This window comes from Nonomuraea sp. NPDC049129 (assembly GCF_040648495.1).
Taxonomy (GTDB): domain Bacteria; phylum Actinomycetota; class Actinomycetes; order Streptosporangiales; family Streptosporangiaceae; genus Nonomuraea.
Window position 1 is genome coordinate 1 of sequence record NZ_JBEZDU010000018.1, and the last position, 56091, is coordinate 56091.

At 68.8% G+C, this 56091-nt stretch carries 55 protein-coding genes and 1 pseudogene (1 of these 56 only partly in view); 34 read left to right on the forward strand and 22 right to left on the reverse strand.

All coding sequences use genetic code 11. From position 1 onward, the window contains the following. Positions 1 to 278 precede the first annotated feature (278 nt). Positions 279 to 1076, forward strand: coding sequence for an SDR family oxidoreductase (locus AB0B64_RS41160; protein ID WP_357955022.1), 798 nt, complete (start codon positions 279 to 281; stop codon positions 1074 to 1076). A 15-nt stretch (positions 1077 to 1091) separates the two neighbouring features. On the opposite strand, the gene AB0B64_RS41165 is transcribed toward AB0B64_RS41160, so the two are convergent. Then, positions 1092 to 1691: a TetR/AcrR family transcriptional regulator gene (locus tag AB0B64_RS41165; RefSeq protein WP_357955024.1), complete on the reverse strand. Its 600-nt coding sequence runs from the start codon at positions 1689 to 1691 to the stop codon at positions 1092 to 1094. Positions 1692 to 1968: 277 nt separating this feature from the next. Between AB0B64_RS41165 and AB0B64_RS41170 the strand changes: the two genes are divergently transcribed. Together AB0B64_RS41170 and AB0B64_RS41175 are read left to right on the forward strand one after the other, a co-directional pair. After that, entirely contained in the window at positions 1969 to 2319 is a 351-nt protein-coding gene (locus tag AB0B64_RS41170) for a hypothetical protein (RefSeq protein WP_358184864.1), read from the forward strand. 70 nt (positions 2320 to 2389) lie between these two features. Continuing rightward, the gene (locus AB0B64_RS41175; RefSeq protein WP_357955028.1) at positions 2390 to 3331 is read left to right on the forward strand and encodes an MBL fold metallo-hydrolase; all 942 of its coding nucleotides are present in this window, start codon (positions 2390 to 2392) and stop codon (positions 3329 to 3331) included. Here AB0B64_RS41175 and AB0B64_RS41180 read toward each other — a convergent pair. Further along, complete coding sequence (locus tag AB0B64_RS41180) at positions 3297 to 3869, reverse strand: TetR/AcrR family transcriptional regulator (protein WP_357955030.1); 573 nt, start codon at positions 3867 to 3869, stop codon at positions 3297 to 3299. The genes AB0B64_RS41175 and AB0B64_RS41180 overlap by 35 nt on opposite strands. Before the next feature lie 92 nt (positions 3870 to 3961). Here AB0B64_RS41180 and AB0B64_RS41185 point away from each other — a divergent pair, with 92 nt between their 5' ends. The 7 genes from AB0B64_RS41185 to AB0B64_RS41215 all read left to right on the forward strand — a co-directional run bounded on the left by AB0B64_RS41185 (position 3962) and on the right by AB0B64_RS41215 (position 10061). Then, positions 3962 to 4357: a hypothetical protein gene (locus tag AB0B64_RS41185; protein ID WP_357955032.1), complete on the forward strand. Its 396-nt coding sequence runs from the start codon at positions 3962 to 3964 to the stop codon at positions 4355 to 4357. Then, on the forward strand, positions 4351 to 4827 hold the full coding sequence (locus AB0B64_RS41190) for an alpha/beta fold hydrolase (protein WP_357955034.1): 477 nt from the start codon (positions 4351 to 4353) through the stop codon (positions 4825 to 4827). The genes AB0B64_RS41185 and AB0B64_RS41190 overlap by 7 nt, the downstream gene beginning before the upstream one ends. Before the next feature lie 27 nt (positions 4828 to 4854). Beyond that, positions 4855 to 5427 carry a TIGR03086 family metal-binding protein gene (locus AB0B64_RS41195; protein ID WP_357955036.1) on the forward strand — a complete coding sequence of 191 codons (573 nt, stop codon included), beginning with the start codon at positions 4855 to 4857 and terminating at the stop codon, positions 5425 to 5427. Positions 5428 to 5482: 55 nt separating this feature from the next. Next, a complete protein-coding gene (locus AB0B64_RS41200) occupies positions 5483 to 5953 on the forward strand; it encodes a hypothetical protein (protein WP_358184867.1) in 471 nt (156 codons plus the stop codon). 340 nt (positions 5954 to 6293) lie between these two features. Next, positions 6294 to 7964 carry an FAD-binding protein gene (locus AB0B64_RS41205; protein WP_358184870.1) on the forward strand — a complete coding sequence of 557 codons (1671 nt, stop codon included), beginning with the start codon at positions 6294 to 6296 and terminating at the stop codon, positions 7962 to 7964. 154 nt (positions 7965 to 8118) lie between these two features. Continuing rightward, on the forward strand, positions 8119 to 9405 hold the full coding sequence (locus tag AB0B64_RS41210) for a sensor histidine kinase (protein ID WP_358184874.1): 1287 nt from the start codon (positions 8119 to 8121) through the stop codon (positions 9403 to 9405). After that, complete coding sequence (locus AB0B64_RS41215; RefSeq protein WP_357955045.1) at positions 9402 to 10061, forward strand: response regulator transcription factor; 660 nt, start codon at positions 9402 to 9404, stop codon at positions 10059 to 10061. Before AB0B64_RS41210 ends, AB0B64_RS41215 begins: the two co-directional genes overlap by 4 nt. A 166-nt stretch (positions 10062 to 10227) precedes the next feature. Here the strand turns inward: AB0B64_RS41215 and AB0B64_RS41220 are convergent, their stop codons facing one another. The 3 genes from AB0B64_RS41220 to AB0B64_RS41230 are packed head-to-tail and all read right to left on the reverse strand — an operon-like array spanning position 10228 to position 15444. Next, entirely contained in the window at positions 10228 to 10578 is a 351-nt protein-coding gene (locus AB0B64_RS41220; RefSeq protein ID WP_357955047.1) for a hypothetical protein, read from the reverse strand. After that, positions 10578 to 14549, reverse strand: a complete 3972-nt coding sequence (locus tag AB0B64_RS41225) for a hypothetical protein (RefSeq protein ID WP_358184877.1) — start codon at positions 14547 to 14549, stop codon at positions 10578 to 10580. Before AB0B64_RS41225 ends, AB0B64_RS41220 begins: the two co-directional genes overlap by 1 nt. A gap of 37 nt (positions 14550 to 14586) precedes the next feature. Then, complete coding sequence (locus AB0B64_RS41230; RefSeq protein ID WP_358184880.1) at positions 14587 to 15444, reverse strand: FG-GAP-like repeat-containing protein; 858 nt, start codon at positions 15442 to 15444, stop codon at positions 14587 to 14589. A 152-nt stretch (positions 15445 to 15596) separates the two neighbouring features. Between AB0B64_RS41230 and AB0B64_RS41235 the strand changes: the two genes are divergently transcribed. From AB0B64_RS41235 to rph, 5 genes and pseudogenes are all read left to right on the forward strand, one after another. After that, complete coding sequence (locus tag AB0B64_RS41235) at positions 15597 to 16208, forward strand: helix-turn-helix domain-containing protein (RefSeq protein WP_357955052.1); 612 nt, start codon at positions 15597 to 15599, stop codon at positions 16206 to 16208. A gap of 79 nt (positions 16209 to 16287) precedes the next feature. Then, positions 16288 to 16620 (forward strand): DUF4158 domain-containing protein, encoded by a 333-nt coding sequence (locus AB0B64_RS41240; RefSeq protein ID WP_358184883.1) that lies wholly within the window; start codon positions 16288 to 16290, stop codon positions 16618 to 16620. Between the two features lie 66 nt (positions 16621 to 16686). Continuing rightward, positions 16687 to 17760: pseudogene (locus AB0B64_RS41245) on the forward strand (Tn3 family transposase). Between the two features lie 7 nt (positions 17761 to 17767). After that, positions 17768 to 18400 carry a helix-turn-helix domain-containing protein gene (locus tag AB0B64_RS41250; protein WP_358184886.1) on the forward strand — a complete coding sequence of 211 codons (633 nt, stop codon included), beginning with the start codon at positions 17768 to 17770 and terminating at the stop codon, positions 18398 to 18400. Further along, entirely contained in the window at positions 18397 to 21045 is a 2649-nt protein-coding gene (rph, locus tag AB0B64_RS41255) for a rifamycin-inactivating phosphotransferase (protein ID WP_358184889.1), read from the forward strand. Before AB0B64_RS41250 ends, rph begins: the two co-directional genes overlap by 4 nt. Before the next feature lie 191 nt (positions 21046 to 21236). On the opposite strand, the gene AB0B64_RS41260 is transcribed toward rph, so the two are convergent. Beyond that, positions 21237 to 22652 (reverse strand): PLP-dependent aminotransferase family protein, encoded by a 1416-nt coding sequence (locus AB0B64_RS41260; RefSeq protein WP_357955054.1) that lies wholly within the window; start codon positions 22650 to 22652, stop codon positions 21237 to 21239. 74 nt (positions 22653 to 22726) lie between these two features. Here AB0B64_RS41260 and AB0B64_RS41265 point away from each other — a divergent pair, with 74 nt between their 5' ends. Then, positions 22727 to 24016, forward strand: coding sequence for an FAD-binding oxidoreductase (locus AB0B64_RS41265; protein WP_358184892.1), 1290 nt, complete (start codon positions 22727 to 22729; stop codon positions 24014 to 24016). Between the two features lie 197 nt (positions 24017 to 24213). Then, the gene (locus AB0B64_RS41270; RefSeq protein ID WP_358184896.1) at positions 24214 to 25119 is read left to right on the forward strand and encodes a DUF4158 domain-containing protein; all 906 of its coding nucleotides are present in this window, start codon (positions 24214 to 24216) and stop codon (positions 25117 to 25119) included. 328 nt (positions 25120 to 25447) lie between these two features. On the opposite strand, the gene AB0B64_RS41275 is transcribed toward AB0B64_RS41270, so the two are convergent. Genes AB0B64_RS41275 through AB0B64_RS41290 form a run of 4 tightly spaced genes read right to left on the reverse strand, consistent with a single transcriptional unit; the run spans position 25448 to position 29010 of the window. After that, complete coding sequence (locus tag AB0B64_RS41275) at positions 25448 to 26206, reverse strand: SDR family oxidoreductase (protein WP_358184899.1); 759 nt, start codon at positions 26204 to 26206, stop codon at positions 25448 to 25450. Positions 26207 to 26242: 36 nt separating this feature from the next. Further along, positions 26243 to 27166, reverse strand: a complete 924-nt coding sequence (locus AB0B64_RS41280; RefSeq protein WP_358184902.1) for an alpha/beta hydrolase — start codon at positions 27164 to 27166, stop codon at positions 26243 to 26245. A gap of 45 nt (positions 27167 to 27211) precedes the next feature. After that, a complete protein-coding gene (locus AB0B64_RS41285) occupies positions 27212 to 28069 on the reverse strand; it encodes an SDR family NAD(P)-dependent oxidoreductase (protein WP_357955062.1) in 858 nt (285 codons plus the stop codon). Next, complete coding sequence (locus AB0B64_RS41290; protein WP_357955064.1) at positions 28066 to 29010, reverse strand: helix-turn-helix transcriptional regulator; 945 nt, start codon at positions 29008 to 29010, stop codon at positions 28066 to 28068. The genes AB0B64_RS41285 and AB0B64_RS41290 overlap by 4 nt, the downstream gene beginning before the upstream one ends. 266 nt (positions 29011 to 29276) lie before the next feature. Here AB0B64_RS41290 and AB0B64_RS41295 point away from each other — a divergent pair, with 266 nt between their 5' ends. The 4 genes from AB0B64_RS41295 to AB0B64_RS41310 all read left to right on the forward strand — a co-directional run bounded on the left by AB0B64_RS41295 (position 29277) and on the right by AB0B64_RS41310 (position 32200). Then, a complete protein-coding gene (locus AB0B64_RS41295; RefSeq protein WP_357955065.1) occupies positions 29277 to 29714 on the forward strand; it encodes an SDR family NAD(P)-dependent oxidoreductase in 438 nt (145 codons plus the stop codon). Beyond that, complete coding sequence (locus AB0B64_RS41300; protein WP_357955068.1) at positions 29707 to 30648, forward strand: site-specific integrase; 942 nt, start codon at positions 29707 to 29709, stop codon at positions 30646 to 30648. Before AB0B64_RS41295 ends, AB0B64_RS41300 begins: the two co-directional genes overlap by 8 nt. Positions 30649 to 31208: 560 nt before the next feature. Next, complete coding sequence (locus tag AB0B64_RS41305) at positions 31209 to 31700, forward strand: hypothetical protein (protein WP_357955071.1); 492 nt, start codon at positions 31209 to 31211, stop codon at positions 31698 to 31700. A gap of 59 nt (positions 31701 to 31759) precedes the next feature. Further along, the gene (locus AB0B64_RS41310) at positions 31760 to 32200 is read left to right on the forward strand and encodes a hypothetical protein (protein ID WP_358184905.1); all 441 of its coding nucleotides are present in this window, start codon (positions 31760 to 31762) and stop codon (positions 32198 to 32200) included. Between the two features lie 21 nt (positions 32201 to 32221). On the opposite strand, the gene AB0B64_RS41315 is transcribed toward AB0B64_RS41310, so the two are convergent. Then, on the reverse strand, positions 32222 to 32968 hold the full coding sequence (locus AB0B64_RS41315) for an NAD(P)-binding domain-containing protein (RefSeq protein WP_357955074.1): 747 nt from the start codon (positions 32966 to 32968) through the stop codon (positions 32222 to 32224). A 153-nt stretch (positions 32969 to 33121) separates the two neighbouring features. Between AB0B64_RS41315 and AB0B64_RS41320 the strand changes: the two genes are divergently transcribed. From AB0B64_RS41320 to AB0B64_RS41335, 4 genes are all read left to right on the forward strand, one after another. After that, positions 33122 to 33952 carry a helix-turn-helix transcriptional regulator gene (locus AB0B64_RS41320; protein WP_358184908.1) on the forward strand — a complete coding sequence of 277 codons (831 nt, stop codon included), beginning with the start codon at positions 33122 to 33124 and terminating at the stop codon, positions 33950 to 33952. An 87-nt stretch (positions 33953 to 34039) separates the two neighbouring features. Next, complete coding sequence (locus AB0B64_RS41325; protein ID WP_358184912.1) at positions 34040 to 34522, forward strand: MarR family transcriptional regulator; 483 nt, start codon at positions 34040 to 34042, stop codon at positions 34520 to 34522. A gap of 35 nt (positions 34523 to 34557) precedes the next feature. Next, positions 34558 to 35340, forward strand: coding sequence for a class I SAM-dependent methyltransferase (locus AB0B64_RS41330; RefSeq protein WP_358184915.1), 783 nt, complete (start codon positions 34558 to 34560; stop codon positions 35338 to 35340). A gap of 43 nt (positions 35341 to 35383) precedes the next feature. Beyond that, positions 35384 to 35926 carry an SMI1/KNR4 family protein gene (locus AB0B64_RS41335; RefSeq protein ID WP_358184918.1) on the forward strand — a complete coding sequence of 181 codons (543 nt, stop codon included), beginning with the start codon at positions 35384 to 35386 and terminating at the stop codon, positions 35924 to 35926. Positions 35927 to 35955: 29 nt separating this feature from the next. On the opposite strand, the gene AB0B64_RS41340 is transcribed toward AB0B64_RS41335, so the two are convergent. Then, the gene (locus AB0B64_RS41340) at positions 35956 to 37269 is read right to left on the reverse strand and encodes an ABC transporter permease (protein WP_358184921.1); all 1314 of its coding nucleotides are present in this window, start codon (positions 37267 to 37269) and stop codon (positions 35956 to 35958) included. Further along, on the reverse strand, positions 37266 to 37991 hold the full coding sequence (locus tag AB0B64_RS41345) for an ABC transporter ATP-binding protein (RefSeq protein ID WP_358184924.1): 726 nt from the start codon (positions 37989 to 37991) through the stop codon (positions 37266 to 37268). Before AB0B64_RS41345 ends, AB0B64_RS41340 begins: the two co-directional genes overlap by 4 nt. A gap of 248 nt (positions 37992 to 38239) precedes the next feature. Between AB0B64_RS41345 and AB0B64_RS41350 the strand changes: the two genes are divergently transcribed. The 3 genes from AB0B64_RS41350 (at position 38240) to AB0B64_RS41360 (ending at position 40606) form a co-directional block, all read left to right on the forward strand. Then, positions 38240 to 38677 (forward strand): DUF4253 domain-containing protein, encoded by a 438-nt coding sequence (locus AB0B64_RS41350; protein ID WP_358184927.1) that lies wholly within the window; start codon positions 38240 to 38242, stop codon positions 38675 to 38677. 112 nt (positions 38678 to 38789) lie between these two features. After that, positions 38790 to 39200, forward strand: a complete 411-nt coding sequence (locus tag AB0B64_RS41355; RefSeq protein WP_357955090.1) for a VOC family protein — start codon at positions 38790 to 38792, stop codon at positions 39198 to 39200. 134 nt (positions 39201 to 39334) lie between these two features. Further along, complete coding sequence (locus tag AB0B64_RS41360; RefSeq protein WP_358184930.1) at positions 39335 to 40606, forward strand: MFS transporter; 1272 nt, start codon at positions 39335 to 39337, stop codon at positions 40604 to 40606. A 26-nt stretch (positions 40607 to 40632) separates the two neighbouring features. Here the strand turns inward: AB0B64_RS41360 and AB0B64_RS41365 are convergent, their stop codons facing one another. After that, positions 40633 to 41604, reverse strand: coding sequence for an SDR family NAD(P)-dependent oxidoreductase (locus tag AB0B64_RS41365; protein ID WP_358184933.1), 972 nt, complete (start codon positions 41602 to 41604; stop codon positions 40633 to 40635). A 63-nt stretch (positions 41605 to 41667) separates the two neighbouring features. On the opposite strand from AB0B64_RS41365, the gene AB0B64_RS41370 reads away from it, so the two are divergent. After that, entirely contained in the window at positions 41668 to 42243 is a 576-nt protein-coding gene (locus tag AB0B64_RS41370) for a TetR/AcrR family transcriptional regulator (RefSeq protein WP_357955096.1), read from the forward strand. 135 nt (positions 42244 to 42378) lie between these two features. Here the strand turns inward: AB0B64_RS41370 and sigJ are convergent, their stop codons facing one another. The 3 genes from sigJ to AB0B64_RS41385 all read right to left on the reverse strand — a co-directional run bounded on the left by sigJ (position 42379) and on the right by AB0B64_RS41385 (position 45144). Next, complete coding sequence (sigJ, locus tag AB0B64_RS41375) at positions 42379 to 43269, reverse strand: RNA polymerase sigma factor SigJ (RefSeq protein ID WP_358184935.1); 891 nt, start codon at positions 43267 to 43269, stop codon at positions 42379 to 42381. Continuing rightward, a complete protein-coding gene (locus AB0B64_RS41380; RefSeq protein ID WP_358184938.1) occupies positions 43266 to 44456 on the reverse strand; it encodes an FAD-dependent oxidoreductase in 1191 nt (396 codons plus the stop codon). The genes sigJ and AB0B64_RS41380 overlap by 4 nt, the downstream gene beginning before the upstream one ends. Before the next feature lie 148 nt (positions 44457 to 44604). Next, positions 44605 to 45144 carry a DUF1062 domain-containing protein gene (locus tag AB0B64_RS41385; protein ID WP_358184941.1) on the reverse strand — a complete coding sequence of 180 codons (540 nt, stop codon included), beginning with the start codon at positions 45142 to 45144 and terminating at the stop codon, positions 44605 to 44607. 558 nt (positions 45145 to 45702) lie between these two features. On the opposite strand from AB0B64_RS41385, the gene AB0B64_RS41390 reads away from it, so the two are divergent. Both AB0B64_RS41390 and AB0B64_RS41395 read left to right on the forward strand, forming a co-directional pair. Next, entirely contained in the window at positions 45703 to 47298 is a 1596-nt protein-coding gene (locus tag AB0B64_RS41390; RefSeq protein ID WP_358184944.1) for a phospholipase A2, read from the forward strand. Between the two features lie 145 nt (positions 47299 to 47443). Continuing rightward, positions 47444 to 49525, forward strand: a complete 2082-nt coding sequence (locus tag AB0B64_RS41395) for a S8 family serine peptidase (protein WP_357955106.1) — start codon at positions 47444 to 47446, stop codon at positions 49523 to 49525. A gap of 69 nt (positions 49526 to 49594) precedes the next feature. Here AB0B64_RS41395 and AB0B64_RS41400 read toward each other — a convergent pair whose 3' ends face one another. The 4 genes from AB0B64_RS41400 to AB0B64_RS41415 form a co-directional block, all read right to left on the reverse strand. Further along, positions 49595 to 50860, reverse strand: coding sequence for an alpha-L-fucosidase (locus tag AB0B64_RS41400; RefSeq protein ID WP_358184947.1), 1266 nt, complete (start codon positions 50858 to 50860; stop codon positions 49595 to 49597). A gap of 69 nt (positions 50861 to 50929) precedes the next feature. Next, positions 50930 to 51769 (reverse strand): carbohydrate ABC transporter permease, encoded by an 840-nt coding sequence (locus AB0B64_RS41405; RefSeq protein ID WP_357955111.1) that lies wholly within the window; start codon positions 51767 to 51769, stop codon positions 50930 to 50932. Beyond that, positions 51762 to 52688 (reverse strand): sugar ABC transporter permease, encoded by a 927-nt coding sequence (locus tag AB0B64_RS41410; protein ID WP_357955114.1) that lies wholly within the window; start codon positions 52686 to 52688, stop codon positions 51762 to 51764. The genes AB0B64_RS41405 and AB0B64_RS41410 overlap by 8 nt, the downstream gene beginning before the upstream one ends. Before the next feature lie 8 nt (positions 52689 to 52696). Continuing rightward, positions 52697 to 53971, reverse strand: coding sequence for a sugar ABC transporter substrate-binding protein (locus AB0B64_RS41415; protein WP_358184950.1), 1275 nt, complete (start codon positions 53969 to 53971; stop codon positions 52697 to 52699). A 97-nt stretch (positions 53972 to 54068) separates the two neighbouring features. Here AB0B64_RS41415 and AB0B64_RS41420 point away from each other — a divergent pair, with 97 nt between their 5' ends. The 3 genes from AB0B64_RS41420 (at position 54069) to AB0B64_RS41430 (ending at position 56019) form a co-directional block, all read left to right on the forward strand. Then, complete coding sequence (locus tag AB0B64_RS41420) at positions 54069 to 55214, forward strand: ROK family protein (protein ID WP_358184953.1); 1146 nt, start codon at positions 54069 to 54071, stop codon at positions 55212 to 55214. Between the two features lie 74 nt (positions 55215 to 55288). Next, positions 55289 to 55624 (forward strand): PadR family transcriptional regulator, encoded by a 336-nt coding sequence (locus tag AB0B64_RS41425; protein ID WP_358184956.1) that lies wholly within the window; start codon positions 55289 to 55291, stop codon positions 55622 to 55624. Continuing rightward, positions 55621 to 56019: a DUF1048 domain-containing protein gene (locus AB0B64_RS41430; RefSeq protein ID WP_357955122.1), complete on the forward strand. Its 399-nt coding sequence runs from the start codon at positions 55621 to 55623 to the stop codon at positions 56017 to 56019. Before AB0B64_RS41425 ends, AB0B64_RS41430 begins: the two co-directional genes overlap by 4 nt. 21 nt (positions 56020 to 56040) lie before the next feature. Here the strand turns inward: AB0B64_RS41430 and AB0B64_RS41435 are convergent, their stop codons facing one another. Continuing rightward, positions 56041 to 56091, reverse strand: partial view of an FBP domain-containing protein gene (locus tag AB0B64_RS41435; RefSeq protein ID WP_357955124.1) — the end only. Its footprint extends 453 nt past the window's final position; the window shows 51 of its 504 coding nt (coding positions 454-504); the start codon falls outside the window, past its right edge — the gene reads right to left on this strand; its stop codon occupies positions 56041 to 56043.

Genomic DNA, 56091 nt, shown 5'->3' on the forward strand with positions numbered 1-56091 from the left:
CTCGGCGCTGCAGAACGCCGCTTCCATCGCGGCGCTCTTCCTCACCACCGAGGCGGTCATCGCCGAGAAGCCCGAGAAGACCCCTGCCGCCCCCGTCGGCGGAGACATAGAGTTCTAGGCCGGATCGTCGGGTGGGACCGCTCAGCATTACCTGGTCCCACCCAATCCGGAGCGCTGCTCACCCGGTGAGCCGTCGGTGAGCGTGCGGTGAGCCACTGCCGCCACTGTTGAGCCATCGCCGGATCCGCCGAGGGCCGGCCGCTGAACGAGGAGCAGAGATGAACAGTCTGACCGGCAAGACCGCGCTGGTGACCGGAGGATCCCGGGGAATCGGCCGGGCGGTCGCGCTGCGACTGGCCGCCGAGGGCGCCCTGGTCGCCGTCCACTACGGCGACAACGACGACGCGGCCAAGCAGACAGTGGCGCGGATCGAGCAGGCAGGCGGCCGGGCGTTCGCCGTGCAGGCCCGGTTCGGCGACGATGGCGCGGTGGACCGCCTGTTCGAGAGCCTGGCCGAGGGGCTGGCCAGCAGCGGTCTGGCCGAGGGACCGGCGGGCGGCGGCCTGGACATCCTGGTCAACAACGCGGGCATCGGCTCGGTCAACCCGATCGCGCAGGTCACACCGGAGGAGTTCGGCAGGCTGCTCACGATCAACGTCAGCACACCGTTCTTCGTGATCCAGCGCGCGCTGCCGCTGCTGAACGACGGCGGCCGCATCATCAACATGGGCTCGGTGGCCAGCCGCTTCGCGGTCTCCACGCAGATCGCCTACAACCTCAGCAAGGCGGCACTGGAGTCGATGGCCCCGTCCCTGGCCAATGAGCTCGGCAGGCGCGGCATCACGGTGAACACGGTCGCGCCCGGCGCGGTGCGTACCGACATGACCGCGGGCTACAACACCATCCCCGAGGCGGTCGCCGCGATCGAAGCGATCACCGCGCTCGGCCGGCTCGGCGAGCCCGAGGACGTCGCGGACGTCGTCGGCTTCCTGGCGGGCCCGCAGGGCCGATGGGTGACCGGCCAGACCATCGACGTCTCGGGCGGCACCTACCTCGGCCCGATCGCCACGGCATGACGCATTCCCCGGGGATCAGCTAACCGCCCGCGGAACGCGGCCGTCGCGAAGCAGTCCGTCCATGAGGACCGCCAGCATTTGCCCGATACCGGCCCGGTCGGCGGGCGCCTGCTCGTGGGCCCAGGCGACACCGGCGGCGAGGCGCAGGATCGTCGAGGCGTCGATGTCATCCCGGACAGCGCCGTCGCGCTGGGCCGTTGCCACGAGTTCGTATGCCGCGGCGCGCATGGCATGGCAGGCCGAGTCCGATGGCGGCGTCTCGTTGTGGAGCGCCGTGGTGACGGTTGCCGCCAGCCCTCGATACGTCATGAGGTGGTCGACGAAGAGCTTCAACCAGGCCGCGAGCGCTTCGTGCGGCGAGCGCTCGGCCTGTAGCTCGGTGGCCGCGGCGGCGAGGGCCTGGTAGCGGTTGTCGAGGACGGCCTCCACCAGCGCCTCGCGGGTGGGGAAGTGGCGGTAAAGAGTGCCCGAACCCACGTCGGCGTCGCGGGCGATGTCATCGAGCGAGGCCTCCACGCCCGCGCGAGCGAACGCCGCGCTCGCCGCGGCGAGCAACCGAGCCCGATTGCGCTGCGCGTCTGCCCGCATCGCACGCGGTGCCCTCGTGTCGCTCATAGCTCCCCTTTCGGCCGAAGCGATTGTACCGGGGACTATCTCCGGATAGCATCACGCTTACCGGAGACAGTCCCCGGATATCAGTCGTCGGGTGCGCGGAGGTTTCGGTGGTGATCACAGAAGTGAAGGCGAAGCTGGGACGCGTGGGAGTGTGGCTTGGCGGGCCCCACGTGCACGGCACTCCGGTCGAGAGCTGGCGCAACGCCGTGAGGCGCATTGAACTTCGGCCCCGGTCGAACACACCGCACTTGTCCGTGAGGCTCTGGGGAGCGATAAGTTGCTCATCCCCGAGCAGGCGTTCATCATCGAACCCGATCCCGAGCAAGCCCGTGCCATCGCTCGACGGTATCGAGGCAAGACCGGCCCCGATTCGCCGTACACGCGCAACTGGTTACGTCTCGGCTACAGCCGGCAGGACATCGCCGACGGGGGAAGCGATCGGCTGGTCGACGCGCTGGTCGCTTGGGGCACCCCGGAGGCCGTCGCCGCGCGCGTTCAAGCGCAACTCGACGCCGGCGCCGATCATGTGCTCGTCCATCCCATCGCCGATGACCTGACCACGGCCATCAGGCAACTCGAACAACTCGCGTCCGCCTTGCCACGTGGATTCGTATTCGCGAACAGTTGAACCTCGGGCCCTACCAGGGCCCGAGACCCCGCTCCGGCGCTTCCCTGACGAATATGGGGAAGTAACGAACATGCGGTCACCATCTACCGGCACGCCCGGCGCGATCTCCTGGACCGTGGGCGACATCACGATCCACCGGGTGGACGAGATCGCCTTGCCTCCCCAGACCGGCGCCTGGCTGCTGCCCGGCGCCACCGCGGACGTCGTCGCGCGGCACGCCTGGCTGCGGCCCGACTTCGCCGACCGGGACGGCGTCCTGCGCCTGGTCAGCCAGAGCTTCGCGATCTCGGCCGACGGGCTGCGCATCCTGGTGGACACCGGGATCGGCAACGGCAAGACGCGGGCGAACCCGGCGTGGCACGACCTCCGGACCGGCTACCTCGATCGCCTCGTGGCCGCGGGCTTCCCGCCCGAGTCCGTCGACATGGTGATCCTGACCCACCTGCACACCGATCATGTCGGTTGGAACACCCGGGCGGAGGGTGGCGAATGGGTGCCGACCTTCCCCCGCGCCCGTTACCTGACCTCTCGCGCGGAGAGGGACTTCTGGGCCGGATGCGACATGGACGAGGCACGGCGGCAGATGTTCCGCGACTCCGTGCATCCGATCGAAGAGGCGGGGCTGCTCGACCTGGTACCCGTCCCGGCCGAGGTCGCCCTCGGCGTGCACCTGGTTTCCACGCCGGGTCACACCCCGGGTCACGTCGCGGTCCGGCTGACCAGCGGCGGCGAGAGCGCGCTGATCACCGGCGACTGCGTGCACCACCCCGTCCAACTGCTGTACCCCGACATCGGCAGCTGTGTCGACATCGACCCCGAGCAGGCCACGGCCACCCGCCGCGCCCTGCTCGCCTCGCTCGCCGGCACCGGCGCCCTCGTGCTGGGCACCCACTTTCCCCCGCCGACCGCGGGCCGCCTGATCGCCGACGGCCCGGCCTACCGGCTGGTGCCCGTCCCGCCAGCAGGGGAGCGTTCACCTAGTCGGCCAGAAGGCGGTCGACCAGGGCGTTGACGTAGTCGGGGGTGAGTGGGCCCGTGCCGAACAGGACGCGGACGTACATCGGGGCCAAGAGGTGGTCGAGGATGTCCAGGCCCTCGGGTGGACGTTCGCCGCGGTCTCGGGCGCGGTCCAGCATGCCCTGCAGTTGGCGTCCGCGTTCGGCCACGAACGCGTCTCTTGCCTGTACGCCGGCCTCTCCCCCGGTGGACAAGGCGATGACCAGGCGCAGCACCGCCAGCCCGTCGGGCCCGGTCACGTCGCGCGCGACGCCGGCCGCGTACGCGCGCAGGTCGCCTTCCAAACTGCCGGTATCCGGTATGGGCGAGGTGGTGGTGAGCCAGGTGATCGCCACGTCCGTGAGCAGGGCCTCCAGGGTGCCCCAGCGGCGATAGACGCTGGTGTCGGCCACTCCGGCGCGGGTGGCGACGTCACCGACGGTGAAGTTGCCGTGGCCGCGTTCGGCGATCAGATCGGTGACCGCGTGGTGCACTGCGGCTCGTACGCGGGCGCTGCGCCCGCCGGGCCGGCGTGTCGGCTGCTGTTCCACCATGCCCGCAGCTTAACGCAGTCACGACTTGCGTTTGCGAGTGATGGCGCCCTAAAGTCCCCCTAACGCAGTCGCTTGCTGCTTTAGGAGTGGCCATGCCCCCGCTGTTCTTTCCCGACAACCCTCAGTTCTGGTACGAGACCCTGCGCACCTTCGGGCACATCGCCTACGGCGGCGCCGACTTCGGCGAGGACGTGATCACCTGTCAGCGGATCACCGCCGGTGACTACGACAGCTGGCACGACGAGTGGCCGGCCACCGCCGACCGGGCGGCCACCGAAGGGCGCCAGGCGGCGGCGCTGTTCGCCCCGGTCATCCAGCCGGTGGAGATCCCGTACGAGGGCACCGTCCTGCCCGGCTACCTGTACCGTGCCGACGACTCCGCCACGGCCAGGCCGACCGTGGTCATGCACAACGGGTTCGACGGCACGGTGGAGGAGATGCACTTCTTCGGCGCGGCCACGGCCGTCGACGCGGCTACACCGTGCTGACCTTCGACGGCCCCGGTCAGCCGGGCACCCGCCACCATCAGGGCCTGATGTTCCGTCCCGACTGGGAGAACGTGGTCGGCCCCGTACTGGACCACGCCCTGACCCGCCCCGAAGTCGACGGCACCCGCGTCGCGCTGCTCGGCTGCAGCATGGGCGGCCTGCTCGCGCCCCGAGCCGCTGCCTTCGACCAGCGCGTCGCCGCGCTCATCGCCTTGGACGGGGTCTATGACCTGGGCGACATCTCCACCGCGCCCCTCCCCTTTGCCCGCGCCGAGGCCGAGCGCCGTCTGCGTGCCGAGCACGATCCGGAGCTGGACGCCATCATGACGGCGTCCATGGCCGCCGCGCCCATGCTGCGCTGGGCCGTCGAGCACGGCATGTACGCCATGGGTAGCGAAACCCCGCGCGCGTTCGGCGCCGCCTACCTGGACTACCACCTGCGCGACGGCATCGCCGAGAAGATCGCCTGATCCCCCGCTCCCTTCCTGGAGAACGACATGACCATCGCCATGATCGACCGCGCTCTCGACATGACCGCCGCCATCGTCAAAGGCATCACCGACAGCCGGCTCCACGCTCCCACCCCCTGCGCCGGCTGGGACGTGCGTACAGAGCTCAACCACATGGTCGGCGGCATGCGCGTCTTCGCCGCCGAGCTCACCGCGACCGACGCGGGCGGCGAGCACGAGGATGACTGGCTCGGCACCGACCCGCGGGCCGCCTTCGCCACCGCGGCCGACCTCGACCGCGCCGCCTGGCATCGCCCGGCCGCCCTCGACACCACCGTACGTTTGGGGTTCGGGGCCGTACCGGGGCCGATGGCCGCCCTCATCCACCTCACCGAAGTCCTCGTCCACGGCGTCGACCTGGCGCTCGCCACCGATCAGGAGCATCTCGTCGACGAACGGTCGTGCGGCGAGCTGCTCACGATCATGCACGGCATGGACTTCGACGCCTTCCGCCGCCCTGGCATGTTCGGCCCCTCGGTCCCCGCCCCCGCCGACGCCCCCGCACACCGGCAACTACTGGCCTTCCTCGGCCGCGACGTCCCAGCCCGCCGCCGGCGATGAGTTCGCGGCACGCGGCCGGTCTACCCTTCCGACCACACGTCAACGGGAGGTAGCCGTGACAGCAGCGCGACACACAGCCAACCAGCGGTTGCAGAGCCTGGAAGTGCTCGTCGGGGAGTGGGACATGGAGGCATCGATCGACGGGCAGCCGATGGGCCGGTGCACGGCGATGTTCACCTGGCACGACAGCCGGGGATTCCTCATCATGCGCGTCGACCCCCCTCAGGCGATCGCCCCGGAATGGCAGGAGAGCTCGCCGTTTCCGATCGATGCCGCCATCGGTCTCGACGACCACAGTGGGGCCTTCGCCATGCTGTACGCCGATGCGCGGGGAGTCTGCAGGATCTACCAGATGAGCTTCGAGGACGGTCACTGGGAGATGCGGGGACAGGCAGGGCCGGGCTTTCATCAGCGCTTCGAGGCAACGATCCGTGGCGACGGCCGCCTTGTCACCGGACGATGGGACGCCTCCAGCGACGGCGAAACCTGGAAGCCTGACTTCGAGGTCACCTACGCGAAGAGGTGAGGCGGGTTCGCAGGCCGAATCGCCCAGCGGTATCGGCAGGCCACGACCGACCTCTGGGAGGGCGCCGAGCTCTCTCGCCCGACCTCATGACCACAGTCGGCGCCCACCCACGGCCGCGCGCCCGACCTCCTGCCCGAAGGGCGCCCCACCCCGTGGCCGCGCGCGTCCGACCTCGTGGTCACAGGGACTGAAGCAATCCGCTGCCGGTCAGCCGATGGGTGGGGCGGATCAGCCGTTCGGGGGGCGGAGAGTTGAGCCGCTGATTCATGCCACGGGTTGATGTGTGCCGTGCCGCCTGCTTGAGAGGCTGACGACCTCCAATCGGAAAGGGGCGAGTCACATGTCAGAAGTGGGCGACGGGCGTACGAGCCTGCCGGGCGCCGCAGCGGTGAGTCGTCGTGGACTGCTTGCCGGTGCGGGTGCCGCGGCGGGCACGTGGGGTGCCGAGGCGGCGTTGGCGCAATCGGGCGCGGCGGGGCCTGCTGCGGCGGAAGCGGAAGCGGCGATATTCGGGCCGGTGACAGTACGTCCGGGGGACTTTCGCTACGACAACCTGTTGCGTGGCAACAACTTCCGGTTCGTCGGCCGGCCGGAGGAGATCCGCGTGGTCGGGTCGACCGATCAGGTGGTGCGCGCGGTGTCGGAGGCGGTGCGGTCCGGCCGACGGGTCGCGGTGCGCAGCGGCGGGCACTGCTTCGAGAACTTCACCGCCGATCCGGCGGTCCGGGTGCTGCTGGACCTCTCGCCGATGGACGCGGTCGGCTATGACGCCGACCGTCGGGCGTTCGCCGTGCAACCCGGAGCCAACCTCGGTCAGGTGTACCGGACGCTGCTCAAAGGCTGGGGCGTGACGATCCCTGGGGGCAGTTGCCCGGAGGTGGGTGCCGGTGGGCACTTCGCGGGCGGCGGATACGGACCGCTGTCCAGGCGCTACGGCTCGGTGGTGGATCACCTGTACGGCGTGGAGGTCGTGGTGGTCGACCGCGACGGCACCGCCCGCGCGGTGGTCGCCACCCGCGAGCCGGACGACCCGCGCCGCGACCTGTGGTGGGCGCACACCGGTGGTGGCGGCGGCAACTTCGGCGTGGTCACCCGCTACTGGCTGCGCTCCCCCGGCGTCGCCGGCACCGACCCGTCCCAGCTGCTGCCGGCGGCGCCGCAGCGGATGCTGCAGCACGTGGTCATCTGGTCCTGGGAGCATATGACCGAAAAGGCACTTACCGGGCTGCTGCGTAACTTCGGGACCTGGCATGAGCGCAACAGCGCGCCCGGCTCTCCGCACGCCGGGCTGTACGGGATCCTCCAGCTGTCGCACCGCGCCGGCGGAACCGTCATGCTGGTCGCGCAGATCGACGCGGACCTCCCCAACGCCGACAGCATGGTGACCGGCTTCGCGTCCGCGGTGACCGCTGGCATCGACCTCACACCGGCGCTCGACATCCGGCGGACGATGCCCTGGTTACACCGGATGACCTGGCCGGGCAGCGGCGAGCCGGGTGACGTGATCATCCGGCGATACAAGATCAAGGCCGGCTACCTGCGACGATCATTCACCGAGACCCAACTCGCGGCCGTCCATCGCAACCTGACCAACTCCACCGGTGGGCCCAACGCCGGCATGCTGCTCATCGGCTATGGCGGCCAGGTCCGTGCGGTAGCGCCAGGGGCCACCGCGATCGCCCAGCGAGACGTGGTCATGAAGGCGGTCTACCAGACGATCTGGGAAGACGAAAAGGACGACAAGGCCAACCTCGCCTGGGTCCGCGGCTTCTACCACGACGTGTACGCCGAGACCGGCGGTGTGCCCGTGCCCGGCGAGGTCAACGACGGTTCCTACATCAACTACCCGGACGCCGACCTGGCCGACCCGGCGTGGAACACCTCAGGTGTGCCCGCGCACACGCTCTACTACAAGGACAACTACCCACGCCTCCAACGGGTGAAGGCCCGGTGGGACCCGCGCAACGTCTTCCGGCACGCCCTGGCCATCGAGCCTCCTCAGGCGGGCTGAGCCGCGTAGGGACGTGCCGATGTGGAGGTTAGATTCCCCGCTCGGGGGCCAGCGACGGATGTGGAGGCCGCGGATGTGCGATCCAGCGACACGGTGGCCCGTACCGGTGACCGTCGGCCCGTATGCCTTGCTGACGCTTCTGGCTGGTGTCACCGTGGCCATCAAGCGGTCGGCGGGCGCGTCCCCGCTCGTCGACCTAGTGCTGTGCGCGTTGCTGGCGGCGTGGATGCTAGGGGTCTTCACACTCCGTCCCCCCTGGCGCGAGCGTGTGCCGGTGATGGCCGTGTTCTTCACCGTGCTGATCCTGCTCACGGCGATTCTGGTGGTCAGGGACCCGTGGTTCGGGTTTTTCACCCCTGTCGGATACATCTACGCCTTCCGGGTGCTGCGCTGGCCGTGGCAACCGGCCGGCGTCGCGGCGGTGGCGATGGTGGCGGGCACGGCGCAGGCGTACGACGTGGACAAGACCACACCCGTGGGGCTGATCACGTATGTGGCTGTCATGGCTGCGAATGTGATCCCTATGTGTGGCTTCGCCTGGTTCGCTCGGCGTAGTGCCCAGCAGAACGACGAGCGCAAGCGGGCGCTGGAAGAGGCGCGCGAAGCGAACCGCAGGCTGGAGACGACGCTGACAGAGAACGCGGCCCTGCACGAGCAGTTACTGGCGCAGGCCAGGCAGGCCGGCGTGCACGACGAGCGGCGGCGGATGGCGCGGGAGATTCACGACACGCTGGCGCAGGGTCTCACCGGCATCATCACCCAACTGCACGCGGCCGAGCACGCCGGCGACGACCCGGCGGAATGGCGCCGGCACATCGAAGCCGCGACCAGGCTGGCCGGGGAGAGCCTGTCCGAGGCGCGGCGATCGGTGGACGCGCTGCGTCCTGAGCCGCTGCGGACCGCGCGGCTGGGCGAGGCGCTGGCGAGCGTGGCCAGACGCTGGTCGGCACTGCACGAGATCCCGGTCCAGGTCACGACGACCGGCACGGCGCGGCCGATGCGCCCGGAGGCCGAGGTCGCGCTGCTCAGAACCGCGCAGGAGGCGCTGACGAACGTGGCCAAGCACGCGCGGGCGACCCGGGCGGGGGTGACACTGTCGTACATGGAACACGAGGTCGCTCTGGACGTGCGCGACGACGGTGTCGGCTTCGATCCGGCCCACCTCAGGGACAGCGACGGCGGCGGCTCCGGACCAGCCCGGCCCGGAGATGGCGGTGGAGGCTTCGACGCGGGCCGCCTGAGGGACAGCGGTGGCGGGTTCGGTCCGGCGCGGCTCAGGGATGGCGGTGGCGATGGTCCGCGTACGGCTCACCTTGGGTTTGGGCTGATCGCGATGCGGCAGCGGATCGAGGGCCTGTCAGGCACGCTGCAGGTGGAGTCGGAGCCAGGTGCCGGCACGGGGATCTCGGCCCGCGTCCCCGCCGAGTGGGCCGAGTCATGAGCCGCCCGGATAGCGTGATCAGACTGCTGGTCGTCGACGATCATCCGGTGGTCCGAGATGGCTTGAGCAGCATGTTCGCCCGCGATCCGGACTTCGAGGTGGTCGGGGAGGCCGCCGATGGAGCCGAGGCGGTCCGGCTCGCCGAGACGCTACGGCCGGATGTGGTCCTCATGGATCTGCGGATGCCTGGCATGGACGGCGTGAGCGCGACAAGAGCGCTGGCCGGGGGCGGGACTGGGGTGCGCGTGCTGGTGCTCACCACATATGACACCGACAGCCACGTGCTGCCCGCGATCGAGGCGGGTGCCACCGGCTACCTGCTCAAGGACGCTCCCCGTGACGAGCTCCTGCGGGCGGTCCGGGCGACGGCTCGGGGTGAGGCGGTTCTCGCGCCGTCGGCGGCGGCTCTGCTCATGAGCCGGGTACGCTCCTCCGCCTCGGGGCCGCTCAGCCAGCGGGAGCTCGAAGTGCTCCAGCTGGTGGCGGCCGGTGGCACGAACCGGGAGGCGGCGGCGCAGCTGTTCATTACGGAGGCCACGGTCAAATCCCACCTGCTGAACATCTACGGCAAGCTTGGCGTCGGCGACCGCGCCGCCGCCGTCACCGAGGCGTTCAACCGAGGACTGCTCGTCCCCCGAGCACCGGAACAACCCTGACGCGGTAGCGGTGTGGCACAGCTGCCAGGAGGGCACACGCCGGTGCGCGCTCCAGCGCACACCGGCGCGGCCCAGACGAGGCGGACCTGTCCGGGTGGCCCGGAAGGTTCACCTGCCCATGTGGGTGGCCGCCGGTCTCAGTTCATCCGCCCGGAGGCGGCAGAGCTCAGGTCGTTCCCTTCCTGTCGGTGGATTTCGCCACATCTTCGGCCATGAGAGCCAGGACTTTGACGTGGCCGATGAGGAAACGCCGGGCGGGCTCAGGCAGCGTGAGCCCCAGGCCCGACTCGGCCGCGGGGGCCAGTCGCTCGCGCAGGGCTCGCATGATCTGCGCGCGCCCGGCCTCCGGCAGCCTTCGCAGGTCGACGGCGCCAAGGGGGGCGCTGAGGACCAGTTCGAGCTGTTCCTTGGTGGCCGCGTCCTCGATGGATTCCAGCAGGAACGCGACCACCCATTCGAACGGCCCGGACGACGCGGTCCACGCGTACTCGTCGGAGACGAAGATGTCGCTCGCCATCAGGGACCACCCACGATGAAGACGTTGCGGCCCAGCGGTTCAATGAAGGCCTTCACCGTTTCGATCTGGGCGGGCGTGAACAGAGAGACGTCGACTGGCACGAATTGCGCCTTCCCCACGTGCGACTGAATCTGGGCCTGCAGGCCCGGCCATTGCTCCGCGAAGCGCTCTGCGGTAAGTCCGCTGCCCACCGCATCATAGGACCGCCCGTACTGGTCGAACCAGTCCTCGCTCGCGCCGCTCGACCGGGAGAGCCGCACCCCGCGCGCTTGCTCGATGCGGAGTGCAGTTTGCATCTCGGGTTTCCTGAATCTCTGTTGCGCCATGTCCCACCCCAGCGACCTGCGGCGCACCAACTCCACCAGCTGGGCTCTGAGGCTGTCGAGCGTGACCTTTGCGCCCTCGAGCGCCTCGAGATCGGCCACCGCCTGCGCTTCGAGCCCGCGCACCGTCCCCTGTTCGAGGCCCGTTTCGGCCTCCAGGCCCGCCACCGCCTCCTCGACGCCGACTCCCGTGCGCACGGAGTTCCGGAAGGCGACCACGCTCTTGGCGATCTTGCCGATGACCAGCGGGCCCAGGATCTCGCCGGCGACCCAGGCGCAGCCTGAGGCCTTGAAGTTGGCGCAATCGATGACGTCGCCGAGCACGATGTGCACCAGGTTGTTGAACGACTCCTGGATCACCTTCCGCACGTCCATGTGCAGCGTGCGGTGCTCGATGAAGTCGACGTCCTTGGCGACCAGGTTGTCGCGGACGCAGTCCGCGTCGGACGCACTCGTCATCTGGCACGTGATGACGCTGTAGTACACCGTCCCGTGGATGTGCAGCGGGATGTCGATGTCGCAGGTCCCGTCACCGCCCCAGCCGGTGGTGCACGACCCGCTCCAGGAGTCGACGGTCAGGTCGGTCGCCACCTCCGTCAGCGCGAAGCCGCCCTCCCAGGTGGCGATCCGCTGCCTTTCCTTGGTCTGCTTGCGCGCCTCCGCCTCGGCCCTGATCGCCGCGGCTTGCGCCTCCTCAGCGCTCTGCCGCGCGTTCTTGGCGGCTTCCTCCGCGGCCGTCGCGTCGGCTTCCGCCTTGGAGGCGACGTCGCGGGCGGTGGCGGCGTCGCTCTCCGCCGCGCTGGCGGCAGCGCGGGCCGAAGCGGCGTCCAGTTCGGCCGCGTCGGCCGAGTCGCGGGCGTCGCTGGCGTACCCTTCGGCGGCGGTGGCCGCCGAGGCGGCGGCCGCGGCGTCGGCGGTGGCGCTGCGGTCGTACTCGACGGTGTTGGCCTCGGCCTTCACCGCTGCCTTGGCCGCGGCCGCCGCCTCCGCCGCCGAGGCCTGCGCCTGGGCGAGCGAGGCCACGGCCTTGGCCGCGGACTGCGCGGCTTCGGATGCCGCGACAGCGGCCGCCTTGGCGTCGGCGTCGGCCTGCTCGGCCAGGAGCGCGGCCTCCTTGGCGGCCTTATTCGCCTGGGTGGACTTGGCCTGGGCGACGGCGGCCTGCTGGGCGGCGAGCGTCTTGGACGCCTGGGCGGTCAGTACGGCCAGGCCGGCCGAGGCGTCGGTCTCCTTGTACGGGGAGCCGAGCTCGATGGCGTCGTTGGCCGGCTTGATGACCTGGGCGGCCGAGTCGCGGGTGGCCACGGCCGCCTGGGCGGTGGCGTAGGCGAACCCCGCGGTGCGGACCGCGCTGACGTGCGCGGCGTCGGCCTCCTTGCGGGCGGCGAGGGCGTCGGTCCTGGCTTTGACCGCGTTCGCCACGGCGGTGTCGGCGTAGGCCTTGGCCTCGCGGGCGTTGATTCCGGCGGCCCACGAGGCCGCGATGGCGTCGGCCGCCGCGGCGTGGGCCTTCTTGACGGCCTCGTTGGTGATCGCCACGTCGCGCTGGGCCGCGTCGGAGGCGGATCGGGCGCGGGCGGCGGAGGCCTCGGCGCGCGTGGCCGCCTCGCGGGCGGCGGCCGCGGCCGCGGTGGCCTGGTCGGCGGCGGCGCGGGCGTTGGTCGCGGCGGTGGTCGCCCGGTCGGCCGCGGAACGCGCCTGCGTAGCGGCGGTCCTGGCGCCGTCGGCGGCATCGGTACCCTCGGCGGCGGCGGCGTACGCCTCGCGGGCGGAGGCCTTGGCCTGCAGGGTGTCCCGGGTGCTCTCGGCCTCCAGGGCGGTGGTACGGGCCGCGGCCGCCGTGCGCTCGGCCTGCTCCGCCCTTTCCCTCTTCTCGGCGGCCGTGTTACCGGCGCCTTGGGCGGCGCTGAGCGCGTTGGCGGCGTTGGTGCGTTCGGTTTGGGCTCTGGCCTCGGCGTTGGCGGCGTTGGTCCGCTGCTGGGCGGCGATGTTCTTCTGCCGCTCGGCGTTGTCGCGCTCGGTCTCGGCGATCTCCCGCTTGGCTTTGGCGTCGGCGGCGGCGTTCTTGGCCGTCTGCTCGGCGTCCTCGGCCCTGGCCTGGGCGTTCTTGGCCTTGGTCGCGTTCTCGGCCGCGAGTGCGGCCTGCGTGGCGGCGCCTTCGGCGGCGGCCTTGGCCTGCGCGGCGGCCTCCTGGGCGGCCATCCGCCGGAACTCCGCCCGTGAGGCGTGCGCCTGCGTCTCGGCCAGCGCCATCAGCGTCTTGCTGTCGGCGGCCGAGGCACGGGTGGCGTTGGCGGCGGTCTCGGTGGCCTTGGCCACGGCCTGCGTGGCGGCGGCCGAAGCCCTGGTCACCTGGACGGCCTGCTGGCCGTAGAGCAGGCCGCGGCCTCGGGGCCGGCTGGCGGCGTCGGCGATGGCGTACGCGGCCTGCTGGGCGGCCACGGCCGCGGCGGCGTGCCGCTGCGCCGACTGCGCGGCCCGCGAGGCGACGAACACCCGGCCCAGCGCCATCGCCTGGGCCTTGACGATGTCGTTCTTGACCTTGGCGAACACCGCCGCGCTCGGATAGGACGGGGTTCCGGAGGGTTGCTTGAGCCAGTAGGCCTGCCAGTCGGCCAGCCGGACACCGATGATCGACTGGCCCAGCGCCTCGCCCAGGGCATGGGCGGCGACCTGGAGGTCGGCGGCGGCCTGGGCCTCCTCGGCAAGGATGCTGTCACGCTGGGCGCGCTGGCCGTCGACCTCCTGCTGCCACTCCGCCGAGGCCTTGGCGAACTCAGCGGTCAGCACCTCGTGCGGGTCCGGCGGGTTGTCGGTGGCGCAGGAGGCGTAGCGGGCCTTGAGGTTCTCGACGTCGACCCGGAACTCCATGCTGTCCGGATCGGGCGCGCTGGTCGGGAAGCCGCCGCGCTCCAGGAAAGCCCGCGCGTCGTCGGCGTACATGGGGTGCAGGAAGGACATGTCCTTCCACGCGTCCCGCCCCTTGTCGTCCTCGCCGTCTGCGGGGTAACGCTCTTTGGCGATCGCGTTGACCGCGTCCACGGACTCCTTGGCGGCCAGCGGGGTCTGGTCGGCGTAGAAGTCCTCCTCTTCCGTCCAGTACTGGCCGTCGACCCAAGAGGTCAGGCCTACCTTGCTGAACGGGTTGTCCTTCTGCTCGATCCACTGGAACGCGGCGTCCGTGTAGCCCTTCGGGGGCGGGACGTTGAGCGACTCCTCCCAGACGGTGTGCCGGTCCTGAAGCTCGTTCAGCTTGACCGAGGCCCGCTCTTCGTCCTGCTCGTAGGCGGTGTGCAGCGGGGTCGACGGGGTGGTCTCGTAGTCGGGGGCGGCGTTGCGCAGCAGGACGTCGTCCGTGCCGCCCAGCCCGGCGCGGGCGACGGCCTTCAGGTCCTGGCCGCCCTTGCGCTGTACGGCGGTGAGCAGGCACTGGGCCGCGCGGACCGACGCGGCGTGCGCGAGGTCGTACTCGGCGGCGTCAGCGAAGGCGGCGTCGGCGAAGGCGAGCGCCGGGCCGGCGCCGGGCAGCGGTGCGAACTGCACGCCGGCGATGACGACGCCGACGGAGGTGAGGGCCGCGGCGGTGGCGCGCAGCCGTCCTAAAAGAGGGCGCCGAGTACGGCGCGATGAAGCAGTGGTGGTGTGCATGGTCAGCTTTCAGCCGCTGGTACGGGGATGGAGGTGCTCAGAAGAAGGCGTTGAAGGCGTTCCAGCCCGCGTTGCCGATCTTCTCTTTGGCGGCGAAGGGAGCCGAGGAGACGCCGGTGCCCTTGAAGAGCCACAGCGCGCCGGCGGAGTCGCGGGCGATCAGGTCGGCTTTGCCGTCCCCGTTGTTGTCGCCGGTGGAGACCAGGGCGGTGTAGGCGTCCCAGCCGGCGCCCGCGCTGATGCGGGCGCCCAGGATCTGGTCGGCGGTGATGCCGCCGGTCCCCGGATAGATGTAGAGGGTGCCGGCGGTGGTCCTGGCCAGCAGGTCGTTCTTGCCGTCGCCGGTGTAGTCGCCGTAGCCCGCCAGGGCGTCCATGCCGTTCCAGCCGGCGGTTCCGGCCTGGACGCGGGCCGCGAGACCGCCGTCGGTACGGCCCGGGTAGAGCCACAGGGCGCCGGCCGTGTCCCGTGCGATGATCTCGGGCGCGGCGCTGCTGCCCATGTTGCCCGGGGTCATGATCAGGTTGTAGCCGTCCATGTTCGAGGCGACGGGCATGGTGGAGGTGCCGCGCTCGGCGGTGTAGTAGAGCTCGCCGCCCAGACGGAAGAACAGGTCGTTCCTGGTGCCGTTCTCAGATGTGTTGGCGCGCAGGATCGCGGTCGCCGCGGAGAAGCCGCCGCCGAGATCGACGGCGGCCTCGAGGCCGCCGGTGCTCTTGGGCTCATAGGCGAGCAGGTGGCCGTCGCTCGCCCTGCGTACGAACAGGGGCAGCATGGGCGCACCCGCCGCGGCGGACGCGGCGGGCGCGGTGAGCAACGAGCCCAGCACGGTGAACAGGACCAGCGCTGCCAGGGTTCTGGCACGGGCTAACGCCCGGTTTACGGGTTTGGACATTCGATGTGACCTCGTATGGCTAGGAGGGGTCGACCTCGCGGGTGGCGTACTCGCTCTGCCCGCGAGAATGTCTCCAAGATACACAGTTGCAGAGCACGTGCTCTGTTATTCTGGTTGGCGTGCCTCGCCCTCGGGTTCATGACCTGGATCACTTGCTGGATGTCGCCGAGCGACTGGTGGTCGACGGCGGTCCGGAGGCCTTGACGGTGCGCGGGCTGGCGGCGGCCTCCGGGGTGTCGAACGGGGCGATCTACCACGCGTTCGGGTCGCTGCCGGTGCTGCTCGGGCGGCTGTGGCTGAGGGCGGCGGAAGAACTTCTGAATCTGCAGATCGAGCTCGTCGACGCGGCGCGGGGCGACGGCCAGGAGGCGGCGGTCGAGGCGGTGGTGGCGGCGGCGAGCGCGCCCGCGGTGTTCGCCGACCGGCGGCCCATATCGGCGCGGCTGCTGATGACGACGCGACGTGACCAGCTGCTCGGTCCCCAGGTTCCGCAGGAACTGGCCGAGGCGATGTTCGCCCTGGACAAGCGGCTGATGATGTTGCTGTCCGGGCTGGCGCGGGCGCTGTGGGACCGGGCCGACAGGGCGGGCGTCGAGGTGATGACGCTGTGTGTGGTCGATATGCCGACGGCGATGTTCCGCCGGACGTTGACCGCGCCGTCCGCGGACGGCCTGCCCGAGATCGGCGCCGACAGCCGGGAACGACTGAAGGCCGCGGTCCGCGCCGCCCTAACCCTTCCGCCACCGCCCCCGCACGTCGGCTAGCACGACACGGGGTGCTGGGACTATTTCCTCAGAGAACAACGCTAAGAACTTTCCCCAGGTCAGCACGGGTGCGCTTAGCATGGCTCGGGGCACCGTGCGGATGCTCGGCACGTTCCTGCTTGATCCGCGGGATGTTCCGCATGTGGCGGTGGACTATGTGGCCGAGCAGATCGGTGTGGCGGACCCGTCATGCATCAAGCTGTATCCGGAGCGGACCCAGACCAAGTGGGACCATCAGGGCGAGATCCGGGAACTGCTGGAGTACCAGGAGTTCGTCGAGGTCCAGGCCGGGTTGCTGAGGTTCCTGGGATCGCGGGTGCGCCACTTCCGGGTCTCGCGGCGGGAGTTGTTCGATCGGGCTGTGGTGTGGCTGATCGACAACAAGGTGGTGCTGCCGGGGATGGCCGGTTGAACCTGGAGAAGCTGGCGGCGTTGCCGCTGCCGGACGGCTACCAGGGTGCACGACGCCGTGCAGGCGATGCTGCCGCGCATCGACTACCCCGAGCTGCTGCTGGAGGTCAATGGCCACACCGGGTACTTCGAGGTGATGCCGCACCTGTCGGGATCGGAGGCGCGGCGCCCCGATCTGGACATCTGTCAGGCCGGCGTGCTGGTCGCCCGGTCCTGCAACGTCGGGTTCATCCCCGTGGCCAAGGCGCTCACGCTGAGCCGCCTGCTCGGGGTGGAGAAGGGATACTTCCACCACGAGAGCATCGCCGCGGCGTCCGCCGGCTTGGTGGTGCCGGGGACGATGCGGGACTCGCTGTTCATCCTGGACAGTCTGCACCGCCTGGACGCCATCGAGCAGCCCGACATCGTCACCACCGACACCGCCTCCTACAGCGACATCGTGTTCGGCCTGTTCGCGATCTGCGGCTACCAGTTCGTCCCCAGGATCGCCGACATCGGCGACGCCTAGATGTGGCGGCTCGACATGGTCAACGTCGGCTTGGCCGGCCAGCCGGTCGCCAAGGCCGACAACGGCTACCTGCACCTCAACGATCTGGGCCTGCGCAAGATCAACGTACGGGTCATCCGGCACCACTGGGCCGACATGCTGCATGTGGCCGGGTCACTGGTGACGAACCAGGTGCGCGCCTACGATCTGCTGCGGATGCTGTCGGCCGATGGCCGTCTCACCGGTCTGGGAGCGGCGTTCGCGCACTACGGCCGCGTCTTCAAGTCGATCCACCTGCTGCACGTCGCCCACCTGGAGAACTACCGGCGGATGATGGGCGCCCAGCTCAACATCGGCGAGGGCCGTAACGGCCTGGCCCGCCGGGTCTTCTTCGGCAACCTCGGCCAGCTCCGCCAGGGCTATGCGAAGGGCATGGGAGACCAGCTCGGCGCGCTCGGTCTGGGTCTCAACGCGATCATCTACTGGAACAGCCTCTACATCGACGCCGCCGTGAAAGCCCTGCAGGCAGACGGGAACTTGGTGATCGGACCGGAGATCCGGGCGGCAGCGTTTCTCTCGCAGATCCGGGCGCGTTGCCCGACCGCTATACGTTCATATAGTCTGCTATATGAACGTATAGCGTTATGGGTGTGAGGTGCCTATGTTGGGTGAGCAGGTGGCAGAGGCAGTTGACCTGACGGCGCGTGCGCGGATGCGTGAGGCGGCGATGCGGTTGTTCGCCGAGAAGGGCTACGCGGCGACGTCGGTGGCCGACATCGCGAAGGCGGCCGGTGTCTCCGGAGGCCTGATCAGGCATCACTTCGGCTCAAAGGAAGGATTGCGCCGGGCCTGCGACCAGGCAGTGGTCGCGGAGTTGGCACAGATCAAGGAGCAGAACCTCGCCCGGATGGCGAAGGGGCTGGAGCCGATTCTGGATCGGCGCCGCGCCGAGCTCGGTCGCTACCTGGGACGGTCAGTGCTGGACGGGTCAGAGTTCGGGGCACAGACGTTCCGCAACGGCGTGGACATGCTCGAGGGGTATTTCCGCGCCAACCCGGTGGCTGGTGTGCAGGATGTGCGCGGGTTCGCGGCCGCGGTGCACGCGTTCACCGTCGGCACGGAAGCGATGTACGAGGTGATCGCGGCCGCTCTCGACGCCGACCCCGACGACCTGGCGACGTTGTATCGCGTCCACCGCGTGTCCGCACAGGTCTATTCCAGCCTGATAGCCGTGCCCGGTATCGCGGAGGTGCGGCCGAGCGTACCAGCCGACCAGGAAGGCACCGCGGGATGAGCGGCCATGTCCTTGACTTCGACGGCATCGGCAACACGACGCTGCCACTGGTGGGCGGCAAGGGCGCGAACCTCGGCGAGTTGTCCAGGATCGAGGGGATCGAGGTCCCAGGCGGCTTTTGCGTCACGACCGAGGCATACCGAGCGGCGACCGCCCGGATCGAGGGCCTGGCCGAGTCGCTGGCCCAGCTGGGTCGGCTCGAGGCTGACGATCGTGCCGCGATCAACGCTCTCGCCGCGCGCATTCGGGCTCTGATCGACAGCGCCCCGATCCCAGAAGACATCCAAGCGGCGGTCACGGCTCGGCTCGCCGAGCGCGGGGAGTGCGTGCCGTACGCGGTCCGCTCCAGCGCCACGGCCGAGGATCTGCCCTACGCGTCGTTCGCCGGGCAGCAGGAAACCTATCTGAACGTCGTGGGCGCGGACGCCGTCCTGCGCCACATCAGCCGGTGCTGGGCGTCGTTGTTCACCGAACGTGCGGTGGTCTACCGCATGCAGAACGGGTTCGACCACCAGAAGGTGTACCTGTCTGTTGTCGTAGAGGAAATGGTGTTCCCCGAGGCGTCGGGCATCATGTTCACCGCGGATCCGGTCAACTCCGACCGCACGACGGTGTCGATCGAGGCCAGCTTCGGCTTGGGGGAGGCACTCGTGTCGGGTCTGGTCGACGCCGATCTGTACAAGGTCCGGTCCGGTGAGATCGCCAGCAAGAAGATCTCGACCAAGCAGGTCGCGATCTACGCTCGTCCCGAGGGCGGCACCCGCCAGGTGGAGCTCGACACTGAGCTGCAGCACGCCCAGACCCTGACCGACCAACAGATCCTGCGACTGGAGCAGACCGGCCGCGTCATCGAAGCGCACTTCGGTCGTCCACAAGACATCGAGTGGTGTCTTGCTGGCGGAAAGGTCTACGTCCTGCAGTCGCGTGCGATCACGACGCTGTTCCCGATTCCGCAGTCGGACGACAGCAAAAAGGACGGCAAGAACCACGTCTACATGTCGATGAGCCACCAACAGCAGATGACCGACGTGATGCGGCCTTTGGGCATCTCGATGTTCCAGATAGGGTTTCGCAAGCTCGCCAGCCAGCCCATCGTGGGAGCCGGTGGCCGGATCTACATGGACGTGTCTCGTGACCTGTACTCCTCCTACGCGGCCAAGATCTTCGTCTACAAAGGTCTGGGGTCTGCGGACCTGCTGATCCAGAAGGCACTGGCGAGCATCCTGGACCGCAAGGACTATGTGCGGACGTTGCCTCGCGGCATGTCGTTCGGCATCACCGGGGGCTCGCTCGGTCAGATCTTGTCCGGGCTGCTCCAGGCCGTGTCGGTCTACCGTCGCAACGATCCCGGCCTGGTCAACCAGGTGATCGAGGCCAACACCAAGGAAGCCGCCAAGGTCGCGAAGGCGATCGCCGGCAGGACCGGTGCCGACCTCTTCGACTTCATCGTGCGTGACATGGACATCGAATACCGCCAGGTCGTGCTGGACAACTACGGCATCGGCTTCATCATGCTGTACGCACAGCACTGGCTGAACAAGACCGTGAAGAACATGCCCGGCGAGGAGAATGCCACAGACGTGCTGGCCCAGTCGCTGTCCAACAACGTGACCGCACAGATGGGCCTCGAACTGCTCGACGTCGCCGACGTCGTCCGCAAGCATCCCGCCGTCCTGACCTACTTCGAACACGCCAACGACACAACGTTCTTCGACGATCTCGCCGCGATCGACGGCGGTGCCGACGCGGCCACCGCGATCCACGACTACCTCGACAAGTACGGCATGCGCTGCCCAGGCGAAATCGACATCACCAAAACCCGCTGGGCCGAACAACTCACCATGCTGATCCCGCTCATCCTCAACAACATCAACAACTTCCCGCCCGCCTCACACTCCCGCCTCTTCCAGGAGAAACTCCAGCAAGCCGACACCACGGCCGAGCGGATCATCCGCCGACTCGAACACTCAAGAGGCCGGCGCAAGGCCAAGCAGGCCCGCAAGATGATCAGCCTCTACCGCAACTTCATCGGCTTCCGCGAGTACCCCAAGTACGCCCTCATGCAACGGCACCTGGTCTACAAGCACGCCCTGCGGCGCGAAGCCATGCGTTTGGCCAGCCTGGGCGTCATCCACGACCCTAGCGACGCCGACTACCTCAGCTTCGAGGAGTTCCGGCAGGCCGCCCACACTCACCAAGCCGACCAAGCTCTGATCGACCAGCGCCGACGCGACGACACCCTCTTTCAGCGGCTGACCCCACCCCGCGTCATCACCTCGACCGGCGAGGTCGTCACCGGCAGCTACGACACCGGTGACCTGCCCGACGGCGCCCTGATCGGCGTACCCGTCTCCTCGGGCATCGTCGAAGGCCGCGCCCGCGTCATCCACAACCTCCAAGCGGCACAGACCGAAGCAGGCGACATCCTCGTCACCGCGTTCACCGACCCGAGCTGGACCCCGCTCTTCGTGACCATCGCCGGCCTGGTATCCGAGGTCGGCGGCATGATGACCCACGGCGCCATCGTGGCCCGCGAGTACGGCCTGCCCGCCGTCGTCAGCGTCGAGAACGCCACCCGGCTGATCCGTGATGGCCAATGTATCCGGATCAACGGCACCGCCGGCTACGTCGAGCTCCTCGATTGAACGGACACTCGACCAACGTGACCAGATCCTACTTCGAACTGCTGATCCTGCTGCTCAACCTCGCCAGCGCCGACGCACTCGCCGTGATCGCCGGAGTCCTACATCGGGGCGGCCGTGGTGGTCGCCGCGCTCGTCGTGGTCGGCCTGCGCCCGCGCCCCAGTACCCCCACGGCCGAGGGGAAGGCGCCCGGCTACTGACGGCGGAGGGAGCCGATGGCATCGGCGAGCAGGTCGATGCCCTCGACGACGGCCGGTTCGGTCAGGTTGCCGTACCCGAAGACCAGACCTTCCGGTCCCGCCTTCTCCACCCAGTAGGGGGCCAGGCCGTAGACCCCGAGGCCGCGTTCCAGCGCCGCATTCGTCACAGCCGCCTCGGTCAGATCGGGTGGCAGCCACGTCATCACATGGAGGCCCGCGGAGACTCCGATCGGCACGAGGTCCGGCACCCGCTCGGCCAGCCGGCCGACGAGCGTGTCCCGCAACTGCCGGTACCGCGGCCGCATCCGGCGCAGGTGCCGATCGAACTCACCCCGCGCTACGAAGTCCGCGAAGGTCAGCTGGTCGAACACCGGCGAGCCGCGATCGTCGGCCACCTTGGCCGTCGACATCGGCTCGACCAGACGGCTCGGCAGGATCAGCCAGCCGAGCCGGAGCCCTGGCGCCAGCGTCTTGCTCGCCGTACCGGCGTAGACCACGGACTCCGGCGCCAGGCCCTGGATGGCGCCGATCGGCTCGCGGTCGTACCGGTACTCCGCGTCGTAGTCGTCCTCGATGACCAGAACATCGTGCTTCGTGGCCCACGCGACCAACCCGGCCCGCGTCTGCGCCGAAGCCACCGCACCGGTAGGGAACTGGTGGGCAGCGGTCACCAGGACGACGTCGGCTCGCGACCGCTCGAGCGCCTCCACCTCCAACCCGGTCTCCAGCACCGGTACGCCGACCGTCTCCAGCCCCGCCTTCGTCGCGACGTCGCGAACCTCATTGTCGGACGGATCCTCGACCGCCAGCCGGCGATACCCGGCAGCCGCCAGCACCTGCAGGAGCAGCCGCGAACCTTGGGCGAAGCCGTTGCAGATCAGCATGTTCTCCGGCCGCGCCGACGTACCGCGAACCCGGTTCAGGTAGTCGGCCAGAGCCTCACGGAGTTCGGTGGTGCCGCGCCCGTCCAGGTAGGCCAGGCTCCTGTTCGGCGTCTCGTTGAGCACCTTGCGGATCGACCGCAACCAGGCAGCGCGAGGGAACTGGGAGACGTCCGGCTTGCTGTACTTGAAATCGATCCGGGGCGGCTCACCGGTTGCCGCGGCGCTCTTCTGCTCCACCTGGATCCCGGCCGCCGCCGGCGCCACCTGCGTGTAACCGCCGGTCCGGCTGACCAGATACCCCTCGGCCACCAACTGCTGGTAGGCCTCGACGACCACTCCCCTGGACAGCCCGAGATCCGTCGCGAGGGCGCGCGTCGCCGGCATCACCGCGCCGGCCCGGAGCAGCCCCTGCCGGATCCGGTCCCGGATGCCGCTTTCCAACTGCTGGTGCAGCGGCACGGACGAGTCGCGCCGGAGCTCGACGAGCAGCTCACCGGTGCCCAAATTGGTCCTGGATCGGCTCACAGAACTGGACCTTATCGAAGTACCGCTTCGCTGTCAGGGTGGTGAGCACCACCACTTGCGACAGGAGTACGACGATGACCACCACCGCTCTCACCCTTGAACTGCTGCACCCGGGAGAGGCCGGGTACGACGAGGCGCGAACGGTCTGGAACGCGATGATCGACCGGCGCCCGGCCGTGATCGCCCGCTGTCACGCCACCGCGGACGTCGCTGCGGCGGTCCGCTTCGCCCAGGCCGGGGACCTGGAGATCGGGGTCCGCTGCGGCGGCCACAACATCGCCGGACTCGCTGTACCCGAGGGCGGGATGATGATCGACCTGACGCCGATGAACAAGGTCCGCGTCGACCCCGAGCGGCGGCTCGCCTGGATCCAGGGCGGCGCCCTGCTCGGCGAACTGGATCGCGCCGCGCAGGAGTACGGCCTGGCTACCACGGCCGGCAATGTGTCGCACACCGGCGTCGGCGGCCTCACCCTCGGCGGCGGGATGGGCTGGCTCGCCCGGCAGTTCGGGCTCGCCTGCGACAACGTGGCCTCGTACGAAGTCGTGACCGCCACCGGCGACATCGTGACAGCGAGCGCGACCGAGAACCCCGAGCTGTTCTGGGGACTGCGCGGTGGCGGCGGCAACTTCGGCATCGTCACCTCGTTCGAGTTCCGCTTGCACCAGGTCGGCACCCGCACCCTCGTCGCCGAGTTCACCTACGCCTGGGAAGAGGCCTTCGCCGTACTGCGAGGTTGGCGCGACCTGAACGCTACCGCACCCCGCCAGGCCACCTTCACCGCGAGTATCAGCGGCCAGGAACTGACCATCGGCTTCGTCTGGGTCGGCGACCCGGACGAGGGTGCCGAGCTGATCGCGGCCTTCCGCGAGCTCGGCACGATAGTTGCCGAGAGCGTCGAGGAGCTGTCCTACCTGACCCTGCAGAGCCGCGAAGACAGCGTGCAAGGACATCGGTTCCGCCGCTACTGGAAAGGCCACTACTTCAAGTCTCTGCCCGACGAGGCGATCCGCGCCCTGCTCCGCAACCCCGGCATCGGCGCCAGCCTGCAGGCGTACGGCGGCGCGATCGCCGAGGTCGCGGACGACGACGCCGCCTTCAGCCACCGCGACACCCAGTTCGAGTTCGTCACCGCCACCCGCTGGGAGGATCCCGTCGACGACGCCGAACGGATCGCCACGATCCGCGCGTACGCCGCCACCCTCGACCCGTACGCCGGCGGCGCCTACGTCAACACCCTCAACGGCGAAAGCGTCAACCGCGCCTTCCCCCCGGCCAAGCTGGCCCGGCTGACCGCGCTGAAGAACAGCTACGACCCGGCCAACGTCTTCCACCTCAACCAGAACATCCGGCCGACCGTCTAGCGCCTCTTGTCCAACTGCTCCAGGCCCCAACCGGGCCAGTCCTGCGACGACATCCACCCGCCGAACTCGAAGCCGCCCACTACCGTCAAGGCTTTCGAGGAGGCTGAGTGCAGGAATTGGCGCTAGGAACTTGATCTTCGTTTCGGTTCGATGACGAGGACTGTTTGCCCTGATGAATGGTCCTACGGTCCTGGCTCATGCCATTCGAATTTCTCTCCGATGAGCAGGTAGCCCGCTACGGCCGCTTCCCCGAGGAACCGTCGGCGTCCGAGCTGGAGCAGTTCTTCCGACTGGACCGGGCGGCGCTGGACGCGCTGGCTGACAAACGCCGCCCGGCCACCCGGCTGGGGTTCGCCGTGCAGTGGGCAACCGTGCGGATGCTCGGGGTCTTCCTGACCGAGGACCCGCTCGCGGTCCCGTCCGGGGCGGTCGCCTTCGTAGCCGAGCAGCTGGATCTGGATCCGGCCTGCTTCGCCGACTACGGGCAGCGGCCCAAGACCGCCTACGAGCACGCGTGGCAGATCCGCGAACTGCTCGGCTACCGCGACTTCGGTGCGTGCGAGCAGGAGGTGCGCCAGTACGTGGCGGCGCGGGTGTGGGCGTCGGTGGAGGGACCACGGGCGTTGTTCGACCGGGCGCGGGTGCACCTGCTCAAGGAGCGGATACTGCTGCCGGGCATCACGGTCCTGGTGCGGCTGGTCGGTGAGGTTCGGCGGGCGGAGAACGAGCGGCTGCACGCGCTGTTGTCGGGCCGGTTATCGCAGGAAATGCGTGCCGCGTTGGTGGGGCTGCTGGCGGTGCCGGACGGCAAGCGTCGTTCAGAGCTGGAGCGGCTGCGTACGCCGCCGAGGAGGGCCTCGGGCCGGGTGATGGCCGAGGAACTGCGCCGGGTGAGCGAGATCGCCCGGCTCGGCCCAGGGTGGTGGCAACTGATCCGGTGCCGGAGGTCAGGCTCGGAGCGCTGGCCCGGTACGGCCTGGCGGCCAAGGCCCCCACCCTTCGAGACCTGGCCGAGCACCGGCAGGGGGCGACACTGCTGGCCACGGTGCGGCACTTGGAGACCTCCTCGGTCGATGACGCGCTGGACGTGCTCGATCTGCTGATCTCTTCCAATCTGCTGGCTCGCGCGGAGCGGGCGGGTAAGGCCGAGCAGCTGCGGACCTTCCCGAAGCTGCGCAAGGCGGCGCGCACGATGGCCTCGGCGATGGAGGTGCTGATGGGTGTCCCGGAGGCCACCGAGGAGCGGCTGGTGTCGCTGGTGGAGGTGCGCCCATCGCCTACGAGCACATCAACTTCCTGGGCCGCTACGCCTTCACCCGCGCCGACATCAGCGATGCGTTGCGTCCCTTTCACGAACTGTCCGCGAACGCCGGCTGAGCACGCCTCCTGGCGCTGGTCAGCAGCAAAAGCGCTGGTAGTTCTGCAGGGTGGTCACCACTGCTGGTGGGTGGGGTGGATGACGATGTCGTTGACCGTGACGTCCGCGGGCTGGTTGAGGGCGTAGACGACGGCGTCGGCGATGCGTTCGGGGCTGATGGCGCCCTGGTTGAGGTGTTGGGCGATCTGTTTGCCTTCGTCGTTGGTGACTTTGTCGGCCCAGCCGGTGTCGATGACGCCGGGGCTGATGGTGGAGATCTGGATACCGTGGCTGGTACCGACTTCCTGGCGCAGGCTGTCGGTGATGGCGCGGATGAAGAACTTGGTGGCGCTGTAGACGCCGCTGGCCTGGCCGACGCGGATGCCGGCGACGGAGCTCATGTTCAGGATGTGTCCGGACCGGCGGGCGATCATGCCGGGCAGGATGGCGTTGATGGCGTAGAGGTAGCCGCGGATGTTGGTGTCGATCATCTTGTCCCAGTCGTCGACGGCGCGGTCGCTCCACTTCGAGAAGAGCATCAGGCCGGCGTTGTTGACCAGGTGATCGACGGGGCCGAATTCCTGGGCGGCGAACTCCACCAGGCCCTCGACGTCGTCGGGCCGGGTGACGTCGGTGACGCGGGCGGTGGCGGTGCCGCCGGCGTCCCGGATGCTGGTGACGAGGTCGTTGAGTTTGTCGGCGTTGCGGGCGGCCAGGACGACGCGGGCGCCGCAGGCGGCCAGGGCGCGGGCGCTGGCTGCGCCGATGCCGGAGGAGGCGCCGGTGATGACGCTTACGCGGTCCTGCAGGTGGTCGGTGCGGCTGTTGGGCATGGTGGGGCTCCCCCTCGTTTTCTGCCTAAGTTCCGGTCAGTGGGTGCGGGCGCCCTCGTCGAACTCCAGGAACATGGTGGTGAAGTAGCCGGGGTTCTCCTCGGCGACCCAGTGCCCACAATCGGGGACGAGGCGGCTGGTGACGTTCTCGGCGATCTGGCGGCACATCGGCTCGTATTCCTTGGACAGGATCTGCGTGCCGCCGCCGGAGGCCAGAACCGGGATGGCGAGCTTGCCGTGGCGGGAAAGGTCGGCGCGGTTGAAGTCGGCGTCATGGTCGAGTTCGCGGTAGATCTCGCACAGGGCGCGCATCGCGCCCGGCGCTTCGAACGCGCGGGCGTAGAGGTCCAGATCGTCGTTGCCGATGGCGTCGGGCTGGTAGGCCAGGTCGTCGAAGAACCGGTTGATGTACCAGCGTTCACGCCCATGGGTGAGGTAGACGGCGATGTCGGGGTTGGCGGGGAAGTCGAAATGCCAGGCGCTCTTGGCGACCTTGCGCTGCTCGTAGTAGTCGGTGCCGGGCAGCGGAGCCTCCATGAACGTCGCGCTGACCACGTCGGACCGGTAGCGCAGCGCGTAGCTGAGCGCGAGCATCGACCCCAGGTCGTGGCCAACCAGCGACACCGGCCCCGTCACCGCCAGGACGTCGTGGACCAGGCTGTGCAGGTCGCCGGCCATGGTCCATTTGTCGTAGCCGTCGCGCGGCTTGGTGGAGGCGCCCGCCCCGCGGTAGTCGGGAGCGATCACCCGGTAGCCGGCCTCGGCCAGCGGGCCGATGACCTTGCGCCAGGCGTAGCGGGTCTGCGGGGCGCCGTGCACCAGCAGCACCGTCTTGTCGGGTTCGCGGTCGACCGGCACGGCGAGGGTGTAGCCCAGGCGCACGTTGCCGTCCTGGTCGACCCACGCTTTGCCATGCCTGACGTGGACACTCTCTTCGGCCGCGTCGAAGCGCTGGTGCATGGCGCGGTGATCCTTTCCTGACATGCGAGGTCGCGTGCGGGCCGGTCAGCGGCCGGGCGCGGCGGGCTCCCGGCGCGGCGCCGCGGGGCGGCCGGTGTCACGCGGGCGGGTGATGCGGGCCTGGCGGGCGGCCTTGAGCGGTTCGGGCAGAATCCGGTTGACCAGAGCGGTGAGCTTGGTGGCCAGGTCCCCGCCGACGACATGATGCTTGCCCGCCATGAGCGCGCGGAAGCCCTGTGCGGCGACCTCGACGCGGCTGTTCTTCTTGGCGCCGGGGCCCAAAGCGGTGTTGCTCATCCCGGCGTTGGCGTGGAAGTCGCTGTCGGTCGCGCCGGGCAGCAGCGCGGTCACGGTGACGCCGGGGGCGCGCTCCTTGAGCTCCTGGCGCAGCGACTCGGCGAAGGAGTAGGTGAAGGCCCGGGTCGGCCCGTACACGGTCTCGTACGGGGTCGGGGTGAGCGCCGAGATGGAGGAGGTGATGAGGATCCGGCCTCTGCCGTGCTCGGCCATGTGCCGCACCACGGGCTTGGCCAGCGACACCACCGAGGTGGTGTTCAGGGCGATGAGGTCGAGCTCGTCGTCCAGGTCGGTGTCGAGGAACGCGCCGCCGATGCTGCGTCCGGCGTTCAGGACCGCCGCCCGCAACGGCCGTCCGGTGTCCTGCACCGCCTGCCAGACCGCGCGCACGCCCTCGCGATCGGCCAGATCGGCTTGGACGGGAAAGACGCGGGCGCCATGCCGTTCGAAGTCGGCGGCGATGCGGTGGATCTTGTCGCTGCGGCCGGTGGCCACCAGGTCGTAGCCGTCACGGGCGAACAGCAGGGCCAGCTGGTAGCCGATCCCGCCCGACGCGCCGGTGACCAGCGCCAGCGGACGTTCGGAGGTGTGGTGGGTGGTGCTCATGAGGTGCTCCTATCGGTGTGTGCGGTGTCCGTGGCGGCGTCTGCGGTGTCGGTGGCGGACCGGGCCGCCGAGCCTGACGCCTTCTGCCTGCCGGTGGCAGGGTCGGCGGCCCAGCTGGCCAGCAGCCGCCAGGCGTCCTGGTCGGCCTGGTCGTCTGCGGGCAGGTACAGGAAGAGGGTCTGGTCTTCCTCGCCTGGTATGGCGAGGGCCTGGTAGTCGATGGTGAGCGGCCCGACGATCGGGTGCCGGAACCGCTTGCGGCCGAAGGTGCGGGTGAGCACCTTGTGGTCGGCCCACCAGCGGCGGAAGTGCTCGCTCTTCATCGCCAGCTCCCCGACCAGCTCCGCGGTGCGGGTGTCGTCGGGGTGGCGTCCGGCGTCCAGTCGCAGGATCGCCGTCATCTCCGCGGCGATCCGCTCCCAGTCCAGGTAAAGGTCGCGGGCGGCCGGGTCCAGGATGATCCAGCGGGTGAGGTTGCGCTCCCGATACGGCATGGCGTCGAAGTCGGCCAGCAGGGCCCGGCACAGGTGGTTGCTGGCCAGGATGTCCCCACGCCGGCCCAGGATGAACCCGGCCTGGTCGGTGAACGACTCCAGGAACCGGTGCAGCCCCGGCCGGACCCGCTGCACCATCGGCACGCCGGACGGTTTCCCCCCGCCCGTGTGCGCCCGCATCAGGTCCGACAGGTGAGCGCGCTCAGCCTCGTCCAGGCGCAGCGCCGCGGCGATCGCCTCCAGCACGCCCGGCGACGGGCTGATCGGACGGCCCTGCTCCAGCCGCGTGTAGTAGTCGGTGCTCACCCCGGCCAACTGGGCAACCTCCTCCCGGCGCAGGCCGGGCACCCGCCGGTAGGCGCCGCGCTCAGGCAGTCCGACCGATTCCGGACTCACCCGGGCACGGCACCGGCGCAGAAACTCACTCAACTCCACATTTCTGGCCATATCTCCATGCTGCCCCCGCCCGAGAGGCCTGACCCGCCCGCAACGTAGGACGCTGCGTCCTATGTATCCGCTGACCAGGAACAACAGGGACACTCATCGCGCCCCACCACCCCGCGACCGGGTCGTGTACTGGACATCGGGCCCGCCCGGAACACCGGCCGGACCCGCCTGCCCCGGCCGCGCCAGGCCCAGGGCACGCACCCCCGTCGCGGGCGTGGCGTCCGCGCAAAGAGGGGGAACCTTCCTCAACATTCGGGAGATCACACGTGAAGACCTGGCTCATCACCGGCTGCTCGACCGGGTTCGGCCGCGCCCTGGCGCTCGCCGTCCTCGACCACGGCGATCAGGCCGTCGTCACCGCCCGCCGCCCCGAACAGATCCGCGACATCATCGAACGCGGCGGCGACCGGGCCCTGGGCCTGCCGCTGGATGTCACCGACCCCGCGCAGGTGCGGGCCGCGGTCGCCGCGGCCGAGGACCGGTTCGGCGGCATCGACGTGCTGGTCAACAACGCCGGTATCGGCTACTTCGCGGCCGTGGAGGAGAGCACCGACGAGGAGATCCGCCGGATCTTCGAGATCAACGTCTTCGGGCTCTCCGACGTCATCCGCGCCGTCCTGCCGGGCATGCGCAAGCGCGGCACGTTATCCGGTACATCATCCGGGCCAGTGCGACAAGCGCCGCCGGGCGGCCGGCATGAGTAGCGCGCCGAAGGTCACCGCCCTGCGCGGCGAGCACGTCACCCTCGCCGCGGCCGCCGACGCCTTCCTCGCCACCCCGCGCACGGCCAACCCCAACACCCACCGCGCCTACGCCTCGGCCATCGACCGCGTCATCGCCCTGCTCAACCGGGACCGCCCGCTGGCAGAGGTGACCGACTCCGAGATCGGCCAGGCGCTCGCCGAGCTGTGGGGAGCGAGCGCGCCGGCGACCTGGAACCGCAACCGCGCCGCCGTCACCTCCTGGCTGACCTGGTGCCAGACCAAAAAGCACTGGACCGCCCCGTCGATCCCGGCCGACGCCGAACGCCGCAAGGAAACCGCCGACGAAACCCGCGCCATCGCCAAGACCACCATCCACCGGCTGCTGTCGCGCCGCGACATCCCCCTGCGCGAGCGGGCGCTGTGGCGGATGCTCTATGAAACGGCGGCCAGAGCTGCCGAGATCCTCGCGCTCAACGTCGAGGACCTCGACCTCGAGCACCGGCGCGCCCCCGTCCGGTCCAAGGGCGGCGCCGTCGAATGGGTGTACTGGGAAAGCGGCACCGCCCACCTGCTGCCCCGCCTGCTGCGGCTCCCCGACAGCAGCGCACGCACCCGCGGCCCGCTGTTCCTATCCGAACGGCGCCCCGTCCCGGCCCGTCGCCCGGCGGCCGCCGATATCTGCCCGCACACCGGCCGTGCCCGGCTCGGCTATGACCGCGCCCGCGTCCTGCTGGAGAAGCACGCCGGGCTCGACCTGCACCAGCTGCGCCATTCGGCGGCCACCCACCTCGGCGACGCCGAGATCCCGCTGCAGCTCATCATGGGCAAGACCCGGCACAAAAACCCCCGCACCGCCATGCGCTACGTCAAACCCGGTGCCGAGGCCATCGCCAAGGTCACCGAGGCCCTGGCGCCTCTCCGCCGTACCCACTGATCAACCGAGTGGCGGCCGGCCGTAGCTACAGGAATCCCGGGCCATCACAGACCACTAACAGGACCAAGAAGTCACAGGTCGCTACCGCCAATTCCTGCACTCAGCCTCCTCGAAGGCCTCAACAAGCCGCCCTCACCCAGGCTGGTCACGCACACCCATAGGTCTCCGGCCCAGCGGCACGGTTGCTCGCGGCGACCGGTACCGACACCCGGCCGCTGGTGGACGGCCGGCTCGCCCTGAGTTCGTCCACGATGCGGACCTGCTCGCGGCGGCCGACCGCCACGCAGCGAGTGTGCGCCGACTGCGGTGCCCAGTGTCAGCAGGGCCTCGCCGTACGCGGGCAGAGGCCGCGGTGCGTGGCCTGCAACCACATCGCCCTCCTGGTCGCCGAACAGATCAAGCTCCGCGAACGTCGCGCGGTGCTGACCACCTGGGGCGCGCGGCCTCCTGGACGCCCACGCCACGGCGGTGGTCTGGGCCCGGGTGCGGCCCCTCGACACTACAGCCGCCGCCGGGCGAAGATCAGAAGAGTTCGGTTTGCCTTTCTGCGGGAGGAAGAAGTGAGCGAGTACCCCCAGGATCGCCTGTACGCCGGTGAGCTGCACATGTGGGGCAACGGGGAGTGGTTCAAGCGCAACAGGAAGCTGGACACGCCTGGCGACCGGGTGAGGGTCGGCTTCACCACCTTCTTCATAGGTCAGATCCCCGACAGAGGGCTGCAGGTGCGGTTGCCTGAGGTAGGTAGCTACGTCGAGCTGGGTGACTACTTCGGTCGGGTCAGCTGGAGTCAGGAGGGGAATGCTGATTCTGACGAGGAGTGGGAGGACGGGGATGCTGCTCCTGACGAGGACTGGAGCGATTTCTGCGCACCAGTCGAGGCGAAAGTCGTCGCCGTCAACACCGAGCTCGCCAACACTCCTGAGCTACTCATCAGGGACCCCTACGGCGAGGGCTGGCTGTTTGAGATGGAGATCCATGACCACAACCCCAAGTCCGATTTCAATTGGGACGCGGACGGTTACGCCGAGTTCATCGCCCAGGACATCGACTAGACCGGCAATCTCCGGGAGTACCTCACGTATATGAGCCTCCATGAGGTGGCGCCTGCCCCGTGATCGCGTTCGCGCTCTCGCTGCGATACCGCGCCGTCGCCCCGGCCTGCGTGACCGCCGCCACTGCCGCCAACAAAGGCCTGCTCGCCGGCCCGCTCCAATACGTCAGGGCGGCCGTGGTGGTCGCCGCGCTCGTCGTGCTCGGCCTGCGCCCGCGTCCCAGCGTCCCCATGGCCGAGGGGAAGGCGCCCAGCCCCTGGGCGGTGTTCGCCACGGTCGGCGCGCTGGTGGCCCGCTGGTCGCATCGCTCCGGCTGGTCGGACGTGCACCGGCTGGCGCTCGCGGCGGGGGCCATGCTCACGTACGCGTGGCACTCGTTCCCATGGGAGCCGGTCACGACCGAGCCCGTGAGCCAGGCGGTCGACCTGACCAGCAACGCCATCTCGACGGTCGGCGCGATCGTCCTGCTGGTGATCGCGGCTCGCCGGGTCTCCACGTGACCAGCCGGAAGGACGGCTGACTCAGTCGTCGCTCGGGAGCCTGGCCGCCCCGGCCGGTTGGCGAATCGCGATCTCGACGAGCTTGCCGACCTGCGCTGCGGGAACGGCGACGCCGGGTGTCTGGACGGTCCAGCGGAGGAAGGCCTCAACGTTCATGGCGGGCGTCTCGCCGAGATAGGGGTGGATATATACCGGCGTGTTCGGTTCGCTGCGCCAGCTGTCGGCAAGCGGGCCGATGTCCACCCCGTCATAGCCGAGGACGTCCAGCAGCCGGATGGTCTCTGCCTTGGCCGCCGCGTCGTCGCCGGCGATGGGCAGGGCGCTGCGGTCCGGCGCTCCCGTCGGCCGGGCGAGGGAGAACAACTGGTGCGGGGTGATGGTGTTGAACACCTTGACCACCTGGGAGTCCGCGAGGTGGCGCTGGATCAGCGCGCTTGAGGTCAGTTCACCCGCGTCCAGCTCGGCCAGGTGGCCGTCCCGCTCGGGGTAGTAGTTCGCCGTGTCCAGCACCGTCTTGCCGGCCAGCGCTTCGGCGGGGAGCCGCTCGTAGGCGTTCAGCGGGATGGCCGCCACCACCAGGTCCGCGGCGCGTGCCGCTTCTGCCGGTGTGGCCGCACGTGCACCCCCGCCCAGCTCGGCGACGAGATCGGCGAGGGTCTCGGGCTCTCGCGAATTGCTGAGGACAACCTCGAGGCCGGCCGCGATGGCCAGGCGGGCAACGGAAGAACCGATCATTCCGCTGCCGATGAGTCCGAGCGTTTTGGACATGACTTGTCTCCATTCATTCGGGTGGATGCCGGGACAGGAGCTCGTGGGTGGCTCGCCTGACAGCGTGGAGCCGCCGCGATCGTCCGGCCAGGCCCGTGTCCTGCGTACTCACGGCGTGATCACCCGCCGCACGCCCAGACGTAGGGTTGTCGCGTGGACGACCGGATCGAGCTGAGCGAGTTCCTCAAGTCGCGCCGTGCCCGCCTGCGCCCGGAGGACGTCGGGCTGCGCGACTACGGCCGAGCGCGCCGGGTCGCGGGCCTGAGGCGTGAGGAGCTGGCCCGGCTGGCGGGCGTGAGCATCGCCCACTACACGCGTCTGGAACAGGGCAAAGGCGACAGCGTCTCGGACGAGATCTTGGGCGCCGTCGGCGCGGCGCTGCGCCTGGACACCGACGAACTGACGTACCTGCACCGGGTAGCACGGCGTCCCCAGCCGTGCGCGGGTGCCGGAGACCCGTCGGAGGTGCCTCTTGGCTTTCGTCACCTGTTGGCGTCGTTCGTGACGACGCCGGCGCTGGTGATCGGCCGGCACACCCAGATCGTCGGCTGGAACCAACTCGCCGTGGTGGTGTTCGGGGACTTCCCCGCGTTGGCCGAGAACCGCCGCACGCTCTCGCACCTGCTGTTCACCGAGCCCTCCGCGCGTCTGCTGCACCGCACCGGTTGGGAGCGGGCGGCGCGCGAGCACGTGGGGCATCTACGCGTTCTGCTCGGGCGCCATCGCGGGGACGCCGGACTCGCGGCGCACATCGGCGACATGCGGGAACTGAGCGCGGACTTCGCGCGGATATGGGCCGAGCATCCCGTCGCGCGCCTGCGGTCCCGGACGTACGTGCTGCACCACCCGGTCGTGGGCGAACTGACCCTGCACCGCGAGCTCATCACGCTGCCCGACGAACCGTCGTGCTGCGGGCTGGACCTGTACGCCGCCGAGCCGGGCTCGGGAACTGAGCAGGCACTGAAAGAACTCGGGAGCTTGTAGGCCGCGTGCCTGTCCCCTCCGGCGCCAAGCGCGTATAGTTCGTTAAGATTCTTCTTAACGATCGATGCTATATAGGCGGTAGATGCGGTGACCGAGATCTCCCCGGACGAGGCCGAGTTCGTTGACCGGCTCGGGCTGTTCTTCGAGATGGTGGGCGGTCCCCGCACGATGGGACGGATCTACGGCTGGCTGATGATCTGTGATCCGCCGCAGCAGTCGCTGACCGAACTGGCGGCCGCGCTCGGGGTGAGCAAGCCGTCGATCAGCACCGTCATCCGGCCCATGCAGGAAGGCGGCCTGGTGGAGCGGCTGCCCTCCTCGACCCGCGAGCACCGTTACCGGCTCACACCCGGCGGTTTCACCCGCGTGCTGCAGGTCCAGCTGGATCGCATGCGGGCCGGTGCGGAGGCGGCCGAGTTCGGGCTGTCGGTGATCGGGGAGGGCCGCCCGGAGCAACGGGACCATCTCGAAGAGCTCCGCGACTTCTGCGAGTTCTCCGCCACCGAGGTCCACGACGAATTCATGCGGCGGTGGGAGGACTACCGCGCGACAAAAAGGAGAGGGCGATGAGAGAGAAGGTAGACTTCACCGGCGTGGAGCGGACGATGCTCGCCACCCTGTATCTCCGGGCCTGGGAAAGTCGTTCGAAGGATTCGATTCTCCGGGATCACGTCGCGGCCGGGGTCGTGGATCGTATCGACTACGACTTCGGCAAATTGATGCTACGCGGCGGGGCGGGCAACCGGTTCATGCTGGCATTGCGCGCCAGGCAACTCGACGATTGGACCGCCGATTTCCTCCGCCGGCATCCGGACGCCGTCGTGCTGCACCTGGGCTGCGGGCTGGACAGCCGGGCGTTCCGGCTCGACCTGCCGGTCGGTGTCCGCTGGTTCGACGTCGACCTTCCCGATGTCATCGACCTGCGCCGCAAGCTCTATCCGGAGCTGGACGGGTACCGCACCATCGGCTCCTCGGTCACCGAAACGAGGTGGCTGGACGAGATTCCCACGGAGTATCCGGTGCTGGTCATCGCCGAAGGGCTGCTGATGTATCTCACCGAAAACGAGAACAAGCGGCTGCTCCAACAATTAACCGACCGTTTCGGCAGCGGAGAATTACTGTTCGATGGATTCGCCCCATGGGTCGTTCGCCTGACACAGCGGATGTCGAAGAGGCTGGCCCGCAAGGGATATCCGTCCTACTCGTCGGCGATTCGGGACCGCCGGGAGATCGAGCGGTGGAATCCGCGATTCAGGTATCTCGAGGACGTCCCCTTCGCCTCGCTGTACGCGAAGATTCCCGTGCGCGTTTACCGCGTCACGTACCGCCTCATGAACATGATCCCCGCGTCCAGAGACTTCTACCGGATGTTCCGCTTCGGTTTCTGACCGCGCCGGGCACCAGACCCGATTGATCGTTTAATCTTTCCGGGTGACGGACACACCTGAAGGTCTCGCGTTGCCCACTGCCCTGGCCGAGGTGGCTGAGGTCGGCTTCGAGTGGGAGTGGGACGAGGAGACCGACGAGACCCGCGGCTGCGACTTCGAGCCATACGATCACTTCGAGGAGCCTGACCGGACGGCGTGGTGGTTCCGCCTGTGGACCGGCAACCAAGAGGTCGACGGCGGCGAGTTCCGCTTCTTCGGCACGACCGGGTCGGGCGACTACACCGGCTTCTGGCTGGTACGGCCCGATGCCGCGATCAACGAGCAGCCCGTTGTCTACATCGGGTCGGAGGGTGAGTCAGGTGTGATCGCCCGGGATCTCGGCGATCTCCTCTGGCTGTTCGCCGCCGGGCTGGGCCCCGCCGAGGCCTTCACGGACCCCGGCTCCCCCACCGAGCCGAATGAGGCCTTCCAAACGATCGCCGAGCGACACGCACCCGGCCGCCGCCGTACCCCCAGGCAGATCGTCGCTGCCGCCCGAGCCGAGTTCCCGCAGTTCACGGATCTCATCGACGCGATGTGTCGCTGAGTGAGACTCACTTGGCCTTAGCTCGCCGGTCAAAGGGTCAGCAGCGACCCGTGCCGTGCTCTCCGTGTGGCGGCCAGTCCTCCGGCCAGGCCGCTCACAGCGCAGACCAGCACCAGCCCGGCGTACTGCGGCAGGGAGTAGGCGAACCACGCCTCGCCGGTCGCGGCCTTGCCGAGCGCGGTGAGCGAGGCGGCGGCGATGCCCGTTCCGAGCAGCGTCCCGGCGCACGTCACGATCAGCGTCTCCCAGCACACCGCCCTGACCAGCTGCCGAGGCTTGGTCCCCACGCTGCGCAGCAGCCGGATCTCCTCGGTCCGCTCGGCCATCGACATGGCCGTCGCGTTGAGCACCGAGATCACGGTGTAGACCACCGCCGACCCCACCAGCATCGGAGCCGCCCACGCCGACGCACCGGTACGGGTGACACCCGCCGCCGCGTCGGAGGTCGCCACGGCGAACAGGAAGGTGCACGCCAGCGCCACGGTCAACATCACCGGAGACGCCGCCGACATCGCCCGGCGCGGCTGAGCGACCAGTGAGGACCTGGCCAGCATCCCGGCACCCGGATCGAGCCGGGCCGCCACGGCTCCGAGCAGCCACCCCATCCCACGCAGCGCGACGGGGCCCAGCGCGGATGCGGCCACGCACAGCACCATCGTCGCCCCCAGCGCGGTCGGCGCCGCGTCCTTCGGCCTGACGTGCGGTACGAGCCACAACAGCACGGTGCCGCCGCCCAACGCCGCCGCTCCGATGACGGCCCTGGTCCAGGGCAGCAGCCGCCGCTGCGCCGCACTGTCCCGTAGCACCTCCAGCGGGCCCACACCTACAGCCTTGCGCGCCGCGATCCGGGCCGCCAGCAGCGTCACCGCCAGCCCGACCACCAGCGCCACGATGAACGGCCCCGCCGTCACTTTCACCGGTACGCCTCCGGGCGCCAGTCCGGTCATCCGCATGAACGCCGCCATCATCACGGCGTACGGCACGGCCAGCGCGCAGCCCGCCGCACTCGCCAGCACGGCCACCACCAGCGCCTCCGCCGTGACCAGCCGGCTCACCTGCCGCGGCGTCATGCCGACCGAGCGCAGCAGTGCCAAGGTCCTGCGCTGCCTCAGCACGTGCAGACTCAGCATGCCCGCGACCACGAAGACCGACACGAACCCCGACACCACGGCCGACAACACCAGCAACCCCATGACGCCGTTCGACTCGTCATGTGTGGACGCGCCGGCGACCACTAGGCCGCTACCGCCCACCAGCATCACGGCCAAGGCCACCGCCGTGAACGAAGCGGCGAAGCCCATCCGATTGGTTCGTACGTTGTTCCAGGCCAGCACGAGTGTCACCGGCGACCACTCAACCGCATGCCGATCTGGTCCGCCGAGGGCCGGTCCAGGACGTCGACGATCATCCCGTCGGTCAGGAACAGCACGCGGTCCGCCCGGGCCGCCGCCTCCGGATCATGGGTGACCATCACCACCGTCTGGCCGAATTCGTCGACCGCCTCCCGCAGCAGTGCCAGCACCTCGTGCCCGGTGCGGCGGTCCAGCGCTCCCGTCGGCTCGTCGGCGAACAGCACCTCCGGCCTGCCGAGCAGGGCGCGGGCGATCGCCACCCGCTGCTGCTGGCCACCGGACAGCTGCGCCGGGCGATGCCCCTCCCGCCTGGCCAGGCCGACCCGGTGCAGCAACTCGCGCACGCGTGACGGGTCGGGCCGCTGCCTGGCCAGACGGCGGGGCAGGATCACGTTCTGCCACGCAGTCAGCGAGGGCACCAGGTTGAACGCTTGGAAGATGACGCCGACCCGGTCGCGGCGGAGCACCGCCAGCTCCTTCTCCCCCAGGCGGGTGATGTCCTGCCCGGCGATCAGGACCGTGCCCGAGTCCGGCCGGTCCAGCCCGGCCGCGCACTGCAGCAGCGTGCTCTTCCCTGACCCCGACGGGCCCATCACCGCGGTGAAACTGCCGCGCGGGAACCCGACACTGATCTGCCGCAGCGCGGCCACCTCGGCAGCACCTTTTCCATATGTCCTGGTCACTCCCTCAAGGAGAACCGCGTGATCGCTCATGATCGGCAAGCGTGCCGCAGCGCGTCGATCATCGCCCATCAGGTATCTCCCTGATCGGTCCCTGAGGCTCGCCGCACGCCTCCTGAGGGTGCGTCGTTCGTCGCGACAAGACCGGCCTTACCCGCTGCTGCTGGACGAGCTCCGAGACGGCTCCGGACGACCGTGGCACGACGGCGAACTCAATGCCGCGCCGATCGGTGCCATCGACGCGCTGACCGCCGAGAACGTACTGGTCGGGTTCTGGACCGATGGCTCGCTCGGCCCTTGGCCCGGACTGGCGCCGCCGGGCGTGCCGGGCCGGGATCCTGACACGGCTGCCGCTGCTCGCCGAGTCCCTCGGCGCGGCCCGCCCTCGGCTGCTCGGCCTGGTCCCAGCCACACGCGGCGCGGACACGCTGACGCTGTGCGGATGGACCGGGCCGCTCAACCACACCAACGAAACGGAGGAGATCTCGGCCGTGGTCCGTTCGTGGGAAGAGCGGTTCGGGGCTCGTGTGGTGACCGTGGATTACAGCACGCTTGAGCTGTCCGTGGCCGCACCACCGACCACGCTCGAGCACGCCCGCCAGGTGGCGGCCGAGCATGAGGCGTTCGCCCCGGACACCATCTGGCAGGGCTGCGGAGACTTCGAGGACTATGCCGAAGCGCTGGTCGGCTCCGGCGATTGGTCCTTCTGGTGGGACTGACATCTCGGCCGGTGACCCTCAAGCTCCAGAGGCAAGCGACGGCGGAACAGGTGAACGGACCGGTCAGGAATCGAGAAGCGCGGGTAACCGAGCCGCGCCTAGCCTGACCGCTATGGGTATCACCATTCACGCGAGCTTCCTGCCGCACGACGACCCCGATCTCTCCCTGGCCTTCTACCGCGACATCCTCGGCTTCGAGGTGCGCGATGACGTCGGATACGACGGGAAGCGCTGGATCACGGTCGGCCCCGCCGACCAGCCCGGCACGTCCATCGTCCTGGAGCCTCCGGTCGTGGACCCCGGCGTCACCGACGACGAGCGCCGCACCATCGTCGAGATGATGGCCAAGGGCACCTATGCCGGAATCCTTCTGGCCACCGCCGACCTGGACGGTGCCTTCGAGCGGGCGCAGGCCGGCGGCGCCGAGGTCGTCCAGGAGCCGACCGAGCAGCCGTACGGCGTCCGCGACTGCGCCTTCCGCGATCCCGCGGGCAACCTCATCCGCATCCAGGAGTCGCGCTGAGCCTCGACCGGGCCGGGCCGGCTGACGACCGGCGACGGCAGTTCGCTGAGCCGACCGGAACGGTGAGATCATCGACCCGGCACTGACCGGACGTTCGAGACGACTCTCAGACTCTGAGGAGGAGACCAGCCCACATGCCCACCGGAGCGACCCCTGAGGCCAACCGGTCCTACCGCGCGGTGCTGCGCGACCGCCAGATGGCCGGGCTCCTGCTGGGCGACCTCCTGGCCAATGCCGGTACGGGCATGATCATCGTGGCCATGCCCGTACAGACGCTGTCCATCCACGGCAGTGTGCCGAAGGCGATCGCCATCGGGCTGGTGGAGGCGGCGCCGTTCGTCCTGTCCACCATCCTCGCCCTGGCCATCGGACTGGGGCGGGTGAGGGTGCCGCCGCGAACCCTCCTGCTCGCCGACTGTGTCCTACGGTCGCTGACCTTCGCCATCCTCGGCGTCTTGGCCGTCACCGAGCGACTTTCACTGCCCGTGCTGATCGTGGGTCTCCTGTTCGGCGCGACGTTCCGGATGGCCGGCTCAAGCAGCCGGCGTCTGCTGGCGACGTCCATCGCGGGTGAGAGCGGGCGGTTCGCGGTCAACGGCTTACTCGGGCTGAATTCCACGTTCGCGCTCTACATCGTCGGCCCGGTGCTGGGCGGAGTGATCGTGGCGTCCACCGGCGCGGGCGTCGCGCTCTTCTTCGACGCGTGTGGTGCGCTGATCCTGCTGGCCGCCGTCCTGATATCCGTTCCCCGAGCCACCAAAGATCGTGACGCGCCTGGTCGCGCGGGAGTCCGCGAATCGGGCTGGCGGATCCTGCGTCGCCGACCGGTCGCCGCGCGGCTGCTGGTGGTCGAGTTCTTCTTCAACTTCTTCTACATGCCGATCGAGGTGGCGCTTCCCCTGTACGTACGCGGGACGCTGAACGCCGACGCGTCCGCTCTGGGTCTCATGTGGGGCGCGCTGGGCATGGGCGCATTCGTGGGCGCCGCTCTCGTCAATCAATTGCGCAACCTTCCACAGCGTCATGTGCTGATCGCCATCATCGGCCTGTGGGCGATGTGCCCGGTCGCTCTGGCGTTCGTCGGCGATCTCACTCTCGCGCTGATCGTCTTTGGCCTGGGCGGCCTGGTGTGGGCGCCGTTCACGCCTGTCGCGTACAGCTTCCTGCAATCGGGGCTCGAGCCCGACGAGCAACAGCAGGTCGTCACGCTGTGGACGACCGGCTCCACGGTGGCCGCCCCGCTCGGCCTGATCGTCGGCGGACCACTGATCGAGCTGGCCGGGAGCACCGGAGGGCTGGTGTTGTCCGGTGGGCTGACACTGCTGCTGCTCCCGATCGCGGCATTGGCTGTGCTCAGGCGCGCACCCGGGTCGATCGCACATTCCACGCGCGATCGGGTGCGGTAAACGGACCTGTCACCAGTGTCGAGAGGTCAGACGCGGAGCAGATCGGTCGAGACCGTCCAGAGGCGCTTGGCGGTGGTGGGATCGAGCGCCCATTCCTTGACACCGTGGGGGTGCTGTGCGAGGTCGGCGTCGTCCGGCACGGTGTAGGCCTCCTGCGCGTCGTCGAGGTAGTGGCCTCCGGAGTGAGCGAACTCCGGGGCGACGGCCGCAACGATGCTGGTGGCGGCTCCCTGCTCGACCGTTTTGTAGGTGAAGACTCCGGCGGCCTCGGCCGCATCGAGCGACGCCTTCTGCCGCGCGGTGAAGTTCCGCTGCAGTCCCGTCGCGACACCGCCGGGGTTCACCGTATTGGTGATGATGCCGTCGGATGCCCAACGGCGGGTCGCCTCGACAGCGAAGAGAGAGTTCGCCGTCTTCGATTGGGCGTAGGCGATCTGCGGGTCGTAGTTGCGACGCTCGAAGTGGAGGTCGTCGAAGTCGATGCCGGAACGCATGTGCGCTGTCGAACTGACCGAGACGATCCGTGCTCCGTCGCGGTCGGTCGCTCCCATGGCCAGGGCGTCGTGAAGGCCGGAAGCCAGGGCGAAGTGGCCTAGATGGTTCGTCGCGAATTGCAGTTCCCAGCCCTCGGGCGTCCGTTCGAGACCACCGGTGACCACGCCCGCGTTGTTGATCAGCAAGTGAAGCGGGCCGTTCCACGCGTCGACGAATCGCGTGATGGTGGTCCTATCGGCGAGGTCGAGCCGGACGACTCGGGGCCGGATCCCGCCGGTCGACTTCGCGATCGTCTCGGCGACGGCGTCACCCGCGGTCGTGTTTCGGACAACGAGCGTCACTTCCGCTCCGGCAGAGGTCAACGCACGAGCCGTCTCGGTCCCGATTCCAGAGGAACCTCCGGTCACGATCGCGCGGACGCCGGTGAGATCGACGCCCCGTAGCACCTCGGCGGCGGTGCTGGAAGAGGTGAAGGGCGTGGAAATGAGTTTAGGAGTGGTCATGGCGGCGACTATACAGACTAGACAATATTTGTATAGTTAGCTTCTCGCTCGTATGCTCGCTTCATGAGCAGTCCCGAGGTTGGTCACCCGCCGCCGTCGACAGTCGCCGATACCGACCGTCGGTCCATGGTTCTGGACTCCGCCATGGTCACGTTCGCGCGATTCGGTTACCGGAAGACCTCGATGGAGGAGGTGGCGCGGGCGGCGCATATCTCCCGGCCTGGGCTCTATTTCCTCTTTTCCGCGAAGGAGACTCTGTTCCGTGCCGCAGTTGCCCAGGCATTGGATCGCGACATCACAGCGGTCGAACGCGTCCTGGCCGACACCGGCCGACCCCTTCTGGAGCGTCTCGTCGAAGCGTTCGATCAGTGGGCGGGCCGCTACATCGGCCCGCTGACGAGCGATGTCGCGGTGGTCATCGAGGACAATCCCGACCTCCTCGGAGAGATCATCGAGACCCCGCGGCGCCGTTTCGAGGAACTGATCACAGACGCGATCGCCATAAAGTCGGGACGAGAGGCGGCTTCCCCGGTCGCGCAGACGATGATCAGCGCATCGATCGGCATCAAGCATCAAATCGCATCACGGGAGGCCTACCTCGAACGACTGGAGGTAGCCATCGATCTCCTGCTGCGCTGAAGACGCTTGCCGAAGCCGCGCGAAGGGCCACCCGATTGCCGTCACCGCCTGCCATACGACGGTGGAAGTGCGAGACCTCAAGCCGCCGAACGTGATCCAATCCGGCGGGCTTGAGCTGGTGAAATACCTGTCCGTCTACCGGCTGATCTGACGCGGAACCGCCACCGCGAGAAGCTTGTCTGGGTTGCGGATGGCGTAGAAGTTGGTGATCTTCCCGTCGGCGATCTCGATCAGGAAGACGCCTTCCAGGCGCTCACCGCTGAGTACCAGTGCGGCCGTGTGGTTGCAGTTGACCATCTCGATCCGCAGGTCCCCCAGCCGCTCCTGGCGGAACAGGCTCATCAGGACCGCGGCCACCTTCTGCGCGCCCACCACCGGCCGGCGCGCCGCGGTGGCCTTGCCGCCGCTGTCGGCGGTCCAGATGACGTCCGGCGCGAGCAGCCAGAGCAGCCCTTCCAGGTCACCGGTGGCCGCCGCGGTCATGAACTGCTCGGTGACCCGCGCGCTGGTCGCGGCGTCGACGGGCTCGAAGCGCTGACGGCGCGCTTGTACGTGCTCGCGGGCGCGGTGCGCCACCTGCCGCACCGCCGCCACGGACTTGCCCACCGCTGTGGCGATGTCGTGGTAGCCGAAGCCGAACACGTCGCGCAGCACGAACACCGCGCGCTCATCGGGACCGAGTGTTTCGAGCAGTACGAGCATCGCCATCGACACCGACTCGGCGAGCACCACATCGGTCGAGGCGTCGTTCTCGTCGAGCAGCAGTGGCTCGGGCAGCCACGGGCCGATGTAGTCCTCGCGACGGCGCGCGCTCGCTCGCAAGGCGTTGAGCGCCTGACGGGTCACCAGCTGGGCCAGATACGACTTGGTGTCGCGCACTGTCGAGAGGTCCACGCTGGCCCAGCGCAGATAGCTGTCCTGCAGCACGTCGTCGGATTCGGTCGCCGAGCCGAGGATCTCGTAGACGATCGTGAACAGCAGCGGCCGCAACAGGGTGAACCGCTCGGCATGCTCATCGGTGCTCACGGGGAGGTGACCGCCCGCGCGGCGGAGGCCGGTTGCTCGGGACGCGGGCCGCCCTTGGGCCAGCCCATGGAACCCGGCTTGCGGGCCTCGCCGCGTATCCGCTTCGACACCACGAACTTGCAGGTCACCTCCTTGATCGCCGCGCCCATGCGGCCGCCGATGTAGACGTTGATCGCGGTGTCGTCCCTGCGGGCGAGCTGCCGTATGCCGGCGCGCCGGCCGAGGCTGACGCACGCCCCGGTGAAGGCCAGGTCGATCACCGCCGGTGCGGTCCCCGCGATGCGGCTCAGCACCGTGTCGGCGGCCCGCGCCCCGAGCGGCCCGGCGGCGTAGCCGCTCATCCGCAGCGGCCGGCCCGACGGTGCGGCGGCGTCGCCGGCCGCGACAAGGCGGTCGTCGTCGAGGCTGGTCAGCGTCTCGTCAGTGAGCAGCCGGCCGAGCGCGTCGGTGCGCAGCCCACTGGCCGCCGCCAGCTCCGGCACGCCGAAGCCAGCCGTCCAGATGGTCAGCGCGCTCGTACGCACCCCACCGTCGGCGACGACGACCGCATCCGGCCGCACCTCGCTCACCATGGCGCCCTCGAGTACCACGACACCATGCCGCGACAGCCATTTGGCGATGTATCGGCGACCAGACGCGCTGAATGTCGGTGCCAGGGTCCGGCCGCACACCAGTGTGACCCTGCGTCCTTGCTCGGCCAGTTCGGCGGCCGTCTCGATGCCGGTCAACCCGCCGCCGACCACGGTGATCGGAGCATCGACGGGTAACTCCTCCAGCCGGGCGCGCAGCCGCTGCGCGTACTCGAACTCCGCGATGTCGAACGCGAATTCGGCCGCGCCAGGCACCCCTGACGGTATGGCCCTGGTGCTGCCGACCGCGTAGATGACGTAGTCGTAGTCCAGGGTACGGCCCGACGCCAGCCGTACGGCGCGGGTGGCGGCGTCGATGCGCGTGACGCTGTCGACGACCAGGCGAACGCCCTCGCCGAGCAGCGTGCGATAGTCGATCGTGGCGTCGCCGGTACGGGCCACGAACTGGTGCAGCCGGATGCGTTCGACGAACTCCGGGCGTGGATTGACCAGGGTGATGTCGACGTCGTCGCGCGTCCGCAGACGGTTGGCCGCGAGCGTACCGGCGTAACCACCGCCGATGACCACGACCTTGTGGCGTGTGTTGTATTCGGTCATGCCCTCAGGACACCGCCGGCCCCTGGGACGTGACAGCACGCGACGTGACACGCGTCACTCCGTTCGCCAAGAACGTCGATCCGGCCAAGGCAGAACACCGCACAGCCATGTTCTGCCTTGGCGGAGAGCATCGCACCGACGCCTGGACCTACTGGACCGGCCACACCAGGACGAAGGAGAAATCCCGTTTCGTCCTGCGGTTCAGCGGGATATCAATCTTGACCCGGCGAGCGATCTCATTGCGGCTGATGCCCAGTCCATGAGGGATGAGCCGTCCGGGACGGACCGGCACGGGATCGTCGAAGGTGACCGTGATCTGAACGGGCCACGGATCCTCGGGAACGGGAGATGCGTGGAGTTCCCAGCACCCGTCCCAATCGAGCCCGAACCGGTTGCGCCGGGCGATCAACGGATCGAGAAGGGTATCGGCGACCAGGGACGGCGAGTTGTCCGAGTAACCGGCCAGAAGGCCGGCGGGCAGTGAGCGGACCGGGACGCGATCGTGGACGGTGAGCTTGCTGGTCCGGTCACAGGAAACGCAGTTGACCAGGAGCCAGACGTCGAGAAGTTTGCCGTTGGCGTTGACGCGGAACCTGCCGTCGCCGACGGTGGCGCGGCCGGAAGGGCAGGCCACGCACCGGAGGGCGAGCAGAGGCAGGCGGGTACGTCGTACGGCCCAGGGCAGCACGATATGAGGATGTGAAGACATGATCTCTCTGAAGACCTGACGAAGAGCACGGAAAACAGAGCCGACGGCGTCCGTCGGCGACCGATGCGCAGGGAAGTGTCAGGTCTAAAGAGCAGGCGGCGTCATGCGCGCGAAGTCCTCACGTAGGGGTGAGAGCCCAGCGTAGGCGACCACCATCTACAAGATCCACCCGTTTTCGCGACCCCGTCAGCAGACAGCTCTTCTGTCAGGCGGCACTCGCTTTACTGCTGTTCCGCACTCGCGAATGGCTGAATACGCCGCCAGGCCTTGCCGCAGAGTCATTATTATCCGGAGGCCCCACACGATCGCCATAAATTCGCCATAATTTCGCTATACAACCCCACCACCTGCGTGAACGCATAAATAAGACGCAGCTGAGGCATGGCTTCAATGGCGATTTAACACCGGTCTGTGGAATTGTCAATCTCTTGTCAAAGTGATTTATCCATGCTTATCCTCCAGGTGATCAAATCTCTTTCTCGGTTTTCCTGGAGGCACCACTTGCGCCGATTAGCGCTCCCAGTCGCCGTCACGGCGATGCTTATCCCCTTCCTCGCCCCCGAGGTCTCCGCCGCCACGCAGACCTCGACGGCCTCCGCCGCCCTGCTCGCCGACCCGCCGCCGGCCGACGTGCAGGAGATCGGCCCCGGCCAGTACTCCGCCGACAACCAGACCTTCAAGCTGACCGAGCTGGACGTGTCCGCGGGCGCGATCAGCCGTAAGCACGGTGTGGCTCTGGCCGGTGGCGACCTGGCCCGGCCGCAGTCGGCCCCGGCGACCCGCCCTGAGCTGGGCGTCTTCGGGCCGAGCTGGCAGGCCGAGTTCGCCGGTGGTCAGATCAACCGGAAGCTCGAGAACCAGAACGGCACCCTGGTCGTCACGGAACTCGACGACGGGACGTCGACCAGCTATCCGCTGAAGAGCAGCGTCTCCACCCCCGACGGCGGCGGCATCCAGATCTACCAGGCCGCCAACGGATCCAAGATCACCGAAACCACCAAGTGGGACGCGGTCGTCGGTGCGATGCGCACCACGACGATCGAGACGCTCGTGTCGGACGTGGGCGCCCAGGAGGCGGGCGACGACGGCTTCACCAACGCCGACGGCACTCCCGTCAGCGCCACCGACCTCCAGCCCACCTACACCTGGGCCCGGCCGGCCGGCGCGCCGAGCGCCGACCCCTGGCGGGTGACCGACGTGGGCAACACCGCTTTCGGCAAGTCCACGATCACCTACGACACCCAGGGCCGCGTCAGCACCGTCAAGGAGCCGGCCGGCGTGTCAGACCCCGCGTCCGTCACCAAGTTCACCTATGCCACGGCCACCACGGCCACCAGCACCTCCAACGGCGACTTCGCGGGCCGGCTCAAGGAGGTCTCGGTCACCTACGGGACCGAGACACCGCAGACCGAGGCGAGCTACGCCTACGACCCGAACGGTCTGCTGCGCACCGTGACCGACCCCAGCGTCGGCGCAGTACAGGGGACCTACTCCTACGACCCGGTGGGACGCCTGTCGTCGATCGAATCCGTCACCAACGGCGGTTGGCAGCTGTCCTTCCCGGCGGGCGTCGCGGCTCCCCAGGTGACCGCCACCGGCACCGACACGCCGGCCAACGGCGGGACGACCACGGGCGCGGCCGGGCTCGACGACCCCAACGCCACCGAGCCGCCGGCCGGCGACTTCCTGCCGGAGGGCGTGGACCCCCCGCAGTCCTACCCGGCGAAGTGCAGCACGGCCGCGACCTGGATGTGGTACACCAAGTCGGGCTGCTCGGCCTGGGCCTGGCACGGCGGCAAGTGGCGCAAGCCCGACTGGAAGCGCACCGCCAGCGGCTTCAAGGTCAGGGGCATCTACTACGACCACTGCACAAGCTCTCCGGACAAGCCTCACAACTTCGACTTCCGGCCGGCCTGTGACTCCCACGACTACGGGTACGGCCTGATAGCCAACAAGAGGAAGCATTACCGCTACTACCTCTCCAACGCCCATTCAAAGGCTGACGTGGACAACCGGTTCTACATCACCATGCGCGACAAGGTGTGCGGTGGCTACTTCATCCTGGTGCGGCCCGACTGCCGGGCATGGGCCTGGGTCTACTACAAGTTCGTCAAGAGGTACGGCAATCCCTGATAACCGCCCGAGCTCAACGTGACACCTGAGCTCTGACCTTTCCGGGGGACCTTCCTCCGCCGGACGGCGGCCTCGGCCGCCGTCCGGCCACCCCTCACGCCGGCGTCGTCTCCCTGCACCTCCTTCATGTAAGGCGCGGTACGTCATGAAATTGCGAGTCTTATCCTGTGTCATCGCGGCGCTGGCGACCACGGCGCTCGCGACCGGGCCGGCCAACGCGGCAGAGGCCCCGCCCACGACTCCCGCAGCGTCCGCTACGGCCACACAGCAGACCACTTCGACCGCTCAGCAGGGCACTTCGGCGGCCCCCTATGTCGAACCCCAGCTCAGCGCGCGGGTGGCGGCCGCGGGCAAGATCCGAGTGAACGTCGTCAGCAAGACCCGCGCCGACCTGCCGGACGCGGCCTCCAGCGGTCAGGTCGTCCAGCAACTGACCCGCTTCCCCGTGGTCACCCTGCACGTCGACCAGGCCGGGCTGGACCGGCTGACCAAGCTGCCCAGTGTGGTGAGCGTGACCGAGGACAAGCCGGTGCGACCGGTGCTGGCCGAGAGCGTCCCGCTGATCGGCGCCGACAAGACCAGGGCCGCGGGCAAGACGGGCGCCGGCAGCGTGGTGGCCGTGCTGGACACCGGCGTCGCGGTCAACCACCCCTTCCTCAAAGACCGGGTGCTGGAAGAGGCCTGCTTCTCCCCCATCGACGCCGACTACTCCTCCACCAGCCTGTGCCCCGACGGCACCGCCGAGCAGGAAGGGCCCGGCGCCGCCGACGCCGACCAGGGCCCCTGCGCCGACGTGGCGCTGGACTGCGACCACGGCACCCACGTGGCCGGCATCGCGGTCGGCAACGGCACGGGCGTGACCGGCGCTCCGCCGGCCGGCGTCGCGCCCGGCGCCGAGCTCGTCGCGATCCAGGTGTTCAGCAAGTTCTCCTCCGAAGACCTGTGCGGCGCGGGCGCCGCCCCGTGTGTGCTCAGTTTCACCAGCGCTCAGCTCGCCGGCCTGGAGAAAGTGCTGGAACTGAAGGACGAGGGAGTGCCGCTGGTGGCCGCCAACCTCAGCCTGGGCGGCGGCCAGTACACCGCCGCCTGCGACGGCGACCCGCGCAAGGCGATCATCGACAGCCTGCGCACCGCCGGCGTGGCCACCGTGGTCGCGGCCGGCAACGACGGCTTCGGCACCGCCGTGGCCGCCCCGGCCTGCGTGTCCTCGGCCATCACCGTCGGCGCCACCACCGACCAGGACGGCGTGGCCGCCTTCAGCAACCGCGGCGCGCTGCTGGACCTGTTCGCCCCCGGTGTGTCGATCATCTCCTCGGTGCCCGGCAACAAGTGGGCCTCCTTGAACGGCACCTCGATGGCCGCCCCGCACGTCACCGGCGCCCTGGCCGTGCTGCGCCAGGCCATGCCCGACGCCCCGCTGGCCCAGCTCGAAACCGCCTTGAAGACCACCGGCAAGGCCATCGCCTACAACGGCGTGACCACCCCACGCATCCAGGTCGACGCCGCCGTGCTCGGAAAGGCCCCTGACACCGGAGCCTGGCCCGTCCCGTACTACGAGAACATGAAGGACACCGCGATCCCCGACCACGGCACCGTGACGTCCTCCATCGCGGTCGCCGGCCTGCTCGGCAGCGCGCCCGCCACCACCGAGGTGTACGTCGACATCCACCACACCTGGCGTGGCGAGCTGAAGATCGACCTGCTCGCACCGGACGGCAAGGTCTACCCGCTGCAGGCCAACGACCCCAACGACAGCGCCGACATCCTGCACGAGACCTACCAGGTCAACGCCAGCGCGTCGCCGGCCAGCGGCACCTGGAAACTGCGCGTGCAGGACGTCGAATATCTCGACACCGGCTTCATCGACGGCTGGTCGATCCGGCTGCCCTGCTTCGGCAACTGGGACGACACCGCCATCCCCGATCCCGGTGTCGCCGAGTCCAGCATCGTCCTGGCCTGGATCAACGGCAACGCCCCCACCCGCTCCCGGGTCCACGTCGAGATCGACCACACCTGGCGCGGTGACCTGAAGCTCGACCTGGTCGCGCCGGACGGCAAGGTGTACCCATTGCGTGCCGCCGATGCCAAGGACGGCACCGACAACATCAACGAGAGTTACTGGGTGAACGCCAGCGCCTCAGCGGCCAACGGCACCTGGAAACTCCGGGCGGAGGACTTAGCCAAGGGTGACAAGGGCTTCATCAACGGATGGACCCTGACCCTGTAGAGGCACTCGCGGAACGGGGTTCGGCCAGGAACGCGGACGCGCTCCTGGCCGAACTCGACTCTGCCGCGGCTAGTCGTTGAGGAACAGCTCGATGACCGGTACGACGACGTCGGGGCGCTGGACCGGCAGGTCGAGGGTCAGGGTGTCGGGGGTCAGGGCGCCGATGGCCGTGTTCTGGGCCGTCTGGCTGGGGTCGATCACGCGCGAACGGATCTCCGAGGCGTCGTGCAGGAACTGGGCGTACTTCACGCGCCCGCCCAGCCCTGGGAGGTGCAGGTGGCGGAACGGCCAGCCGAACACGTGCAGATAGAGCCGGTTACCGCGCTGGGTGTAGCGGCAGTCGGGAGGCGCGGTGAAGCCGCTGGGGCCGGCGCCGTAGATGGAGCGGGAGTTCAGCCGCATCCATTCGCCGATGTCGGCGAGGCTCTGGCGGGCGCGCGGATCGATCTGGCCGCGCCCGTCCGGGCCGACGTTGAGCAGCAGGTTGCCGCCCTTGGCGACGCTGTCGATCAGCATGCGTACGAGCAGGTCAGGGGTCTTGTAGTCAAGGTTGTCCCGGTCGTATCCCCAGCTGCCGTTGAGAGTCTGGCAGGCCTCCCACGGCACCTCCTGGCCGTCGACGGTCATCGGGGCGGCGGGCTGGTACTGCTCGGGGGTGACGAAGTCACCGGGGATGCCGAGCCGGTCGTTGACGATGATCCCCGGCTGGAGCTCGCGCACCATGTCCATCAACTCGGGTGAGCGCCAGTCGTCGGCGCCCTTGCCGCCCCAGTAGCCCGTTCTGCCGGCGTAGGAGAAGTCGAAGAACAGGTAGTCGATCTGGCCGTAGTCGGTGAGCAGCTCGCGTACCTGGGCGTGCAGGTAGTCGGCGTACTTGGAGATGTCGCGGCCCTTGGCGGCGGCCTTGAACTCCTCATCCTCGCGCTGCGGGTGGAGGGAGTCGACGGGGAACTCGGGGTGGTGCCAGTCGATCAGCGAGTGGTAGAAGCCGACCTTCAGCCCTTCGGCGCGTAGGGCCTCCACATACGGCGCGATCAGGTCCTTGCCCCAGGGGGTGCGCGTCACCTTGTAGTCGGTCTGCGCGGAGTCCCACAGGCAGAAGCCGTCGTGGTGCTTGGTGGTGAGGACGACGTAGCGCATGCCGGCTTCCTTGGCCAGCCGTGCCCACTCCGCGGGGTCGTACAGGTCGGGGTCGAAGTGGTCGAAGTAGCGCTGGTAGTGCTCGTCGGTCATCTGCTCGCGGTTCTTCACCCACTCGTGGCGGGCGGCCAGGGAGTACAGCCCCCAGTGCACGAACATGCCGAAGCGGGATTCGGAGAACCAGGCGTGGTCCACTACGTTCCTTTCGAAAAGAGATTTGGCGAAAAGAGATTTCGCGAAATGAGATTTCACGAAAAAGAGATTTCATCGGCCGCCGAGACCGCTCGTGGCGATCCCGCGAATGAGATGTTTCTGCAGGAGGATCAGGAGCGCCGCGGTCGGCGCCATGGAGATCACCGAGGCCGCCATGATCAGGTTCCACTGAGTGCCCTGCTGGCCGACGAAGAGCGACAGGCCCAGCGGGACAGTGGCCTTCTCGTCCACCGTGTTGATGATGATCAGCGGCCACATGAAGCTGTTCCAGTAATTGATGAACGTGAAGACCGCCAGCACCGCGAGCGCGGGCCTGATCAGCGGCAGCATGATGCTGGAGAAGATCCGCACCGATCCCGCGCCGTCGATGCGGGCGCTCTCGGAGATCTCTTCGGGGATGGTCAGGAAGAACTGGCGCAGCATGAACGTCCCGAAGGCGGTGAAGGCCCAGGGGAAGATCAGCGCCTGGAAGGAGTCCACCCAGCCGAACCATTTCATCAGCATGAACATCGGCACGACCAGCACTTCCTGGGGGATCATCAGCGTGGCCAGGAAGACCAGGAAGAAGCCGTCGCGACCGCGCCAGCGCAGCCGCGAGAAGGCGTACGCCGACATGGCCGACGCCACGAGCACCACGACCGTGCCGCAGATGGCGACGGCGAGTCCGTTGACGACGAACTTCCCGAACGGCAGGAACTCGAACGTCTCTTTGTAGTTCTCCCACCGGATCAGCGATCCGAACAGGCTCGGTGGCGACTGGAACACCTCGTCGGCGGGCTTGAGCGAGGTGGCCAGCATGTACACCAGCGGCGCCAGGAACGCGGCGGCCACCAGGTAGAGCGCGACGTGTGAGATGACCAGCCGGACGCGGCGGATGGCGTGATCAGACATCGTAGGTCACCCATCTGCGCTGGCCGGCGAACTGCACCGCGGTCACGCCCAGGATCAGCACGAACAGGATCCAGGCTCCGGCGGACGCGAGTCCGTACTGGTAGATCGAGAACCCCTTGTCGAAGACGAACATCATGAGGGTCTCGGTGTCCATGCCCGGCCCTCCGCCGGTCATCAGGAACGGCTGGGTGAAGACCTGGAACGAGGTGATGAGGGTCATGGTCGAGGCGAAGAACAGCGCCGGGGAGATCATCGGCAGCATGATGCGGAAGAACTGCCGCCACGGTCCCGCCCCGTCGATCTGCGCCGCCTCCAGCAGGTGCCGCGGGATGGCGTCCAGCGCGGCCGAGAAGACCAGCATGTTGTAGCCGAACCCCTGCCACACGCTCATCGCGACGACGGCGAACATGGCCCAGCCCGGCTCACCGAGGAAGTTCGGCGCGTGCGTGCCGGTGGCGGCGTACAGCGAGCCGTCGATCAGCCCGTTCGGCTGGTAGATCATCCGCCAGACGATCGCGTTGGCCACCATCGGCGTGACCACGGGCAGGAAGAACACCACCCGCAGCGCCTTGCGGCCCTTGATGCGCGGGCCCATCCACACCGCCAGCCCCACCGACACGATGAGGTTGAGCGGCAAATAGAGCACCACGAACAGCAGCGTGTTCAACAGCGCCCGCCGGAAGACGGGGTCGGTGAACAGCGTGGTGAAGTTCTCCAGTCCGGTGAAGGTTCGCTCGCCCACCGCGGGCCACTGGAAGAAGGCCATCACCAGAGACAGCACGATCGGGAAGAGGGTGAACACCGTCAACCCGATCATGCTGGGCGCCGCGAAGAAGGCCGCGGCCCTTCCGTCGCGGCGCAGACGGGGGCGCCGTCTGCCCGCTACCGCCGCAGGGCGGGCTATGGCGTCGTCGGACACTTCGCTCCTTAGGCCGGTGACTGCTGCTGCACCTGGTCGAGTGCGTCCGCCGCCGTGGTCTGGCCGTTGAAGGCCTGGATGCCGTACTGGGCCAGCAGCTTCTCCACCGGGTCCCAGTTCTTGGTCGTCCGGAACGGCTTCGCGGAGGCGTTGGCGGCGTCGAGGACCGGCTTGGAGCCCTCGAAAGCGTTCTCGTACCACTTGTTCTGTACGGACTTGCGCGCCGGGTAGGCGCGCCCGACCGAGCCGAGCTGCCCGAGCACCTCGGCGCTGGTCATCGTGCTGACCGCCTTGAACGCCTCATCCGGGTACGGGCAGGACTGGGAGATGCCGAAGCCGGACCCGGCCGTGTAGCTCTTGGTCCCGTCAGGACCGGCGGGGATGGTGGCCAGGCCGACACCGAACTTGGCCTTGGCCTTGAGCTCCAGAACGGACCAGGGGCCGTTCACCGACATCGCCGCGTTGCCGTTGAGGAACTGGGTCTCGGTGAAGTTGTTGTCCACGCCGGGAATCTTGGGCGAGACTCCCTGCTTGGCGGTCAGGTCCGCGTACCACTGGAAGCCGGTCTTCATCTGCTCAGTGGTGAGGGTGAGCTTGCCGGACTCGTCCATCGGCTCCGCGTTGCCGGTCTTGGCCAGGATCATCGAGAACATCCCCAGGGCCGAGGGGTAGCCCACGAAGCCGTACTTGCCGCCGGTGGTCAGCTTCTTGGCCGCCGCCTCGAAGTCGGCCACGCTCCAGCCGACCTTCGGTTCCGGCACGCCGGCCGCCTTGAACATGTCCTTGTTATAGGTGATGATCAGCGAGCCGACGTCGTACGGCAGCGCGTACTGCTTGCCGCCGGAGGCCAGCCCGGCCATGATCGACGTGTCGAAGTCGGCGGTGTCCAGGCCGTTCTTCTTGATCAGGTCGTCCAAGGGACGCATGCCGCTGACGTAGCCGCCCGTGCGCAGGCTCTGCATCGAGACGACGCACGGAGCGCTGCCACCGGCGAGGCGGGTGCCGAGCTTGGTGAAGTAGTCCTTGAAGGGCGAGGTCTCGAGCGTGATCTTGATGTTCGGGTACTTCTGGGTGACCTGGTCGGCCACTTTCTGCCAGGCGTTTCGGTCCTCGGTTCCGGACGCCCACATCCCCCAGGTGAGCGTGACCGCGCCGTTGCTCGCCTTGTTGCCTCCCGCCGATTCCTGGCCGCCGCCTCCGCATCCGGCCGTTAGTCCCCCCGCGATGACCACCGCTGTTGCGACCGCCAGCGATCTCCGACCGCTATACATCTGCCTGCCCATCGCAGCTCCACTCAATAAGCTCGGGGCCGAGTTAATTGATCCGAAACTAGGGCGTAGCAATCCGTAATGTCAATGAGCTCGTGATAGGAAATATCCGATGACTGCTCGCCGAACAGCCGGTCGTGGCGATCTGACCCGCGTCGAGATCCTGGCGCTTCTCGGCACTGCGGGCGCCCTGGACCGCCGTCAGATCGCGGCCCGGCTCAAGCTCGGCGACGCGACCGTTCACGAACACACGCGACGCCTTCTGGCCTGCGGTTATCTGCGAACTCTGAGCCCACAGGCCGGGGTGGTCGGCCGGCCGCGCATCCCCCTGCAGGTCGTACCGGAGGCCGCTGCGACCATCGGCGTACGCGTCGCGACCGACCACCTCGTCACGGTGGTCGCGGGGCTAGATGGACGACTGCTCACATCCGATGTATCGTCCTTCGACTGTCACGCAGACCCACTCCCCCAGCTACTCACCGTCATCGGCCGGCGATTGGCCGACCCTGTCATGGGCCCCAGGCTCAAGGCCGTGGGCGTGGCCGTGCCGGCTTCCGTTGATGCGGGCTATATCCGGTTCTGTCCCCGCTTTGGGTGGAGCAACCTTCCCCTTGGTGAACGGCTGCGCGCCGAGCTGCCGATCCCGGTGCTCGTCGACAACGACCTCACGGCCAGCACCACCGCCGAGCTCCTGTACCGGGCGGGACTTGAGCACGACGACTTCCTGGTGCTCGGCATCGGCGACGGGGTGGGGGTCGGCGCGGTCCTGCGGCGGCGGGTGCACCGCAGCCCGGGCGGGCTGTCCGGCGAGTTCGGCCACACGCCGGTCGCCGCCACCGGCCCGCGCTGCGCCTGTGGCGCGCGGGGCTGCCTGGAGACCTTCACCAGCGACGACGGGATCCTGCGCGCCGCTCGTCGCGAGGGCCTGGCCGAGGCGTCCACCACCATCGAGGAGCTCCGCTCACGGTGGGTCGCCGGTGAGCGGTCGCTGGCCCGGGTGCTCGCCAAGGTCGGCGCCATGCTCGGGCGGGCCGTCGCCGGCGTCGTCAACCTGCTCGGCACGCCCACCATCGCGATCATCGGCGAGAACCATGTGCTCTGGCCGGGCCTGGAGCCCGGGTTCTCCGTCGTGATGCGGACCAGTCAGGTCACCGCGGCCTACCGCGTCCAAGTGATCGTCCGTCCGTGGAGCGACGCCCAGCACGCGCTCGGCGCCGCCGGTCTGGCGCTCGCCGCTCCGGAGACGCTCTTCATCTGACGAGTTTGCGCCCTAGCTATTCAGCGTTACTATATACTAGTAGTCAGCATTGCTGAGTAGTTGAAGGGTGTTCCATGGGCAAGCAGGCGACGGAGATGCTCAAGGGGACGCTGGAGGGCATCGTCCTGGCGATCCTGTCCAGCCGGTCCGCGTACGGCTACGAGATCACGGCGTGGCTGCGGGAGCAGGGCTTCTCCGACATCGCCGAGGGCACCATCTACGCGCTGCTGGTCAGGATCGAGCAGCGCGGCCTCGTCGACGTGGAGAAGGTCCCGTCCGAGAAGGGTCCGCCGCGCAAGGTGTACTCCCTCAACGCCCAGGGACGGGCCTACCTCGAAGAGTTCTGGAGGACCTGGAGCTTCCTCACGGAACGGCTCGAACAGCTCCGCGAAGGAGGAAAGCAGACATGACCACAGAGCCGAACGAGCCGAAGCGGCGCTACCTGCGCTACCTGGAGATGGTCACCGGACCGATCGAGGACAAGAAGCGCTACTGGCAGTACAAGGCGCGCGCGGAGCGGCTTCCCGCGAACTATCGCACGGCGATCGACGCGCTGCAGCGGTACATGGAGCACTTCGGGCCGGGCAAGGCGGACAGCCTGCTGGCGATGCTGGACGATCTCGTCGATCTGTTCGAGCAGAGCGCGGCGGACGGAACCCCGCTCCGCGAAGTCGTCGGCGAAGACCCGGTGGAGTTCGCCGAGACGTTCCTTCGCAACTACCCGGAGGGTCAGTGGATCAGCCGGGAGCGGGAACGGCTGACCAACGCCATCGATCGCGCTACCGGCGAAGACGCCGCCGTCTGATGTCGGCTGAACATCAGGCCGCTATCCCTGGCCGACCACCTTGTCCAGGAAGGAGTACAGGTTCGCCCGGGT

Bases quoted from the DNA above. Each gene is read 5' to 3' on its own strand.
- AB0B64_RS41160 (WP_357955022.1), top strand. From the start codon at position 279: ATGAACAGTCTGACCGGCAAGACCGCGCTGGTGACCGGAGGATCCCGG.
- AB0B64_RS41165 (WP_357955024.1), bottom strand. From the start codon at position 1,691: ATGAGCGACACGAGGGCACCGCGTGCGATGCGGGCAGACGCGCAGCGC.
- AB0B64_RS41175 (WP_357955028.1), top strand. From the start codon at position 2,390: ATGCGGTCACCATCTACCGGCACGCCCGGCGCGATCTCCTGGACCGTG.
- AB0B64_RS41180 (WP_357955030.1), bottom strand. From the start codon at position 3,869: ATGGTGGAACAGCAGCCGACACGCCGGCCCGGCGGGCGCAGCGCCCGC.
- AB0B64_RS41185 (WP_357955032.1), top strand. From the start codon at position 3,962: ATGCCCCCGCTGTTCTTTCCCGACAACCCTCAGTTCTGGTACGAGACC.
- AB0B64_RS41195 (WP_357955036.1), top strand. From the start codon at position 4,855: ATGACCATCGCCATGATCGACCGCGCTCTCGACATGACCGCCGCCATC.
- AB0B64_RS41205 (WP_358184870.1), top strand. From the start codon at position 6,294: ATGTCAGAAGTGGGCGACGGGCGTACGAGCCTGCCGGGCGCCGCAGCG.
- AB0B64_RS41215 (WP_357955045.1), top strand. From the start codon at position 9,402: ATGAGCCGCCCGGATAGCGTGATCAGACTGCTGGTCGTCGACGATCAT.
- AB0B64_RS41220 (WP_357955047.1), bottom strand. From the start codon at position 10,578: ATGGCGAGCGACATCTTCGTCTCCGACGAGTACGCGTGGACCGCGTCG.
- AB0B64_RS41225 (WP_358184877.1), bottom strand. From the start codon at position 14,549: ATGCACACCACCACTGCTTCATCGCGCCGTACTCGGCGCCCTCTTTTA.
- AB0B64_RS41230 (WP_358184880.1), bottom strand. From the start codon at position 15,444: ATGTCCAAACCCGTAAACCGGGCGTTAGCCCGTGCCAGAACCCTGGCA.
- AB0B64_RS41240 (WP_358184883.1), top strand. From the start codon at position 16,288: ATGGCTCGGGGCACCGTGCGGATGCTCGGCACGTTCCTGCTTGATCCG.
- AB0B64_RS41250 (WP_358184886.1), top strand. From the start codon at position 17,768: ATGTTGGGTGAGCAGGTGGCAGAGGCAGTTGACCTGACGGCGCGTGCG.
- rph (WP_358184889.1), top strand. From the start codon at position 18,397: ATGAGCGGCCATGTCCTTGACTTCGACGGCATCGGCAACACGACGCTG.
- AB0B64_RS41265 (WP_358184892.1), top strand. From the start codon at position 22,727: ATGACCACCACCGCTCTCACCCTTGAACTGCTGCACCCGGGAGAGGCC.
- AB0B64_RS41270 (WP_358184896.1), top strand. From the start codon at position 24,214: ATGCCATTCGAATTTCTCTCCGATGAGCAGGTAGCCCGCTACGGCCGC.
- AB0B64_RS41275 (WP_358184899.1), bottom strand. From the start codon at position 26,206: ATGCCCAACAGCCGCACCGACCACCTGCAGGACCGCGTAAGCGTCATC.
- AB0B64_RS41280 (WP_358184902.1), bottom strand. From the start codon at position 27,166: ATGCACCAGCGCTTCGACGCGGCCGAAGAGAGTGTCCACGTCAGGCAT.
- AB0B64_RS41285 (WP_357955062.1), bottom strand. From the start codon at position 28,069: ATGAGCACCACCCACCACACCTCCGAACGTCCGCTGGCGCTGGTCACC.
- AB0B64_RS41290 (WP_357955064.1), bottom strand. From the start codon at position 29,010: ATGGCCAGAAATGTGGAGTTGAGTGAGTTTCTGCGCCGGTGCCGTGCC.
- AB0B64_RS41300 (WP_357955068.1), top strand. From the start codon at position 29,707: ATGAGTAGCGCGCCGAAGGTCACCGCCCTGCGCGGCGAGCACGTCACC.
- AB0B64_RS41315 (WP_357955074.1), bottom strand. From the start codon at position 32,968: ATGTCCAAAACGCTCGGACTCATCGGCAGCGGAATGATCGGTTCTTCC.
- AB0B64_RS41330 (WP_358184915.1), top strand. From the start codon at position 34,558: ATGCTCGCCACCCTGTATCTCCGGGCCTGGGAAAGTCGTTCGAAGGAT.
- AB0B64_RS41345 (WP_358184924.1), bottom strand. From the start codon at position 37,991: ATGAGCGATCACGCGGTTCTCCTTGAGGGAGTGACCAGGACATATGGA.
- AB0B64_RS41350 (WP_358184927.1), top strand. From the start codon at position 38,240: ATGGCTCGCTCGGCCCTTGGCCCGGACTGGCGCCGCCGGGCGTGCCGG.
- AB0B64_RS41355 (WP_357955090.1), top strand. From the start codon at position 38,790: ATGGGTATCACCATTCACGCGAGCTTCCTGCCGCACGACGACCCCGAT.
- AB0B64_RS41360 (WP_358184930.1), top strand. From the start codon at position 39,335: ATGCCCACCGGAGCGACCCCTGAGGCCAACCGGTCCTACCGCGCGGTG.
- AB0B64_RS41365 (WP_358184933.1), bottom strand. From the start codon at position 41,604: ATGACCACTCCTAAACTCATTTCCACGCCCTTCACCTCTTCCAGCACC.
- AB0B64_RS41370 (WP_357955096.1), top strand. From the start codon at position 41,668: ATGAGCAGTCCCGAGGTTGGTCACCCGCCGCCGTCGACAGTCGCCGAT.
- AB0B64_RS41380 (WP_358184938.1), bottom strand. From the start codon at position 44,456: ATGACCGAATACAACACACGCCACAAGGTCGTGGTCATCGGCGGTGGT.
- AB0B64_RS41390 (WP_358184944.1), top strand. From the start codon at position 45,703: ATGCTTATCCCCTTCCTCGCCCCCGAGGTCTCCGCCGCCACGCAGACC.
- AB0B64_RS41395 (WP_357955106.1), top strand. From the start codon at position 47,444: ATGAAATTGCGAGTCTTATCCTGTGTCATCGCGGCGCTGGCGACCACG.
- AB0B64_RS41405 (WP_357955111.1), bottom strand. From the start codon at position 51,769: ATGTCTGATCACGCCATCCGCCGCGTCCGGCTGGTCATCTCACACGTC.
- AB0B64_RS41415 (WP_358184950.1), bottom strand. From the start codon at position 53,971: ATGGGCAGGCAGATGTATAGCGGTCGGAGATCGCTGGCGGTCGCAACA.
- AB0B64_RS41420 (WP_358184953.1), top strand. From the start codon at position 54,069: ATGACTGCTCGCCGAACAGCCGGTCGTGGCGATCTGACCCGCGTCGAG.
- AB0B64_RS41425 (WP_358184956.1), top strand. From the start codon at position 55,289: ATGGGCAAGCAGGCGACGGAGATGCTCAAGGGGACGCTGGAGGGCATC.
- AB0B64_RS41430 (WP_357955122.1), top strand. From the start codon at position 55,621: ATGACCACAGAGCCGAACGAGCCGAAGCGGCGCTACCTGCGCTACCTG.